This is a genomic window from Pedococcus sp. 5OH_020 (assembly GCF_027812955.1).
GTDB lineage: Bacteria > Actinomycetota > Actinomycetes > Actinomycetales > Dermatophilaceae > Pedococcus.
Genome location: NZ_JAPYZV010000013.1, coordinates 1 through 57,671, shown reverse-complemented (window position 1 = coordinate 57,671; position 57,671 = coordinate 1). Strand labels below are relative to the sequence as shown.

At 65.0% G+C, this 57,671-nt stretch carries 42 protein-coding genes and 1 pseudogene (1 of these 43 running past the window's edge); 33 read left to right on the top strand and 10 right to left on the bottom strand.

Translation table 11 applies throughout. From position 1 onward, the window contains the following. The 9 genes from PHA84_RS19120 to PHA84_RS19080 form a co-directional block, all read left to right on the top strand. Positions 1-28, top strand: partial view of a fumarylacetoacetate hydrolase family protein gene (locus tag PHA84_RS19120; RefSeq protein WP_270889739.1) — the end only. 833 nt of this gene lie to the left of the window's left edge; the window shows 28 of its 861 coding nt (coding positions 834-861); the start codon falls outside the window, past its left edge; it ends in the stop codon at positions 26-28. A 32-nt stretch (positions 29-60) separates the two neighbouring features. Further along, the gene (locus PHA84_RS19115) at positions 61-1,077 is read left to right on the top strand and encodes a zinc-dependent alcohol dehydrogenase (protein WP_270889738.1); all 1,017 of its coding nucleotides are present in this window, start codon (positions 61-63) and stop codon (positions 1,075-1,077) included. 272 nt (positions 1,078-1,349) lie between these two features. After that, positions 1,350-2,282 carry an alpha/beta hydrolase fold domain-containing protein gene (locus tag PHA84_RS19110; protein WP_270889737.1) on the top strand — a complete coding sequence of 311 codons (933 nt, stop codon included), beginning with the start codon at positions 1,350-1,352 and terminating at the stop codon, positions 2,280-2,282. Between the two features lie 765 nt (positions 2,283-3,047). Further along, positions 3,048-3,731: an SDR family NAD(P)-dependent oxidoreductase gene (locus tag PHA84_RS19105; RefSeq protein ID WP_270889736.1), complete on the top strand. Its 684-nt coding sequence runs from the start codon at positions 3,048-3,050 to the stop codon at positions 3,729-3,731. Between the two features lie 329 nt (positions 3,732-4,060). Further along, positions 4,061-5,746 carry a hypothetical protein gene (locus tag PHA84_RS19100; protein WP_270889735.1) on the top strand — a complete coding sequence of 562 codons (1,686 nt, stop codon included), beginning with the start codon at positions 4,061-4,063 and terminating at the stop codon, positions 5,744-5,746. A gap of 205 nt (positions 5,747-5,951) precedes the next feature. After that, a complete protein-coding gene (locus PHA84_RS19095) occupies positions 5,952-6,743 on the top strand; it encodes an IclR family transcriptional regulator (RefSeq protein WP_270889734.1) in 792 nt (263 codons plus the stop codon). 476 nt (positions 6,744-7,219) lie between these two features. Next, entirely contained in the window at positions 7,220-8,041 is an 822-nt protein-coding gene (locus PHA84_RS19090) for a carbohydrate ABC transporter permease (protein WP_270889733.1), read from the top strand. Further along, a complete protein-coding gene (locus PHA84_RS19085; protein WP_270889732.1) occupies positions 8,038-8,862 on the top strand; it encodes a carbohydrate ABC transporter permease in 825 nt (274 codons plus the stop codon). Before PHA84_RS19090 ends, PHA84_RS19085 begins: the two co-directional genes overlap by 4 nt. A 99-nt stretch (positions 8,863-8,961) precedes the next feature. Further along, positions 8,962-10,236 (top strand): ABC transporter substrate-binding protein, encoded by a 1,275-nt coding sequence (locus tag PHA84_RS19080; protein ID WP_270889731.1) that lies wholly within the window; start codon positions 8,962-8,964, stop codon positions 10,234-10,236. Between the two features lie 165 nt (positions 10,237-10,401). Here PHA84_RS19080 and PHA84_RS19075 read toward each other — a convergent pair whose 3' ends face one another. Next, positions 10,402-11,451 (bottom strand): MFS transporter, encoded by a 1,050-nt coding sequence (locus PHA84_RS19075; RefSeq protein ID WP_270889730.1) that lies wholly within the window; start codon positions 11,449-11,451, stop codon positions 10,402-10,404. Between the two features lie 180 nt (positions 11,452-11,631). On the opposite strand from PHA84_RS19075, the pseudogene PHA84_RS19070 reads away from it, so the two are divergent. Beyond that, positions 11,632-12,883, top strand: a pseudogene (locus PHA84_RS19070) (IS30 family transposase). 624 nt (positions 12,884-13,507) lie between these two features. Here the strand turns inward: PHA84_RS19070 and PHA84_RS19065 are convergent. Next, on the bottom strand, positions 13,508-14,656 hold the full coding sequence (locus PHA84_RS19065) for a serine hydrolase domain-containing protein (protein WP_270889729.1): 1,149 nt from the start codon (positions 14,654-14,656) through the stop codon (positions 13,508-13,510). Between the two features lie 164 nt (positions 14,657-14,820). Between PHA84_RS19065 and PHA84_RS19060 the strand changes: the two genes are divergently transcribed. Further along, the gene (locus tag PHA84_RS19060) at positions 14,821-15,663 is read left to right on the top strand and encodes a 3-hydroxyacyl-CoA dehydrogenase family protein (protein ID WP_270889728.1); all 843 of its coding nucleotides are present in this window, start codon (positions 14,821-14,823) and stop codon (positions 15,661-15,663) included. Between the two features lie 618 nt (positions 15,664-16,281). Here PHA84_RS19060 and PHA84_RS19055 read toward each other — a convergent pair. Further along, positions 16,282-16,737: a hypothetical protein gene (locus tag PHA84_RS19055; RefSeq protein WP_270889727.1), complete on the bottom strand. Its 456-nt coding sequence runs from the start codon at positions 16,735-16,737 to the stop codon at positions 16,282-16,284. Between PHA84_RS19055 and PHA84_RS19050 the strand changes: the two genes are divergently transcribed. The 6 genes from PHA84_RS19050 (at position 16,725) to PHA84_RS19025 (ending at position 22,837) form a co-directional block, all read left to right on the top strand. After that, on the top strand, positions 16,725-17,078 hold the full coding sequence (locus tag PHA84_RS19050) for an ROK family protein (RefSeq protein WP_270889726.1): 354 nt from the start codon (positions 16,725-16,727) through the stop codon (positions 17,076-17,078). The two genes, PHA84_RS19055 and PHA84_RS19050, sit on opposite strands and share 13 nt — an antisense overlap. A gap of 420 nt (positions 17,079-17,498) precedes the next feature. Then, positions 17,499-18,434 carry an aldo/keto reductase gene (locus PHA84_RS19045; RefSeq protein ID WP_333742394.1) on the top strand — a complete coding sequence of 312 codons (936 nt, stop codon included), beginning with the start codon at positions 17,499-17,501 and terminating at the stop codon, positions 18,432-18,434. A gap of 17 nt (positions 18,435-18,451) precedes the next feature. Further along, on the top strand, positions 18,452-19,984 hold the full coding sequence (locus PHA84_RS19040; RefSeq protein WP_270889725.1) for an FGGY family carbohydrate kinase: 1,533 nt from the start codon (positions 18,452-18,454) through the stop codon (positions 19,982-19,984). Beyond that, a complete protein-coding gene (locus tag PHA84_RS19035; RefSeq protein WP_270889724.1) occupies positions 19,981-20,976 on the top strand; it encodes a sugar phosphate isomerase/epimerase family protein in 996 nt (331 codons plus the stop codon). Before PHA84_RS19040 ends, PHA84_RS19035 begins: the two co-directional genes overlap by 4 nt. Next, a complete protein-coding gene (locus PHA84_RS19030; protein ID WP_270889723.1) occupies positions 20,973-21,890 on the top strand; it encodes a transketolase in 918 nt (305 codons plus the stop codon). Before PHA84_RS19035 ends, PHA84_RS19030 begins: the two co-directional genes overlap by 4 nt. Continuing rightward, positions 21,887-22,837 (top strand): transketolase family protein, encoded by a 951-nt coding sequence (locus PHA84_RS19025; protein ID WP_270889722.1) that lies wholly within the window; start codon positions 21,887-21,889, stop codon positions 22,835-22,837. Before PHA84_RS19030 ends, PHA84_RS19025 begins: the two co-directional genes overlap by 4 nt. A 42-nt stretch (positions 22,838-22,879) precedes the next feature. Here the strand turns inward: PHA84_RS19025 and PHA84_RS19020 are convergent, their stop codons facing one another. Beyond that, positions 22,880-23,995: a LacI family DNA-binding transcriptional regulator gene (locus PHA84_RS19020; protein ID WP_270889721.1), complete on the bottom strand. Its 1,116-nt coding sequence runs from the start codon at positions 23,993-23,995 to the stop codon at positions 22,880-22,882. A gap of 245 nt (positions 23,996-24,240) precedes the next feature. Between PHA84_RS19020 and PHA84_RS19015 the strand changes: the two genes are divergently transcribed. The 14 genes from PHA84_RS19015 (at position 24,241) to PHA84_RS20880 (ending at position 45,652) form a co-directional block, all read left to right on the top strand. Continuing rightward, entirely contained in the window at positions 24,241-27,093 is a 2,853-nt protein-coding gene (locus PHA84_RS19015) for a family 78 glycoside hydrolase catalytic domain (protein ID WP_442952939.1), read from the top strand. Then, entirely contained in the window at positions 27,090-28,571 is a 1,482-nt protein-coding gene (locus tag PHA84_RS19010) for a glycoside hydrolase family 43 protein (RefSeq protein WP_270889719.1), read from the top strand. The genes PHA84_RS19015 and PHA84_RS19010 overlap by 4 nt, the downstream gene beginning before the upstream one ends. Positions 28,572-28,719: 148 nt before the next feature. Further along, positions 28,720-30,792, top strand: coding sequence for a beta-galactosidase (locus tag PHA84_RS19005; protein WP_270889718.1), 2,073 nt, complete (start codon positions 28,720-28,722; stop codon positions 30,790-30,792). A gap of 431 nt (positions 30,793-31,223) precedes the next feature. Beyond that, on the top strand, positions 31,224-31,832 hold the full coding sequence (locus tag PHA84_RS19000; protein ID WP_270889717.1) for a hypothetical protein: 609 nt from the start codon (positions 31,224-31,226) through the stop codon (positions 31,830-31,832). Positions 31,833-31,852: 20 nt separating this feature from the next. Then, positions 31,853-32,770 carry a hypothetical protein gene (locus tag PHA84_RS18995; RefSeq protein ID WP_270889716.1) on the top strand — a complete coding sequence of 306 codons (918 nt, stop codon included), beginning with the start codon at positions 31,853-31,855 and terminating at the stop codon, positions 32,768-32,770. A 468-nt stretch (positions 32,771-33,238) separates the two neighbouring features. Beyond that, a complete protein-coding gene (locus tag PHA84_RS18990) occupies positions 33,239-34,963 on the top strand; it encodes a DUF5605 domain-containing protein (RefSeq protein WP_270889715.1) in 1,725 nt (574 codons plus the stop codon). 74 nt (positions 34,964-35,037) lie between these two features. Then, complete coding sequence (locus tag PHA84_RS18985) at positions 35,038-36,078, top strand: family 43 glycosylhydrolase (RefSeq protein WP_270889714.1); 1,041 nt, start codon at positions 35,038-35,040, stop codon at positions 36,076-36,078. A 238-nt stretch (positions 36,079-36,316) separates the two neighbouring features. Beyond that, complete coding sequence (locus tag PHA84_RS20715; RefSeq protein ID WP_333742393.1) at positions 36,317-37,141, top strand: MFS transporter; 825 nt, start codon at positions 36,317-36,319, stop codon at positions 37,139-37,141. Next, complete coding sequence (locus PHA84_RS20710) at positions 37,129-37,527, top strand: hypothetical protein (RefSeq protein WP_333742392.1); 399 nt, start codon at positions 37,129-37,131, stop codon at positions 37,525-37,527. Before PHA84_RS20715 ends, PHA84_RS20710 begins: the two co-directional genes overlap by 13 nt. Before the next feature lie 201 nt (positions 37,528-37,728). Next, complete coding sequence (gene araB, locus PHA84_RS18975) at positions 37,729-39,402, top strand: ribulokinase (RefSeq protein WP_270889713.1); 1,674 nt, start codon at positions 37,729-37,731, stop codon at positions 39,400-39,402. Then, a complete protein-coding gene (locus tag PHA84_RS18970) occupies positions 39,399-40,097 on the top strand; it encodes an L-ribulose-5-phosphate 4-epimerase (protein WP_270889712.1) in 699 nt (232 codons plus the stop codon). The genes araB and PHA84_RS18970 overlap by 4 nt, the downstream gene beginning before the upstream one ends. After that, the gene (gene araA / locus PHA84_RS18965; RefSeq protein WP_270889711.1) at positions 40,094-41,596 is read left to right on the top strand and encodes an L-arabinose isomerase; all 1,503 of its coding nucleotides are present in this window, start codon (positions 40,094-40,096) and stop codon (positions 41,594-41,596) included. Before PHA84_RS18970 ends, araA begins: the two co-directional genes overlap by 4 nt. 490 nt (positions 41,597-42,086) lie before the next feature. Further along, positions 42,087-44,507 carry a GH116 family glycosyl-hydrolase gene (locus PHA84_RS18960; RefSeq protein ID WP_270889710.1) on the top strand — a complete coding sequence of 807 codons (2,421 nt, stop codon included), beginning with the start codon at positions 42,087-42,089 and terminating at the stop codon, positions 44,505-44,507. Between the two features lie 203 nt (positions 44,508-44,710). Further along, complete coding sequence (locus PHA84_RS20880) at positions 44,711-45,652, top strand: LacI family DNA-binding transcriptional regulator (protein WP_442952938.1); 942 nt, start codon at positions 44,711-44,713, stop codon at positions 45,650-45,652. A 1,296-nt stretch (positions 45,653-46,948) separates the two neighbouring features. On the opposite strand, the gene PHA84_RS18950 is transcribed toward PHA84_RS20880, so the two are convergent. The 5 genes from PHA84_RS18950 to PHA84_RS18930 all read right to left on the bottom strand — a co-directional run bounded on the left by PHA84_RS18950 (position 46,949) and on the right by PHA84_RS18930 (position 53,255). Continuing rightward, positions 46,949-47,743 carry a TIM barrel protein gene (locus tag PHA84_RS18950; protein ID WP_270889708.1) on the bottom strand — a complete coding sequence of 265 codons (795 nt, stop codon included), beginning with the start codon at positions 47,741-47,743 and terminating at the stop codon, positions 46,949-46,951. Further along, positions 47,740-48,753: a Gfo/Idh/MocA family oxidoreductase gene (locus PHA84_RS18945; protein WP_270889707.1), complete on the bottom strand. Its 1,014-nt coding sequence runs from the start codon at positions 48,751-48,753 to the stop codon at positions 47,740-47,742. Before PHA84_RS18945 ends, PHA84_RS18950 begins: the two co-directional genes overlap by 4 nt. Positions 48,754-49,415: 662 nt before the next feature. Next, the gene (locus PHA84_RS18940) at positions 49,416-50,267 is read right to left on the bottom strand and encodes an alpha/beta fold hydrolase (RefSeq protein WP_270889706.1); all 852 of its coding nucleotides are present in this window, start codon (positions 50,265-50,267) and stop codon (positions 49,416-49,418) included. 65 nt (positions 50,268-50,332) lie between these two features. Continuing rightward, positions 50,333-52,231, bottom strand: coding sequence for an ATP-binding cassette domain-containing protein (locus tag PHA84_RS18935; RefSeq protein WP_270889705.1), 1,899 nt, complete (start codon positions 52,229-52,231; stop codon positions 50,333-50,335). Between the two features lies 1 nt (position 52,232). Then, positions 52,233-53,255: a sugar ABC transporter substrate-binding protein gene (locus tag PHA84_RS18930; protein ID WP_270889704.1), complete on the bottom strand. Its 1,023-nt coding sequence runs from the start codon at positions 53,253-53,255 to the stop codon at positions 52,233-52,235. A 359-nt stretch (positions 53,256-53,614) separates the two neighbouring features. On the opposite strand from PHA84_RS18930, the gene PHA84_RS18925 reads away from it, so the two are divergent. Continuing rightward, complete coding sequence (locus PHA84_RS18925; protein ID WP_270889703.1) at positions 53,615-54,610, top strand: LacI family DNA-binding transcriptional regulator; 996 nt, start codon at positions 53,615-53,617, stop codon at positions 54,608-54,610. A gap of 403 nt (positions 54,611-55,013) precedes the next feature. Here the strand turns inward: PHA84_RS18925 and PHA84_RS18920 are convergent, their stop codons facing one another. Further along, positions 55,014-56,312: an IS110 family transposase gene (locus tag PHA84_RS18920; protein WP_270889702.1), complete on the bottom strand. Its 1,299-nt coding sequence runs from the start codon at positions 56,310-56,312 to the stop codon at positions 55,014-55,016. A gap of 304 nt (positions 56,313-56,616) precedes the next feature. Between PHA84_RS18920 and PHA84_RS18915 the strand changes: the two genes are divergently transcribed. Then, a partial coding sequence (locus PHA84_RS18915; protein WP_270889750.1) for an IS110 family transposase occupies positions 56,617-57,671 on the top strand: 1,055 nt, incomplete at its 3' end.

The following is a 57,671-nucleotide window of genomic DNA, read 5'->3' as shown; positions in this document are numbered from 1 at the left end:
GCGCCAGAACGTCCTCGAGCCTCGATGATCATTCAAGGGGGCGATACGAAGAGTGCCACGATGCGCGCGTTCGTGCTCCTCGGTGCGAGGCAGTATGCCGTCGCGGACGTCCCTCGGCCTGTTCCGGCCGCGGGCGAGGCAGTGATCGACGTCGAGCGCGTGGGACTCTGCGGCACAGACGTCGAGTTCTTCACCGGGGAGATGACCTACCTGCGTGAAGGTCATTCCTCGTATCCCATGCGGCTGGGCCACGAGTGGGCCGGCACAGTCAGCGCCGTCGGGGGCGGCGTCGACCCCGGCTGGGTAGGACGTCGAGTGATGGGCGACACCATGATCGGGGATGGGACGTGTCGGCGATGCTTGCGTGGGCATCAGCACGTGTGCGACCACCGTGACGAGGTGGGCGTGCGTGACGGGCGACCGGGCGCCCTCGCTGAACAGATCGCGGTTCCGGTCCGCTCGCTGCACGAGCTGCCCTCGGGTGTGGACGCGGTTCTTGGGGCCTTGGTCGAACCGGGCGGCAATGCGCTGCGGTCGGCTCGAGCCACCCAAACCGGACCCGGGGATCGTGCACTCGTGCTAGGGCTCGGGACGATAGGCGTGCTGGTGTCGCTGTTTCTCAGGGCTCAGGGGGTCGAAGTGCATCTACTCGACCGTTCGCCCCGATCCCTCGACTTTGCGCGTGCCCTCGGTTTCGAGCATGTGTGGACGGAAAGCACGCTGCCCCACCTGCCGTTCGACGCCGTAGTCGAGGCTTCCAATGCGGCACACTTACCGGCGACGGCATTGGATCGCGTGGAACCGGCGGGCCGGGTCGTGTACGTCGGACTGGCGGGCAGCCCCAGCACGATCGACACACGCATCATGGCGCTGAAGGACGTGTCCTGCATCGGCATCCTGTCCGCCTCTCCGGGACTCGAGGCCACGATCGCGGCCTTCGCCGACGGATCCGTCGACCCACGGCCCCTGGTGTGCGCGACCGTCGGTCTGGATGAGGTTGGGCTAGTGCTGGCCAACGAGCGACCCACCGGAGCGGGTGCAGGGCCGAAGGTCCACGTTGACCCGCGGCTGACCTAGAAGGAGACGTATGAGGTTGATCAAACCCTCCGCCCCAGCCCGCCCCTGGTTCACGCGTAGGCGGACTCGAGGGCGAGTACGGGGCTCGCATGGGCCGCACCGGAGTGCGCCGAATGAACCGTCCACAGTCGAGGCCGGGCCTCACGTGTCGGGCTGGTCGGGCACCTTCAGCGGCTGGCGATGCTTGATGTCGACATGTGCTGGTGCGTCGACGCCAATTGGCAAGTCCTTGCTGTTTGCTTCGCACGTACCTACACGGGAAGACCGCTCCCATGCCGTTTGATGCCTTCCTCGCCGCCAAGCTTCACCTTCTCGAGGGGCTCGACCCAACGTGCCTCGACGTCGAAACGGCGAAGAGGTGGGACGAATTCCAACGGGATCCCGCGCCGTGGACGTTCCCCGAGAACGTAGCCATGGACGACATCGTCGCACTAGGAACGCACGGTCCCATCTCCTGCCGCCGTTACACGCCGAGGCGCGCCACAGGGTCGGTCCTCGTCTGGGCCCATGGCGGCGGCTTCAGCGCCGGCGACCTCGACATGCCGGAGGCGCACGTGGTCAGTGCCGAGCTGGCCGCCCGATCGAGAGCAACCGTCGTGAGTGTGGGCTACCGTCTCGCCGATGGCCAGATTCGTTACCCCTGGCCCATTGACGACGTGGCCGCAGTGTGGGATGCCGTGGCTCGGGGGGAGCTGGCCAACCAAGACCAGCCTCGCAAGGTCTGCCTAGGCGGTGCGAGTGCTGGAGGTGCATTGGCCTTGGCCGTGGCTCTACGGCTGCGGGACGGTGGACACACGCAGCCGGCAGCTCTCCTCCTGGCATATCCCTTCGCGCACTTTCCGAATCCGGCGCTCGACTTCGAAGTGAGCGCGATGATGGCTCCGCTGCCCCCAGCCCTTCGTTTCACTCCCGCGTCCGTCGAGGCGATGGTCCGCACCTACGTGGGAAGGATCAGCGACGTGCCTCCCGACGCACTGCCCGGAGCGGCCCCCCTCCGTGGGCTCCCTCCCGCCCACGTGCTGATCTCCGAATATGACGATCTTCGGTCGTCAGCCGAACTGCTTGCACGCCAGCTCGCCGAGGCTGGCGTCACAGTGCAGTGCACGCTCGCGGCGGGCATGCCTCATGGGCACCTGAACAGGACTCCGGCGCTGGCTGAGGTGGCCAGATCGCTGGACATCTTTGCGGCTGCCCTTCAGGAGTGAACTTGCAACGCACCGGGCCCTTCTGCGTCGTCGATCGCCTCACGCGTGGCGTTGCTGGACGGCGTCGTACTGCTTCACGACTATCGGGGGGAGCTTTCGATGCGTGGGCGGCGGAGCCGCTCACCGGCCAGGGTGGCGGCTGGCTCCGCCGGTAGGCACCACGCGGCTTGGCGAGCTGCTCCTGTGGGGCGTACTCGCCTGGGCGCCCGCGTCGACCCGCAGCTCGAGGATGGCGAGCGCGACTTGGTCTGCTCGAGCCCTTGGCACGTGTTAACTGCACCCCCCTCGCCATGTCCGCTCGGCCCCGGAACGGAAGGGCGCTAAGTGGACCACCTTTCCGGCATCCGGATCCCTTTTGCTGCGACCATCGCCGTGCTAGCGTACCGACCGTTGCATATAACGGAGTCCAGTTCCGATAAATGGAAGACGAGGATTAATGCTGCTGAGCGGCGCGCCGTTCCTGGCGGGCGGTCCCCGGGGACGTCCCGGACATCAGCTCGGAGTGCCTCAGATCGCCACCTCACCGTCAATTTCGGGACGTCCGACACGCCCTCATCAGCAGTCGCCGCCTGCCCGCGCACTGTGCCAAAACCATCCCCTTGTGACTGAGGCGGGCTGCGCCGCGAGGCCGGCCAAGCGGTTGTTTCGGGAGGCCGCAGTGACGGCGGCCATTCTGCTTAGGTGCCCCAACCCAGTTCCGTCGCACATCGCGGCAGCTCGCCCCCTTCCTTCCCCGATTACGCGTCCCACGGAGGTCACCGAACGATGAAGAGCACTCGAACCGCGATCGTAACTGGGGGGGCCAGCGGGCTGGGCTCAGCGGTGGCCGACAGGCTTCGCTGTGAGGGCATTCGCGTCTTCACGATCGACCTGGACGGAGGCGCGGACGTGAAGCTCGACGTGACGGACGAAGCAGCCCTGTATGAAGCGGGGCTCGAGTTAGGGGCCGTTGATATCCTCGTGAACTCGGCAGGCATTGTCGGCCCCAGCAAGCCGCTTCTGGAGACCTCCTCCGACGAATGGCGCCGAGTGCTCGAGGTGAACGTGATCGGCACCGTGAACACGATGCGGGCGTTTGTACCCGGCATGGTCCAGGGTGGTTGGGGACGTGTCGTCAACATCTCGAGCATGGCTGGAAAGGACGGCAACCCCAACCTGTCGATCTACTCTGCGTCGAAGGCCGCCGTTATCGGCCTGACGAAGTCCGTCGGGAAAGAGCTCGCGATGGCGGGCGTGCTGGTGAATGCCATCGCCCCGGCGGTGATCGACACACCGATGAACGCCACGACTGCTCCGGATGTGCTCCAGCACATCACGAGCCTCATTCCCATGCAGCGGGTCGGTCGTCCCGAAGAGGTCGCCGAGCTGGTGGCGTTCTTGGCCTCTGAGCGAGTCAGCTTCTCCACGGGTGCGGTGTACGACATCAGCGGCGGCCGCGCCACGTACTGACCAGACCCGAAATGCGGAACCAATCCGGCCGGGGATCTCCGGTGCCTCCACTCAGTGGTCCGGAAGGCGACCCGGCTTGGCGCCTCCGCTGAGGGGCCTCAGTCCGGGAATCCCAATGAAGCCCGTCCGAGAGCGCGGGCGGGCAAACGACAAGCGCCGTCGAAGCAAAGGAGTAGTCCATGAAAGATTCACAGCCCCGACGAGCCGCAGGGGCCATGCGCGCAACCCTGATAGGTCTGGCCGTTGCAGCGGCCGCTGTCCTCGTCCCGACGACAGCCGCATCCGCGGACCCGCCAGCCACATGTGCATCGAGCACCCCAGGAGGCCCGATGTGGGTCACGGCAGCATGCGTCGACCCAACGTACAGGTCCCCTGTCATCGACAGCGAGAGCGACCAGTCTGCCCCGGCCCCACACCACGTTGTCAGCGGCCACTTCGAGGGCACTGACATCCGGTTCAACATCTATCTCCCGCCGGCCAACCGTTGGCAGGGTCGCTTCTTCCAGTACACCTACCCGTTCACCGACGAGAAGGCGACCGAGCGAACTATCGGGTTCGCGTTGGCCAGCGGGGGGTACGCCGTCCAGGCGGGCAACTCCACCCTCTCGCTCGGCTACCGCCACGCCGCGGCCGCGGCGAAGTTCGCCCGGACCGTGGCCGCCAGGTACTACAGTTCAGGATCGCGTCCCATCTATGGCTACCTCTGGGGAGCAAGCGGGGGTTCGTTCCAGGTCACCGGCGCCATGGAGAACACCAGTGGAGTGTGGGCAGGCTTCATGCCCCTCGTGCAGGGTGTACCCATGTCTGGCCCGTACACGTTCTTCATCCGTGCTGGAGCACGATTCTTGCTCGCCGACAAGGCCGAAGAAATTGCGGATGCCGTCCGACCGGGCGGGAGTGGCGACCCCTACCACGGCTTGGATGCGGCTGAAGCCGCCATGCTGCATGAGCTGACGAATTTCGGCGTCCAGCTCAGAGCCTGGGAGAACCCTGACTACCTCCTTGGGCTGTCAGCACCCGACGGCCTTCTCGGGTTCGGAAGCGCCATCCGACAGCTCGACCCCACCTATGTGACGGACTTCTGGAGCAAGCCCGGCTACCTTGGCACGGAGCGGTCGCCGCTGGGCGGCGCGGTTCGTGCCGTCCTCGCGAAGATGGGCGACACCGTCGACCACCGTTGGGACATAGCGCTCGGGTTCTACTACCGCCACCAAGTGCCACCGGCCAGCGACGGATACACCGGTTTCGACCAGTTCCGCGCAGCCGACGGAACTCCTCTGTACCCGCAGCGGGCAGTCCTGTGGGGCCCCGCCCTGATCGGCAAAGCGCCGAGCGGTGGCGCGCTTTTCAACGGCAAGGTCACCGGCAAGGTCATGGTCATTGACAACCTCTACGACGTGGACGCCCTGCCATGGCATGCGGACTGGTACTCCAAAAAGGTGAAGGCGGCTCTAGGTGATAGGGCCTTCCAGGACAGCTACAGGCTGTACTACAACGACCACGCCGACCACCTGGATGCAACTGGCACGCGCGGAACGTACCTCATCGACTGGTTCGGCAGTGTGGAGCAAGGACTGAGGGACCTCAGCGCTTGGGCTGAGGACGGCGTCGCCCCGCCTGCCTCGACCACCCACACGATTATCGACCAGCAGGTGACCGTCCCGGCCAATGCGGCGGCGCGGCGAGGGCTGCAGCCGACGGTGGACCTCACGGTCCGCGGCGCCGCGTCGGTCCATGTTGCGGTGGGCGAGCCCGTGCCGCTCAAGGCAAAGGTGCAGATGCCACCCCACACAGGAGCCGTCGTCGCGACCGAGTGGGACTGCGAGGGCGACGCCACCTACATCACAGCTGACTTCGGAGCGCCCAAGCCGGTCGTCCAGACCGGGGCAGTGTGCAGGTATGACAAGCCTGGCACCTACTACGCCGCTCTACGCGTCGCAGGGAACCGGAACGGTGTCCGCGATGCATTTGCCCAGGTCATGGATCTCGACCGGGTACGAGTCGTCGTCCGCTGACGTTCAAGCGGTGGCGGCGTGCCCTGCGCGGCAGGTCGCCACCGCCTCTCGGTCGCCGCCCAGACGGGCAGCCACAACCGCCCACCGCATCCGCGAGGACTCCATAGTGGGACTAACAACGCGTCCGATATAGCCTTGCTCTACCCACCCCTGCCACAAGCGAACCAACGGGCGACGATGGCACTGAAACCGAGAGGCCTGCAACGTGACCCAAACGCGAGATGACGAGCGGCTGGTCGGGGCGGATCGTGTCCTAGCCGTGCTGATCGCGCTCGCCGAACACCCCGAAGGCGCGTCCCTCGAAGAGGTGGCGCTTCACGTCGGTGCGACGAAGTCGACCGTTCATCGCGCGCTGGCGACGCTTCGTCGATCGGGACTCGCCACGCAGCCGGGGCGGGGGATCTACGCTCTCGGCGATGAGTTCTTCAGGCTGGCGTTTCGCAGCTACGCAAGCCGGCCTGAGGGGCTGTTCGTCAAGCCGGCGCTAGAGGAGCTGGCCCGCCGATTCGGCGAGACTGTGCACTTCGCCGTGCTCGACGGGCCGGAGGTCGTGTACCGCGCCAAGGTCGATCCACCCGTTGGCGCGATCCGGCTCACCTCGGTGGTGGGCGGCCGCAACCCGGCAGGGGTGACCGCGGTGGGAAAGTTGCTGCTGTCCCAGACGGTCACGTCAAAAGCGGAGCTACGGGCGCTGGTGGGCGACAAATATGCGCCACGGACGCCACATACCATTGTGACGGCGAACGCCCTGTGGGAAGAGCTGAAGCTCACTCGAGAGCGCGGTTACGGTGTCGATGACCAGGAGAGCGAGCTCGGCGTGAACTGCATAGCACTTCCCGTCCGGCTCGGTGACGAGCTGCCGCCGATCGGGGCCATCAGCATCAGTGCCCTAGCGTTCCGACTCCCTCTGGACCAGCTGCTCCAGCGTGTCGACGAAGTTCGATCGGTAATCGCGGAGTTCCGCGGACGCCCTGAGCTGCTCGACCGCAAAGCCTGAGCTCAGGCGGCTCGGTCGGCTGCACCTGCCCGCACATTCGCGAGAAGCTGGTACCGACTCGCCTGAGTCCGGGCTGGCCAAACCAATTTCGGGCATAACTGAACGGGCAGATGCGGGGAATCGCGTCCGTAGCCCGTGTCATGCTGCGCCCTCTTGCCGTCCTTCGCCGTACCCAACATCGGCACTGTGCATAAAGCACTGGCCCGGACTCCGAGGACCTGAGAGCACGCCAGCCCGTGCTGCCTGGTGACCAAAATCTGGGCGCCGGGTCTTGCAGGGTGAGGATGAGGGGCGTTACTCTCTCTCCATTACCGCAACGGCGTTCTAACAGTTGGAAAGGCCTCCGGGTGACAAAGACGTTATCTCCCTCCTCGCAGCCAACACGGCGACGTGTCGCCGTGTTGACTGGCAGGCGTCGATCGCGTCGGAGGCGCTCCGTCGGTCGTAGCCTGTGGTGGTTCGTCCTCCCGGCCGCGATGGTGTATGTCTACGTGATGGTGGCCCCGTCCGCCCAGGGGATCGTGAGGTCCTTAACGGACTGGTCGTTTGCGACCCCGAAGCCGTCCTTCATCGGCCTCGAGAACTACCGCAAAGGGTTCCAAGGTGAGGCTGGACCGGCGACATATAGAACCATTTACATTGCCTTCGTCGTGGTCGTCGCCCAGAACGTGCTAGGCCTCGGCCTTGCGCTGCTCCTGCACGGGCCAGTCGTCGGCCGCCACATCCTGCGCACCATCATCTTCGCACCGATGGTCGTGTCATCACTGGTTGTGGGGTACCTGTTCAAGTACATCTTCGGTCCCCCCGAAGTTGGCGCGGTGAACGTCATTCTGGCGAAGCTGGGTCTAGCTCAAGTCGACTTTCTCGGGAACCCAACGAGCGCCCTCTGGATCATCATCATCACCGTCATCTGGCAGTTCACCGGCTCCACCATGGTCATCTACCTTGCGGGCCTGCAGGGGGTGCCCCAGGAACTAGATGAAGCCGCGGCGCTGGACGGTGCTGGCTACTGGAAGCGGTTCTGGTATGTCACACGACCTCTGTTGGCCCCGGCAATCACGATCAACCTGACAATCGGCCTGATCGGCGGTTTGAAGCTCTTCGATCAGATCTTCGCCCTCACCAACGGGGGGCCCGGCAATCAGACGCAGACGATCTCCACGCTCATCTACCAGATCTTCTCTCAGTTCTCCCAATACGGGTTGGCAGCCGCGCTCGCTGTCGTCCTCGCGATCTTCGTCGGCATCCTCGCGTTCATTCAATTCGCCGTGCTCCGCCGACAGGAGCGAAACTCGTGAAGACTTCCCGCACCTCCCGAATCCTCACCACCATCACGTCGTACGGAATGACAATCTTCTTTCTCATTCCGGTTTACATCCTCATCAATCTTTCCATCCGCCCCGAAAGCGACCAGACGCCGGCCTTCATTCCCAGCTCCCACGCCACGTTCGACCATTTCATCCAGGCATGGAACGGCTCGCCGTTGCCAGGGGCGATTATTACCAGCGTGCTGGTCACAGCGATGTCATGCCTCGCGGTCCTCGCCCTTGCCACCATGGCCGCGTACCCGCTCGCGCGGTCCACCGGCCGCCTGTCCAGCGTCACGTTCTTCGCATTCATGATCGGCCTGCTGCTGCCCTTCCAAGTCGCCCTCGTCCCTCTGTATGTGCAGATGCGTGACCTTGGCCTGCTCGGTTCCGTGTGGCCGCTCGTCATCATTTACCCCGGCGTCCAGCTGCCCTTCACGATCTTCCTTCTCACCACGTTCATCCGCACGAGCGTTCCAGAAGAGTTTGAGGAGGCGGCCCAGATCGATGGCTGCGGGCCCATCCGAACGTTGTGGCACATAGTTGTTCCCCTGCTTCGTCCCGCCCTCGGGACCTGTCTAATTCTCAATAGCGTCTCTATCTGGAACGACTTCTTCACTCCGCTCATCTACCTCGCCGGCAGCGATCAAGTCACGATTCCCATGGCGATCTACCAATACGTTGGCCAGTACGTCAGCAACTGGCCCCTGATCTTTGCGTCACTGATCATCTCGATGGCCCCGATTCTCGGCCTCTATCTAGCTTTCCAGCGATACGTGATCCGCGGATTCGCGGGGGGCCTGAAGGGATGACCCTGCGAAGGCGCATCGCCTATTAACAAATCGCCAACTTCCCCGTTCGGCAATACCCCACCCGTTTAGTTCAACATGACCATAGATAGGACCACATCGATGAAGAGCAAGAATCTCATCGCAGCGACCTCGATCGCCGCGGCAGCTGCAGTCGTGCTTGGGGGATGTTCCAGTGGGGACGCCTCGCAGCCGAACCCCTCGTCGAGCGGCAAGGTGGAGGGCGAACTGACCGGTCTGTTCTTTTCCGGGTTCAAAGACACGTACGAGAAGATCGTCACCGAGTTCGAGAAGAAGTATCCCAACGTCAAGGTGAAGTTCAACTACCAGGGCGGCGACATCGGAGCGTTGGCCATGACCCAGCTCCAGGCCGGCACAGCCCCCGACATCCTCACCAGTTTCCCGGGTGGCGACGCCAAGGACAGCGCTGACAGTGTGGTTCCGCTGGCCGCACAAGGCCACATCGCTCCGTTGAACGTGACCTGGGCCAGCAAGATCCCGCAGGGCTGGACGAGCTCCTTCAACTACAACGGCAAGGTCTACGCCTACCCGGGCGCCTTCCAGCCCTTGTCCGCGGTCTACAACAAGACCAAGCTCGACCAGGTCGGGCTGAAGATCCCCACGACCTTGGATGAGGTGTACCAGCTTTGCGCCGATGCCAAGGCGAAGGGGGTCTACGCCTACGCGATGGGCCTGGGGGACGGTGCCGCCGGCCCACAGATGCTGTCGTTCGCCCAGGCGGCCACCCTCATCTACGGCCCCAACCCCACCTTCGACAAGGACCTCGCCGACGGCAAGGTGACCTATCCGAACTCGAAGTGGGTGGACCAGTTCAAGATCTATAAGAAGATGTTCGACGACGGCTGCTTTGGCCCAGGAGCCCTTGGAAGGTCTCGGGATCAGGCCAGTACCGCCGCCGCCACCGGACAGGCACTGGGTACCGTCGATGTTGGTGCCGTGCTGGCCGTCATGCAGAAAGCGGCCCCGAAGAACTCCTTCGTGATCTCGCCGATGCCGGCGACCAATGATGGAAAAACCTTCATCACGGCTCTGCCAGGGTTCGTAACCACCGTTAACGCCAAGGCCAAGAACATGGCAGCCGCGCAGGCGTTCATGGAGTTCCTCGGGCAACCGGATATCTCCGTGATCTACGCGAAAGGCTTCGCATCGGTGCCGGTTCTTCCCAACGACCAGTACAAGGCGCCGGCCGAACTTGAGGCGTTCGCGAAGGCGAACTCGGCTGGCCAGACCACGCAGCTCCCCGCCGTGCAGGCAGAGGTTCAGGCGACGCTGAACTCGCAGATTCAGGCCATGTTGCTGGGCAAGACGACCCCCGAGGGTGTCGCCGAGAGAATGCAGAAGGTGTACAAGAAGTAGGCGCAGCAACAACCTGCTTAAGGGGCGCCGCGACCTAGTTGCGGCGCCCCCTAAGCGTGCCCCAGGCGGAGTGTCCCCGGCGAGACAAGGCGGTTTGACTCGAGCATTGCTGCTGGATCAGCCAGTGTGTGTCGGTTCATGAGCCTACGGTCGGAGGCAACCCTCTCACCGGACCGGTTCGCCGGGTGTCACCACCTTCGCGTCCGAGCCGCTGGTGTGGCCTTGCGGCGAACGACTTCCCCGGGGGTTCATTCGGGCATCCCACGCCAGGATCACGGTCAGGCCAATGGGAAAAGCGAGCACGCCGAGGAGCGGCAGGCTAGCAACGCCCAGGTGCGTGAGAACAGCACCGCCCATCCACGCTCCACCACCAATTCCGATGTTGAACGCCGTCGTCTGCACGGCTCCGGCGACTCCGCGCATCTGGGGGGAGGCCGAGCGCACCATGCGGACCTGTAGGGCCATCGGGACGCCGGCAAAAGCCACGGACAGAAGCATGCCGACAGCGAACACAAAGGGTCCCTGGCCCGAGCTTGCCACCAGCGAGAAGGGGGACAGAAGCGCGGTGACCAGGACGCTCGACGCAACGAAGACTCCCTTCGGGAACCGGTCGAGCAACCGGCTCGCCAGAAATACACCGGCAGCACCAGTGCATCGTGTGGCCAGGAAGTACTTCGGCAGATCCCGTTCGGTCAAGCCGGCCACCGTGGTGGGCCACACGGCGCTGTAGGTGCCGAAACCTGCGAAGCCGATCCTGCCGATCAGGATGGTGAGGCAGACGATGGCCACCGAGGGCGCCGTGCTATCGCAACGCGGCGGTCTTTGCGACTCGGCGCGGCCAAGGGCAGGTCTCTCGGTAGGCAGCCATTTCCACAGGATCGCAGCGTCCAATAGCCCGGCCCCGGCAACGACGAGGAAGCTGACGCGCCACCCCAGTGCCTGTCCCAAAGCGTTGCCGACCGGAACCCCGAATATCCCGGCCAACGAACCTCCGGCGGTCGTAATCGCCGTGGCGCGACCCAACATCTCGGGCGGCTGATGTTTGCGGCAAGCGTTGAGACGACTGACCAGAAGAGTGCGTGCCCCAGCGCGCCGGCAATGCGGGCGCCGACGAGCCACTCGAAACTCGGCGAGGCGGTCACCGTGAGATTGCCCAGACAGATCACGACGAAGCCTGTAAAGGGCAAGGGCCTTCCGGGGAAATCGCCGCGTCATCAGCGCGACGGGGGGTCGCAGCAAGCACCACGGTCAACGCGAACACTGTCACGAGCTGCCCGACGTTCGCGGGCGACAGGGCAAGGTCCTGTCGGCGGCGCTCCAATCCTGGTCGGTTTCGGCGCGGCGGTTCCCAGCGACGGTCGCAACACTTCCGACATTCTTGGAGGTCGTGTTGACATCTACGCGTCGGGTGAAGAAGGGGCCTGGGCGGCGCCCACAGTCGGCCAAGCGCCAGCGGTTCATGGAGCTGCGGGCGCGGGGGTTCAGCATCCGCGCGGCGGCTCGAGAGGTCGGCGCGTCGCGCAGCGCGGGCAACAACTGGGCTCGCGGGTACAAGACCTACCGCAACGGTGTTCTGGTCGGGTTCGTGCCCCCGCTGGACCGCCTCGCGGTTCGCCAGGTCAGCGCCCGGTTCCTGTCCGAGGACGAGCGGATCGAGATCGCCGACCTGCGCCGTGCCGGGCTGAGCATCCGTCAGATCGCCCACCGGCTCGGGAGGGCGCCCTCGACGGTCTCGCGCGAACTGCGCCGCAACGCCACCGGCCGCGGCGGCTACCGACCGTTCCAGGCCCACCGGAAGGCGACCGCCCGTCGTGCGCGGCATCACCGGCGCCGCCTCGAGACCAACCACGAGCTGCGAGATCTCGTCGCCCACCTGCTGGCGCAGCGGTGGAGCCCGAACCAGATCAGCCGGCACCTCAAGGGCCGGTTTCCGCAGGACCCGCTCAATGCGCCTTTGCCACGAGAGCATCTACCAGGCCGTCTATCAGCCCGGATCGGTGCTGTTCCGGCCATCACGGCTGGCCCCGCACCACCGTTCGCCCTTGCGCACCGGCCGCGATCACCGGCGTGCCCATCAACGGGTCGAGCGGCGCCGGCCGCGGTTCGAGCAGCCGATGCTGTCGATCCATCAGCGCCCGTTCCTACCCCAGGACCGTTCGCAGGCCGGACACTGGGAGGCGACCTCATCATCGGCAAGGACCAGCGGTCGGCGATCGGCACCCTCGTCGAACGCAAGACCCGCCTGGTACGGCTCCTACACCTTCCCCGACGCGACGGCGACACCCTCCACCAAGCGTTGAAGCACCGGACGGCTGACCTGCCAGCGTCCTTGCTGCGCTCGATCACCTGGGACCAGGGCACGGAGATGGCCCGTCACCTCACCATCGCCAAAACTCTGGGGGCACCGGTCTACTTCTGTGACTCCCACTCGCCCTGGCAGCGCGGCTCCAACGAGAACATGAACGGGCTGCTGCGCGACTACTTCCCGAAAGGAACCAACCTGAGCACGCACTCGGCGAAGCACCTGCTGGGGGTCGAGAACGAGCTCAACAGGCGACCCAGACTCGTCCTCAACAACCGCGCGCCAGCCGACCTCTTCGCCGCGCTGCTAGCCTCCCAAACCAGCCAGTGTTGCGACGTTGACTAGAACCCACCCTGCCGCTATGGCCTCGTTTTCAAGCGCCGTCGACAGGTCCCTCCCGATGTGGGGAATCAACCCGCCAGGCAAGAACTCAGTCGTGGACGCGATGAAGATCGCCGAGGACAGGGCCAGAAGTCCACACCACGGCATTGATGGTCGAACCGACGATCTCGAAGATGACTTCTTGGGGCCCCGCCATACGGGGCAGAACAGAGGTAGGCGTGATAGGCGCGGACGAAGAGGGTGCCTCTTCACGGGAGTGACCTAGCGATATCCGCGCTCACACCGTTCGTCGGGGATGCTACGCCGCGAAAGCGGCGGGGCGGCTCCCGAGTGTACCCAAGCTCTGCGCACTCTCTTCACCGACCAAGGGGTGGCGGTCCCTAGCCCGTGGAGTCTCGGAGCACCAATTGAAGTTGGGTCACCCCAAGGTACCCATGGAGCGATACCGCCCTGCCAGCGGGAACTCCGACCACGATGTCGCGCCCAACGGTCGTTCCGCTGCCAGCCGGCGTCTGAGTCAGAACGCGGGCGACGAACCCATCCAGCTGGATTCGACCCTTGGACTGCTGGGACTTCGCTGGGCCCGAACACGGCAGGTGCAAATGCCCCGGCTGACCAGCGCCGCTGTCACCTGAGAACCTTGTTAAGGGCTGCGACGACGGAGTGCCCGCGTTCCCAGTCGCCGGCCTGGCTAGTGAGGTACCCGAAGCCCACTTTGTAGTAAGGGTCTGCAAACGCCACCTGACCGTACGCGCCGTCGTGACCGAAGGAATCTGCTGTCAGGTACGGCTCCCAGTGCGAGGGGATCATGACCCCAGCACCGAATGACTGGTAGGGCGGGGGGCCCGGGATCACGGCCGCCCCGCTGCTTCGAGGTGCGCGAAGCTGCTCGGCCATCTGCTCTGAGATCAGGCGGACGCCGTCCGTCGGCGTGACTGTCGCGGACCAGATCTTGGCGACGGACTGCGCCGTTCCGATGCCACCAGCTCCCGGTACCTCAGCACGCCGGCCCTTAGGGCCGTAGAAGAGCTGCAGCAGGTCCTGGCCAGAGCCAAGGTCGAGCGCGCGATCCAGCCACAGGTTCCCCGACGGGGGAGGCGGCGACGAACTGGGGTCCAGCGCCATGGTTACCAGCCGATGGTCCTGGGCCTCCGGGAGACCAATCCAGGCATCCACTCCGAGGGGACCGGTGATTTCCTCGGCAAACATTCTCCCCGTGGAGCGGCCATCGCCGATGGAGATGAGCTTGGCCGTCAGGGCCCCGTGGGTGATGTTGTGATACTGGTATGCCTCACCCGGAGGCCACAACGGTTCCTGCTCGGCGAGCACATCCGCCATCGCGAGCGGGTCGAGGATTTCGGCCTCGGTCAGTGGTCGCCGTGGTGCGGAGACGCCTCCTCGATGGGCAAGGACATCGCCGATGGACAGTCCCCCCTTGCCGTGGGCAGCAAACTCCGGCCACACCTGACCGATGGGCGTGTCGAAGGACGGAAGCGCTTCCCGTTCGACAAGGCGCGCGACCAGGAGCGCAGCTAGGCCCTTGGTAACGGATGCGAGGGGTAGGAGGCTGTCGTGGGTGAAGGCAGCGTCTGACTCGGGGTTGGCTGTACCAGCCCACAGGCTCACCACCTCCGTGCCCTCTACCCACACGGACACGGCAGCACCTGTCTGCCGCCCGTCCGGAATGGTCGCGAAGAACGCTCGGGCGACGGGCTCGAAGCCCGGGGCTACGTGGTGCTCGCGCTGCACCATCCTCTGGTTCTTCTCGGCTTCCACAGAGCCTCCAAATGCTGATAGTTGGGAAGGTCTTCTCCTATACGGAATGAGTATATAGGGTTCGGCATGCGTTGGTAAGTCAAGGGACGACGCTGAGGCAGCACAGAGCAAGGGGCGCCGCTATGACCACTCGAGACCAAAGCGATGTCGCCACCTTGGCGGTTGTGGGTGCCGGGACCATGGGGCTTGCAATAGCGCGTTTACTGGTGGAGAAGGGGTACGTAGTTCGCGTTTTCGACCCCCGCGGAGTGGACCTGCCCGAGACGTCAACAGCCGTCGCCTGCACGAATTTGGTGGACTGTGTCGTGGGCGTCGATGTGGTCTTCGAAGCGATCGTCGAGGACCTACCTGCCAAGCAGGCCCTCTTTCGCGAGATCCAGCGCTTGGCCGGATCGGTACCGTTGGCATCCAACACCTCGACGTATCGGCCCAGTGAGCTTGCTGCCGGACTGGAGTTCCCCGAAGCCCTGCTTGTGGCTCACTTTTTCCATCCCGCAGATGTCGTGCCCCTCGTGGAGGTTGTCCCCAGTCCTGTGACCGGCCCAGCCGCACTGGGGGCCGTGCGGGACGTACTCACCCACTCGGAGAAGGCCGTCGTCACCCTTGCCCGCGAGGTCGATGGCTTCTTGGCGAACCGGCTGCAGTGTGCTCTGATCCGCGAGGCGGTGTGGTTGCTGCGAGAGGGTGTTGCCTCGGCTGAGGAGATCGACAAGGCGGTCGTCCAAGGCATCGGCCCTCGCTGGGCGCTTGCCGGGCCCTTCGAAGTGATGGATCGCGGAGGCCTAGATGTCTGGGAGGCGGTCACGCGTCGTCTCTTTCCGTCGCTGAGCACCGAGTCCTCGACGCCGAAGGAGATCAGCGCTCGGGTTGCGCGAGGAAACCTCGGACAGAAGTCGGGACAGGGGTTCTACGGCTATGGCGACGCTGATCTATCGCCCCTAGTTCGCTTGCACGACGTCCTTGCTGCCGCGACTCCAGGCGACCGACCTGCACAGGAAGACAGCTAGTCAAAGCAGCAAGGGCCTTTCGGGGTCTGGTCGGCGAGGCCATCGCAACTGGACGGTGGCCGCCTCCGACGGTCGGGTCCGCGTTGTAGTGCACTAGTCGCGGCGGGGCGGGCGTTCGGCGCCACCGGACGCCGGCCCCACTGGAGGGATCGCAGACAGGCGCGAACCACAAATCCCAAAGCCTCCAGCCCAGTGAGTTGGTGCCTAGCGAACGGAGCCGTTCTGACGGGGGGATCGTTGTGCCCTCCGGACGATCCACCAGCTTGGTGCCAGGGGTGGGCCGGTCGCCAAGCCAGCCGTCGAGGCATTCGGTCCGGACTTCGCCCTTGCCCGACGCAGAGTCTCTACAACTGTGCGTTTAGGGAATCACGCGGTCCAGGTAGGTGTTGGAGGAGACGCGTCCCGGGTCGGAACGGTCCCTCAGGGCGCGGAAGTCGTCGAAGCGATCGAAGGCTGCCCGGAGCCGCTCTGGCGGAGTGAGGAAGACCCTTGCCCCAGTGCGGTCGTGCCTCGAAGGGAAGCAATGCGTCTTCGATTGCCTCCAGGGCTCGATGAACCGCCTCGCTGTCGGGAGACCAGGTGAAGTGAAGGCGACGGTAGGACGAGCGAATGCTCCGCTCAGCCAGAGATCGTCCTCAGCGATCGTGCGGATTTCGCCAACTTGAGAATGGATCTGAAACTCGGAGCCAGGCGGCGGAGCGCCTCGACGGCATCCAAAGCATGGCGGCGGTGGACGAAGTACTCGCTCTGCAGCTCCTCACCACGGCTTGGCGTGAGAGCCATACGGAAGTGGGGGAGGCGCGCGAGCCATGGCCCGGGTTTGCCACCCTGTTCCGTGATGGCTTCCGTCTCTCCACCCTCCAGCATGTGTACCGTCTCCGTTGCCGGGGCGATGCCCAGGTCGACTTGGGGGTCGGCTGCGGTGCCTTTGACCTTGACCCACACCTGATCGATGTCTCGTTCGTAGTTGGTGAAGAGGCTGACGCTGTACCGGGCTGAAGTGAGGGTGTCGAACCGCTCGGCGAAGATTTCCCACGCGAGGTTTGCCCGCCGGACTGCCGTTGGACACCCCACCGGACCAGCTGGCCACGCGCGCCCGCGAGGGGGAGGCCGGAGTCAAAGCGGCGATTGCTGAGGCGGCGCGGGCGCTCGGCGTGGCCCTGTCCGGCGCCATCAATCTCCTCGACATCCCCTCGGTCGTGTTGGGTGGTCACTTGGGTCAGATAGCCGACATGCTTATACCGGACCTGGAAACCCACCTCCACAACCGCGTGCTGTTTGCCCGGTGGGTATCGCCGTCCATCTCTGCTGCCGCCTTCGACACCGCCCCGGGCGCCTCGGGCGCTGCCTATCAGGAGCTGGCGGTGGTCCTGGATGACCCATCTGCGTGGTTGGACTCGACCGCAACGGCCTGAACCGGTCGGGCGCCTCAAGCTTCCCTCGCTGACGGCGATCTGCTCTTGACGGGCCGGAGAGGTTTCCCTACCCTCTCATTGTGTAGAACGATGCACAACGCTGCGCCCGCACACCCAGACGAGTCCCGTTCCCACGACAGGGCCAGCAGCCGAAGGCAGGAAGCGGTTCCTCGACGAGTGGGCCCAGACAGAACTTTCGTCCGTCGGACTAGCGCGAGAGCGACGACCTTGCCCTGCTGAACACGGGCGCCGCCCCGCGACTGAGAGGCTTAGCGTGGAACCGCTCCGCACAGGCATCCTTGGCGTTGCTCGAATCGCCGAGACGGGTATCGTGGCGCCGGCAAAAGCCCTGGGGGTGCCGTTCATGGAGGCTGCTGCCCTCGAGAGCCATGGGTCCCGCCTCAGGATGGAGGGTGCCCGATGAAGATGAACAACCTTGCGGCCCAAGGGCCCATGGTCCCGGAAATCTGCGTCGGTACCAGCCCGTTGGGTGGGGTGCCGGACATCTACGGGTACGACGTCGACCCCGACCGCGCTGTGGCAACAGTGCGCCGGGCTCTCGAGTCTGGCCTCAATTTCATCGACACGTCCAATGAGTACGGAGACGGCGACAGCGAGCGACGGATCGGACGCGCCCTACGAGAGTCAGGAACGAACCGACAAGGCGTGATCATCGCTTCGAAGGCCGACCCGCGCCGTGGTCTGCGCATTCTCGACGGCGCAAGAGCCCGTGCTTCATTCATGGAGAGCATCGAGCGACTCGGTGTCAGGCGTCTAGACCTCTTCTACTTGCATGACCCTGAAAGGTTCGAGTTTGCCGACATGGTTCGGCCCGGGGGTGCCCTCGACACCATGCGGGAGCTCAAGGCTGACGGGCTCGTCGGCCTGATCGGGGTTGCCGGCTACGAGATCCCCGAACTACTGCGCTACCTCGACACCGGCCTTCTTGACGTGGTCCTGAACCACAACCGGTTTACGTTGCTCGACCGGTCGGCAGAGCCGCTCATCTCCGCTTGCCTGGCTGCAGGAGTCGGGTTCGTCAACGCTGCGCCGTACGCCAGCGGGGTCCTTGCCAAGCCACTGGCCGCGCGACCTCGACACGGCTACGTGGCCCCGTCGACGGATGTGATCGAAACGGTCACGTGGCTGCACGCAGTGTGCGGGCGCTTCGATGTGCCACTTGCGGCGCTCGCTCTTCAACACTCGACCCGCGATGAGCGGATCAGTTCCACCGTAGTTGGCGTCAGCGCGCCCGAGCGGGTTGAGGCCCTCGTCGGCAACGCCTCGCTCCGCATCCCCCACGACCTCTGGGACCTCATCGAGGACCGGTTGCACCCCGGTGGGGATGAATCGTGAGACCGGCGACTTCCCCTGTGTCGGACGACGCGCTCCTGTTGGCGCTCGACCAGGGGACGACAAACACCAAAGCCATTCTTGTGGCGCCCTCCACGCGCCAGGTCGTCTCAGCGGCCTCCCGCCCGGTCTCGATCACGTACCCGGCCGCAGGCTGGGTCGAGCAAGATGCGCACCAGCTCTGGGAGGCCACTCGCGCAGCGGTGGAGACCTGCCTCGCCGCCGGCGGGCGACTCCCCGCCGGGATCGCCATCTCGAACCAGCGCGAGTCTGTGGTGGTTTGGAGCCGGACCTCCGGAGAGCCCCTGGGGCCGGTCTTGGGGTGGCAGGACGCCCGAACCGCGGATTGGTGTGCCGCGGCGTCGAAGGCTCCGGGAGTGGCGGACATGGTCCGGGACCGCACCGGGCTTTCCCTCGAGCCCGCCTACTCCGCCTCCAAGCTCCGCTGGTTGCTCGATGCCGCCCGGGCGGGGGGCGCCGATCCAAGCGACATCCTCGTCGGCACCATCGACACGTGGCTGGTCTGGCAGTTGACGGGCACCCACGTCATCGAGGCGGGAAACGCGTCAAGAACGCTTCTTCTCGACCTTCGCACCCTTTCTTGGGATCCCGAGCTTCTGGACCTCTTCGGGATCCCCGAGGCGGTGCTGCCTGAAGTCCGTGCCTCCGATGCAGGCTTCGGCCGTACCGTCGGCGGCCAAGGGATTCCTGCAGGGATCCCGATCACCGCGATCCTTGCCGATTCACACGCCGCACTGTTCCGCCATGCCACTGCGGATTCCGGCAGTGGCAAGGCAACCTACGGAACGGGTTCCTCGGTAATGGTCCCTTGCGCTGGCCCGGCGGCGGGGCCGTCGGGCGTGGCAACCACACTCGCCTGGATCCAGGCCGAAGAACCCACGTACGCCCGCGAGGGCAACATCCTGGCGAGCGGGTCCGCGCTGGACTGGATGGCCCGCACCCTGGGAGCGCCCGACGGAACGCCCGGGGGTGCGTTCCTGACCGAGTTGGGAATGAGTGTCCCGGACTCCGGCGGTGTGGTGTTCGTCCCGGCGTTCTCGGGGCTCGGGTCCCCCCTCTGGGACCGGAAGGCATCCGGCGTGATCACCGGTCTGACCGCTGGCGCAACGCCAGCACACCTGGCTCGCGCAGCCCTCGAAGGGATCGCGCACCAGGTCGTCGACGTCGTCGAGGCGATCGAGTCCGACGGCCTCGCGCGGTTCTCCGTCCTGAACGCGGACGGCGGAGCCAGCGCGTCCAGACCTCTCATGCAACTGCAGGCCGACCTCCTTGAACGCCCTGTGCACGTTGCCGCCGAACCAGAGGCGTCCGCCTGGGGAGCTGCACTGCTCGCGGCGCAGGCCCTCGGGATGTCCATCGGCGCCTCCATGGCGAGCACCCTCCTCGAACCGCAGCGCATCAACACCCGCGACCGGCGCGACGCCTGGCGGGTCGCCATAGCTCGCGCACGCGGCCACGCCATTCCCGGCGATGCACCCCACCAACCTCGCCCGCACCCCACCGCCGCCCCAAACGGAGATGAGAAAAGATGATGACCGACTACCCACCTTTCGGTGCTGGCCTGTGGCACTTCGCCTCGTACGTGGATCGCTACGCCACCGACGGATACGCCGCCCCCGTGAGCACCCTCGAACAGATTGCACGTGCAGGCGAGGTCGGGGACCTCACCTATGTCGACGTGCCGTACCCGTTCACCGACGGAGTCACCATCGAACAGGTGAAGGCGGCACTGACCCAAAACGGCTTGCAGGCCGTTGGCGTGACGCCCGAAATCTACATGCGTCGGTTCCGAAAGGGCGCCTTCACGAACCCTGACGCGGCCGTGCGCGCCCAGGCCGGGGCAGTGCTCAACGAGGCCGCCGATGTCGTTCGCGCACTGGACGCTCGCTATCTCAAGGTGTGGCCGGGCCAGGACGGTTGGGACTACCCCTTCCAAGTCGATCACCACCAGCAGTGGACCCTGGCTGTTTCAGGCATGCGTGACCTCGCGCTTGCCAACCCAGACATCAAGATCGTCATCGAGTATAAGCCGCGAGAGCCGCGTCAGAAGATGTTTTGGGACTCGGCCGCCAAAACAGCCCTGGGCATCAAGGCCATGGGTGTCGAGAACGTGGGGGTGTTGCTCGATTTCGGCCACGCACTCTTCGGCGGGGAATCGCCTGCTGCTGCGGCGCAGCTGCTCATCGACCACGACCTCCTGTGGGCCATGGACGTTAACGACAACCTGCGCGGGTGGGACGACGACATGGTTGTTGGCACGGTCCACCCGGTGGAGGTGTTTGAGTTCTTCTACACGCTCAAGGTGAACAACTGGCAAGGTGTCTGGCAGCTCGACCAGTTCCCCTTCCGCGAGGACACTGTCGAAGCCGCCCGACTGTCGATTCGTTTCCTCAAGGGGATCCATCGGGCTTTGGAGGAACTCGATATCGCGGCTCTCCGTGAGGCGCAGTCGAACGAGGACGCCCTTGGTGCGCAGCGTCTCGTCCAGGATGTACTGTTCAGCTGCCTGAGGAGCGAGTCATGACCACAGAAGAAGACCTGGTCCCAGACGTCGACTCAAGCATGGTCCTGTCCGACGCGTTCTCAGTGCTCGGACGGGTACCAGACGGTGTCACCGAGGGCGAAGTCGTCGCGCACCTGGCTGAGGCCGCCCGCCTCGTTCGTCGGCGCGACATCGCGATGGTGCGCGCCGCGGGCCTCGGACACATCGGGGGAGAGTTCTCGGTCATCGACATCCTGGTGACCCTGTACCTCCACTCGATGAACATGAGCCCGGATCACCTGGGTGAACCAGACCGCGACCGCTTCATCCTCTCTAAAGGTCACGCGGCCGCCGCCCTGTACACGACGCTGGCCATGGCTGGCTTCCTACCCCCCGAGCAACTGTCCACATTCATGAAACCGCTTGCGCAACTGAACGGACACCCCGCTCGCACCAAGATCGCAGCCGTCGAAGCCAGCACAGGCCCGCTAGGGCACGGGCTGCCAATCGCCGTGGGGACTACGTTCGCCGGCCGGTTGGACGGCTCATCACGGCGCACGTTCGTCGTAGTTGGCGATGGCGAGCTTCAGGAGGGCTCCAACTGGGAGGCCCTGATGACTGCCGGGAACCACCGGCTGTCCCAGCTGTGCGTCATCGTCGATCGCAATCGCTTGCAGCAGGGGGCAGCGGTCTCCGACACCAACGATCTCGAGCCGCTGGCGGACAAACTGCGAGCCTTCGGCTTTGCCGTGATCGACCTGAATGGTCACGACCATGGAGCGCTCGCCGAGGCCTTCCGCAACGTGCCGGCACCCTCCGGCCAACCAACAGCGATCATCGCGCACACCGTCAAGGGCCACCCGATCTCCTTCATGGCGAACGATGTGGCCTGGCACCACAAGGTTCCGTCACCCGACCAGGTAGCGCAGGCCCTTTCCGAGCTGGAGGCACCATGAGCACCATCGAGACAGACATCCCGGTACTGCACGACTGCCGAGACGCGTGGGTCGAGGCCCTGCTGGAGTTGGCCGAGACCGACGACAGAATCGTTGCCGTCGTCAACGATTCTGTCGGTTCGAGCAAGCTCGGACCCTTCCAGAAGCGGTTCCCCGATCGCCTCATCAATGTCGGGATTGCAGAACAGAACATGGTCGGCGTGGGTGCGGGGCTGGCGAACGGAGGCAAAGTACCGTTCGTCTCCGCGGCTGCCTGCTTCCTCACCGCTCGCGCCATGGAACAGATCAAGGTCGACGCCGCCTATTCACAGCACAACATCGTCTTGGTGGGTCAGAGCCCCGGCATGGCCTACGGCGAACTGGGTCCGACCCACCATTCAATCGAGGACCTCGGCTGGCTCAGGACCATCCCAGGGCTCACCGTTGTCGTCCCGAGTGACCCGATCGAGACGGCTCAGGCAGTCCGCTGGGCGGCCGCTCATGACGGACCAGTCTTCATCCGTGTCAGTCGAATGGGCGTCCCAATGGTGAACCATGCGGACTACGGATTCGTGCCGGGCAAGGCCGTCACTCTCAGAGACGGCAACGATGTCACTCTGGCCGCTATCGGTACCGTCGTGAGCCGTGCCCTGGCCGCCGCCGAGTCACTCGCCGCCGACGGGATATCGGCTCGGGTGTTGTCTGTGCCGACGATAAAGCCCTTGGACGAAGTGGCGATTCTGGCGGCCGCTCGGGAGACCCGCGGAATTGTGACAGTGGAGGAAGCACTGACGACGGGACTCGGCGGAGCCGTGGCGGAACTCGTCGTCCAGCACCACCCTGTCGCTGTCCGTTTCGTCGGTGTGCGGGACCAGTTCGCACCCACAGGCTCAGTGGAATGGCTTCTCGACCACTTCGGCATCAGTGAGGAGGGCATCGTCTCGGCAGCGCTCGATCTACTCGCGTAGGGTGCCAAGGTCGCACGCGAGCGGACTCGTCTCCATGCTCTTCTACGACGCCGCGGGAGTCCGTTGCCGCTTGGTTCTCTTGGCTGGGGCGCCGCTCGTGCCTCGAACCACCAGCTCAGGGGCCACGACGAACTTCTTCGGTTCGGTCCGACCTTCGATGCGCTCCATCAGGCACCGCACTGCAGCCTCGCCCGTGTGCTGCCCGGACTGATCCACCGTCGTGAGCGACACGCGGTTGATGGTCGAGGCGTAGATGTTGTCGTAACCAACCACGCTCAAGTCTTCCGGCACCTGGAGTCCGAGTTCCTCAGCTGCACGCAATGTCCCGAGCGCCGAGATGTCCGCGCCCGCGAAGATGGCGGTAGGAGGTTTCGACCGCGTCAAAGCCTGCATCGCTGCATCATGGCCGCCCTGTTCGGAGTACCACGTCTCGATGATGTCAGGTTCCAAACCGTGGCCTCGCATCGCCTGCTCAAACCCTTGTCGTCGCGCCGTGTGGGACAGGACGAACTTCTTCTCCCACGCGGCCGACGGCATGCTGGTGTGGACGATTCGACGATGACCGTTGGCGACCAGATGGTCGACCATCAGTCGTGCTCCCAACCGCTCGTCATCAACAACGGTGTCGAAGCCGACGGGGGAGCCGTGCAACGCGATGGTGACGGTCGGCACGATCTTGGCGAACTTGTCGATGGACTCGGCGTCCAGCCAAGGGGCGACGAGCAGCAAGCCGTCGACCTGCCGGTCCAGAAGCGCTTCGATGCTGCGGGTCTGCCGCTCAGGAGTCGTTCCGCCTGTCACGATGACGTCCTGGTAGGGAGTGTCCGTGAGCGCGTCACTCACTCCTTGAGCGACTTCCGTCTGGAACGGGGACGTCAGTTCCACGAGGACGACGCCGACGGTGTATGACCTGCCCCGCATGGTTCTAGCGCCGGTATGGGGTCGGTACCCGAGTTCCTCAATGGCAGCTGTGACTCTGGTTTGCATCTGCGGGCTCACGCCGTAGGCGCCCCGAACGACCTTGGATACGGCGGACACAGAGACGTCAGCCCGTTCGGCGACATCGAGGATCGTGACCCGACGGCCGCCCAGCGTTATGGGGCTGGGGGCCGAGCCACCTTGGAGCTGTTGCGGCCCCTTCGCGCGCTGCTTTGGCATCAAGGCGATCCTAGACCACTGGAAGGTAACGTTCTACGAACCGACGTTGAAGGCTTGACGTGTCGGAATAGGTCGCTCTACCTTGTTCGTAGAACGTTGCACACGCGGCCGTCGCAAAACTCCACCGTGCACGTCCCGCGCGCTGCTTTGCGCTTCTCGCAGCCGGACCGCACGACCCCCACCTTGCCCCTGTCGCACAAGCTTGACGGCGTCACTCGCCTTTCTACCTCTACCCGGAGATCCACATGACTGTGTCAACCGCGCCCAGCGCGCCTCGATTCGAGCACCGCACCGACAATGGTCCGGTCTTGGGCATGGGCATCTCCACCCCACGACTGTCGTGGACCGTGGACGAGGCAGACCCCGGCTGGAAACAAACGGCCTACCAGGTTGAGGTCAGCCGCGACGGAAGCAGCAAGGTCTACACAGAGTTGAGTTCGGAGCAGGTGCTGGTTGCGTGGCCCGCCGAGCCGCTTCGCTCGCGTGAGAGTGCCGAAGTTCGTATCCGAGTCGCCCACGACCATATGTGGAGTGACTGGGGACCCAGGAGAACTATTGAGGCAGGCTTACTTTCGACCTCCGATTGGACCGCGCGCTTCATCAGCCCCCAAGGAATCGCGGCCATCGGCGATCGGGCGCCCGTGCTGCAGGGTCAACTGCATGTCCCGGGTACCGTTCAGCGCGCGCGGCTCTATGCAACCGCTCATGGCATCTACCTCGCTTCCATCAATGGGCAACGCATCGACAACACGGTGTTGGCTCCGGGCTGGACGTCCTACGAGCATCGACTGCGCTACCACGTCTACGACGTGACCGACCACGTGAGGACCGGCGACAACACCTTGGAGGTGCTTCTGGGCAACGGGTGGTACAGGGGGAGGCTCGGCTACACCAACGATCGTGCCCTCTACGGAGACAGGCTCGCCCTGCTCGGTCAGCTCGAGGTCACCACCACGGATGGAGCCGTGTACGTCCTGGCGACGGACCGGACATGGTCGGCACGCGAGAGCGAAGTCATTACTGACGATCTGTATGACGGGCACACCACAGATCTCCGGCTTGGGTTGCTGCAGTCGGAATGGGTTGGAGTCGAGGTCGTCGACGGAGATGTGGACAGGCTCGTGGCGCCGGATGGACCCCCGATCCGACCCACCGATGTGTTGCCGGCTCGTGACGTGCGGAGCTCGCCTGCGGGTGCCACCCTGGTGGACTTCGGCCAGAACGCAGTCGGATGGGTCCGTCTGACCGTGCGCGACCTGCCAGCCGGAGCGCAGGTGGTCGTGCGCCACGCCGAAGTCCTTGAAGACGGAGAGCTCGGCGTCGTCCCGTTGAGATCCGCTCGCGCGACCGACACGTGGATGGTGTCCGGTGGAGATGAGGTGGTCCTGGAGCCGTCCTTGACACTTCACGGCTTCCGCTACGCCGAGGTGTCGGGCGTGCCTAACCTGCGCGCGGAGGACATTGAGCTCGTCGTCATCGGCTCAGAGCTCGAACGAACCGGTTGGTTTTCCTCGTCACACGCGGCTCTGGATCGTCTGCATGAGAACGTCGTCTGGAGTGCCCGAGGCAACTTCGTCGACATCCCCACAGACTGTCCCCAACGAGATGAGCGACTCGGGTGGACGGGCGACCTCCAAGTGTTTGGGTCAACTGCGACCTTCCTCTTCGACATGTCCGGGTTGTTACACTCTTGGCTGGCGGACCTCTCGGCGGAGCAGTTCCCCACCGGGGCAGTGCCACACGTCGTGCCAGACGTGAACCGCAACCCTCTCTCGGCCACGCCAGCGGCCGCATGGGGAGACGCCGCGACCATCGTCCCGTGGACGCTCTACCAACGCACGGGAGACCTGGCCATCCTCGAGCGGCAGCTGCCCAGCATGCGAGCGTGGGTCGACTGCGTTGCGGATCTCGCAGGTGTTGAGCGGCTGTGGACGGGCGGCTTCCAGTTCGGTGACTGGCTGGACCCGAGCGCGCCTCCAGACCAGGCGAGCCTCGCGAAGGCCGATCCGGATGTCGTGGCGACGGCGCATCTCGCGCGCTCGTCGTGGATCCTGTCCGAGAGCGCTCGCTTGCTGGGACGGGACGACGAGTCGGAGAACTACCGCATCCTCAGCGACGAGGTCCGAGCAGCGTTCGCTCGCGCCTTCGTCACGCAGTCCGGTCGAGTAATCTCGGACGCCCAGACGGTGTATGCGTTGGCCATCGAGTGGGATCTGCTTCCGAGCCCGGAGCAGCGGGCGGAGGCCGGACGCCGACTGGCCGACCTCGTGCGCACGTCGGGATACCGCATCGCCACCGGGTTCGTTGGCACTCCCTTGGTCTGCGACGCCTTGACGAACACCGGGCATGCCGAGGTTGCCTATCGTCTGCTTCTCCAGACAGCGTGTCCGTCCTGGTTATATCCCGTCAGCATGGGCGCAACGACGATCTGGGAACGCTGGGACAGCATGAGGCCGGACGGCAGTCTCAATCCCAGTGGCATGACGTCGTTTAACCACTACGCGCTCGGTGCGGTCGCAGACTGGCTGCACCGAGTCGTCGCTGGTCTCGCCCCGGCCGGCCCAGGGTATCGATCCCTCCGTGTTGCACCGCTGCCCACGCCTGAGCTCACGCGAGCCTCGGCCCGGCACATCACGCCGTACGGCGAGGCCAGCGTTTCATGGCACCGCGCCAACGGTCGTTTGACCTTGGATGTGCGGATCCCTGTGGGTGCCACGGCCGAGGTTCATGTGCCAGGTCGTTCCGGCGCCGAGCTGGTGGGTCACGGAAGACATCACTGGGAAGTGTCCGATCCCTTGGCTGTTGAGCACGACGTCGATTGGTCAGGCCGCACGATCCGCGACCTGATCGACGACGCGGCGACGTGGGAGCGGGTGGCCGGTGCCGCCGTACGCACCGGCATTGCCCCAGGCGGAGACGCTCAGGCCGCGCGGATGCTCGCGTCGTACCTCGATGCGCCGGCGACGCACGTAGCGCAGGCACTCGCTCCCGATGAGCGCTTCGCCGGCGCGCAGGAGCTGCGCGACAGGGTCAACGACATTCTCGTCAGCTCGTCGGCAAGATCGCCGGTGGGTACCTCCCAACTGGCTGACTCATGAGTGCGCGGAGTGGCCATACTCCGATCGTTGCGGGCTTCTATCCGGATCCCACCATCTGTCGAGTTGGAGACGACTACTACCTAGCGCAGTCCAGTTTCGAATACTTTCCTGGCGTCCCGCTGTGGCACAGCCGCGACCTCCTGCGGTGGAAGCAAGTCGGCCACATCCTCACGAGGAGAAGCCAGTTCCTTCGTGGAGACGGACGTCCATCAACAGGCGTGTATGCCGGAACTCTGCGCCATCACGAAGGTCGATTCTGTTACGTCACAACCAATGTCAGCGACTACGAATCGGGGCAGATTCTCCTGACCGCCGACGATCCTGCTGGGCCTTGGTCCGACCCGGTCCGCGTTCCGCAGGCCATCGGCATCGATCCGGACCTGGCATGGCACGACGGCGAGTGTTACCTGACGTGGAAAGCCATGAGCTTCACCGAGGGCGAGCGTGGCATCCTGCAGGCCAGACTCGACGTCACCACGGGAGACTTGGCCGAACCGCCGTACCCCGTCTGGCAGGGAAGTGGTCTCGCAATGCCAGAGGGACCGCATCTGTACAAGATCGGCGACTATTGGTACTTGCTGCTGGCTGAAGGGGGGACGGAGCGTGGCCATGCGGTCACGATCGCGCGCGGCTCCACCCCAGCGGGACCTTTTGATGGATGTCCCGAGAACCCGATCCTCAGTCATCGGAGCTCGATCCACCCGACACAGAACATCGGGCACGCTGATCTGGTCCGGACACCTGACGGAGGTTGGGCTGCGGTCTACCTAGGTGCCCGTCCTCGCGGTTCTACGCCCGGGTTCCATGTCCTCGGTCGCGAGACATTCCTGGCCAGCGTGGAATGGGCGCAGGGATGGCCCGTCGTGCTTGAGGACGCCTTTGAAATTCCACGTGCAACGACAGAGTGGGTCGACACGTTCGACGACCCCGATCTCGACCTGCGTTGGGTGGTGCCCGGTGGCGAGCCAGAAGCCATCGTGGAACGACCCACACCCGGGGTGCTCCGCATCCTGCCCGCGCCGGATCGCCCCCCGGACGGCGGCGGTCTGCTATGCGCGCGAGTTCGGGACCTGCGCTGGAGCGCGGAGGCCAGGCTTGAGGGCTCCGGCCGATTCCTTCTCCGCCTGGACCACCGCCACAGCTACGGGCTGACACACCATGACGGGATGGTCCAGGCGACCGCCCGCATCGGTGATCTGGACGTTGTAGTGGGAACGGCGGCCGTCGTGGGCGACGTGGTCGTGTTGCGCATCGCGGCGGTCGGCCCGCAGTCGCCGCCTGTTCCCCTAGGACATGGCGGGCCCGACGACATCACACTGTCGCTACTGACAGCTGAGGGAGTCCTCGAGCTGGCTCGGCTGGACGGGCGCTACCTCTCCACCGAGGTGGCCTCCGGATTCACCGGCCGCACGCTTGCCCTCGGCAGTACGGCCGCGCCGGCCCACTTCCGCTCCGTTGCCTATCGACCGCAACCATGAGTCGGACCCCAACCGTCAACACGACGCTGAGAAGCCCTCGCTGTTGGTAGCGCAAGCGACACCCCCGTTGTCCGCGGCGGACGAGCGGCTGGTTGGACAGCAGAACACTAGACAAAGGAGCCTCATGTCAGTTTTCCCATCACAGGTCATGTTCGGTGCCGCCTACTACTGCGAATACCAGCCATACGAACGACTCGACACCGACTTGGACCTCATGGCTGAGGCTGGCTTCAGCGTTATCCGGGTGGGTGAGTCGGTGTGGTCCACTTGGGAGCCGGAGGACGGGCGTTTCGACCTGGACTGGTTGCAACCGGTTCTCGACGGTGCGCATCAACGGGGCATCTCCGTCGTGCTCGGAACGCCCACCTATGCAGTGCCGCCATGGCTTGCACGGCTCTATCCCGAGATCGCCGGTGAGATCGGAACGGGCCAGCGCATAGGCTGGGGTGCGCGTCAAGAGGTTGACTACACGCATGCCGCCTTCCGCTTCCACGCCGAGCGCGTCATCCGCGCGATCATCAGCAGGTACATCGACCATCCCGCCGTCATTGGGGTTCAGGTCGACAATGAGCCCGGTCCCCAACTCCTGCACAACCACGCCGTCTTCCAGCGTTTCGTCGACCACCTGCGCCGGAAGTACGGGACTGTGGAGGTTCTCAACCGGGAGTGGGGGTTGGTCTACTGGTCGCACCGGTTGTCAACGTGGGCGGACCTGTGGCGGCCCGACGGCAACATCCAGCCGCAGTACTCCCTGGCGTGGAGAGAGTTCCAGGCCCAACAGACCACTGGGTTCATCGCATGGCAGGCCGCCATCGTTCGGGAGTACACCCACACTGAACAGTTCGTGACCACCTGCATCGACTACGGTCGTCCGGCGGCGGATGATGAGCAGCTTGCCGGCTTGCTGGACGTCACGGCAGGAAACGCGTACTACGAGATGCAAGACGGGCTAGAGCTGCCGGCGGCGCGAGACGGGCGAACAAGCCTTGTGGGAGACGGCACATGGACTCTATTCAAGCGGGGAGACCGCATGTGGAGCTCACGCCAGGAGCCATTCCTTGTCACCGAAACCAACGCCAGCAACATCATCGCGCCGCACAGCCGCCCCGCATACGACGGACAATGGCGTCAAGCCGCGTGGGCGCTGATCGCGCGCGGCGCGTCCATGGTGGAGTACTGGCACTGGCACACCATCCACGCCGGCACTGAGACGTACTGGGGCGGCATTCTTCCGCACAGCGGCCGGCCGGGGCGGACATACCGCGAGATCGCGAAACTCGGCGAGGAAATCAGGAGGGCCGGTCCACTAGTTGCGAGGCTCACGCCGGACGCCGACGTAACTATGCTGTACTCCTCAGCTTCAAAGTGGCTGATGCAAGAGCAGTCTCTGCTGGCGACTGAGACGGGTGCAGGTGACGTGGCCGCCTATGACACCTTCTTCGACGCGTTCTATCGGGGGGCGTTCGAAGCTGGGCTGCAGACCCGAATCCTGCATGTGGGGCAACTCGTAGGTGATCGGGCTAGCGATCTTCAGGAGGTCGTTGCGAAGCATCCAGTGCTTGTCGCGCCTAGTCTTTTCATCGCTGACGACTCGACCCTTGAGTGGTTGAACGCCTATGCGCATGCGGGGGGCCATCTTGTCTTGGGCCCGCACACGGGCTACGCGAACGAGGAGGCGCGCGCACGAACCGACATACAGCCTGCGCGCCTGGCCGCTGCGGCGGGTGTCTGGTTCGATGAGTTCAGCAATCTGCTCGAGGACGTTGCCGTGGTCCCGACTTCGGAACTCCCCTTGGAGGGGCGGCCGTGTGCCACACGTTATCTGGACAGCCTCGTGCCGGACGGCGCGACCGTGCTTGCGGGTTATTCCCACCCGCACTTCGGACAGTGGGCGGCGGTCACGACGCAAGAAGCGGGACGAGGACGCATCACATGTGTTGGAGCCTTGCCAAACGTTGACCTGGCCAAGGGCGTGATGCGGTGGCTCGCAGCATGGCAATCTCCGCACTGGAGCGAGGTTTCAGACACGGTGACGAGCACTGGAGCAACATCCTCGTCTGGCCGCCGCGTGCGCTTTCTGCACAACTGGTCCTGGACGCCGGCTGAAGTCCGCGTCCCCGTGGATTCCGCAGACGTACTGTCCTCCGACCGATACGTCGCCGGTGACATGGTTCCGCTGGGAGCCTGGGACGTCCGTGTCCTGGTAGAAGAGCGAAGTTGAACCAGCCCTCGTTAGCACCGCTCGAAGACCTCCTGTGTTGTGGGCAACACGTCCGCTGCCCCGCGTCGAAGGGGAAGCTCGGAGGCGAAGTCGACTCACCCTCGCCGGTGTGGTTGGACCATTGACGGGGCCCTTCGGAGCGCTATACCTTCTACTGCGTGGAACGTTGCACACCGCCACGATGTCAACAGGCAGTGTTCGTGCCCTGCCTCTGCCGAACTCCACGCGTCATATTTACAAAGGGGTATACATGAGACGCATCAATTTCGGGGCCATATCGCCCGCCGCATCATCGCAGCACCGGCGCTGGCGCTAGCGCACTGCCATGTTGGCCACAGCAACGGTCGTGGTCTTGGCCGCCGGCGTGGCAGTCGTCCCCCGCAAGCGCAGTTGCGGCGCAAGACTGCACCCCAGTCCAACCGGGTGGCCGTGTGTTCGTGACGCGGGACTGCGTCGACCAGGCCTACTCCAAACCGCTAATCGACAGCGAGCAGGACCTCCTCACGCCGGTTGTGCACCACCGAGTGTCAGGTCACTTCGAGTGCACCAACATCCAGTTCAACATCTACCTCCCGCCTGCCACTCAGTGGCAGGGGCGCTTTTTCCAGTACACCTATCCCACGGCGTTCTCGCCCGACGAAGACACCGCCAGGGCAACTGACCGTGCCGTGGGCTTCGCCATTGCCAGCGGCGGTTACGCCGCTCAGGCCGGCAACGCCAGCGTGTCCACGGGATACCGACACGACGCCGCCGCCGCGAAGTTCGCGGAAGGAGTCGCGGCCGACTATTACCACTCCGGGGAAGGGAAGATCTACGGATACCTGTACGGGCCAAGCGGCGGCTCGTATCAGACCACGGGAGCGGCAGAGAACACCTCAGGCGTGTCGGACGCGTTCGTTCCTTTCGTGCAGGGTGTCCCCATGTCCCCTCCGTCCTCCTTCTTCATCCGAGCCATGGCTCGCCTTGTCCTCGAGGAGAAGGCCGGCCAAATCGCGAACGCTTTGCGCCCGGGTGGAGTGGCAATCCGTACGAAGGACTAAACGAGGCCCAAGGGGCCATCTTGAAACAGCTGAGCGCATTCGGAGTTCCGATCCAAGCTTGGGAGAATCCGGACTACTTGCTGGGAATTTCGGCACCCGATGGACTCCTAGGGTTCGGAGCTATTGCGCGGGCAATCGACCCGACGTACGTCGACGACTTTTGGTCCAAGCCCCGCTATCTCGGCACCGAGCAGTCACCTCTGGGTGACGTCGTCCGCGCGGCCTTGGCCAAGGTGGGCGATACTCCTGACAATCGGTGGGACATCGCCATCCGAAGCTACTACCGCCACCAGGTCCCGTCGGCCAGCGATCAGCACTACGGATTGGACCAGTTCCGCAACAAAGACGGAACGCCCCGCTACCCTCAGCGGTCATTGCTCGTGGGACCGCTCGTCTTCAGCAGTGTGAGCGGAGGAGCCGACTACAAGGGTCACATCAACGGGAAGATGATCGTCGTCGACAACCTGTACGACGTTGACGCCCTTCCCTGGCACGCCGACTGGTACGCCAAGCGAGTGAAGGCGGCGCTCGGTGCCACCGCGTTCGCACAGAACTACCGGCTGTACTACAACGATCACGCTGATCATCTCGGGGCGCCCGCCAATGGGGTTCGTGCTACGTACCTGGTCGACTACTACGGCCTCGTCGAACAAGCCGTGCGCGATCTCAGCGCGTGGGTCGAAACCGGGAAGGCGCCGGCCGACACGACGCGGTACGAGGTGCGCGGTGGTCAGATCCTCATGCCGGACAACGCGGCGGTCCGTCGGGGTATCCAGCCCACCGTCGACCTGACCGTCCGTGGTGGCACGAGCGCCCACGGGGGATCGGTCAGCGGGTTCCTCTGTCGGCCAAGGCGCAGACGCCTCCTGGCGGCGGCAAGATCGTCCCCACTGAGTGGGACTGCGACGGCGACGGGACCTACACGCCTGTCAGCGTGAGTGACCCGAAGTCGACCCTTCGTGTGAGCTCGGTCTGCTCGTACAGTAAGCCGGGGAGGTGCTCCCCGGCGCTCAAGGTCACCTCAGAACGTGACGGCAAGCTGGGACCGTTCGCTCGGATGCAGAATCTCGACAGGGTCCGCGTCGTCGTCCACCCGTAGTCGGAATGCTCCCGGAAGCCCCTGGGTGGTGACTCGTCCGCACGACGCGTCACCACCCAAGGGCCCGACCCTTGCCCGCTCGACGGAGCAGCGCGGGCTCCTGACGGCGGCGACTGCAGGTGACCACACGAGGCCGTTGACAACTTCGGCTCGTACCCAATAGATTTCGTAGAACGTTATACGCCTTGGCGCCGTCCCTGCTGGCCACGCGTCTTTGCCTCCACGCAAGTGGTTGTCTTTCCCTCCACGCAAATGATTACAGTGATGCGAGAGTTTCATGCCTGAAACGTTTTCTGCCGGATCGCCCGTGGGCGTCATCCTTGACGACTCTGAGGGTGCTCCGATCCTTCGGCGGTACCTCCCCGATCTGCTCGCGCAACCCTACTTCCTTCCGCTACGGCACATGCCGGTAGGAGAGCTCGTCTCGGTGTTCGGCGGTAGCCGGCTTGACGCCGACGCATCGCAGCAGCTGTGGGCGGATCTCGCCGCCCTCGGACCGAAGACGCAAGGGCCCGTCTCCGAACACGTCGAGTCGCTGATCACCCCACGAACCGACTATGAGCCCGAGTCGGTCGAGCGGGGTTCGGCGGGGGTGTCCTATCCAACCGCAGTGGAGCGCTGGGAGGCCTTTGAGCTGGAACTGCGGGGACCTCGACATGCCAACCCCTTCGTCGACGTCGATGTCGCAGCGCGTTTCACTCTTGCGGGCGCGGACGTGCGAGTTGGCGGCTTCTATGACGGGGATGGCCGGTACGTTGTCCGCTTCATGCCGCCCTCCGAGGGGGAATGGTCTTTCATCACCGAGTCCACCGCGCGCTCCCTCGACGGGATCGCTGGCAGGTTCACCGCGCAGCGGCCGGGCGTGGGGAATCGCGGCAATGTGCGGGTCGACGACGAGTTCCACTTCGTCCACGCGAGCGGCGAGCCCTTCGTCCCGCTGGGGACCACTGCCTACGCCTGGACGCACCAGTCGATCGCTCTGCAGGAACGAACCATAAAGACTCTGGCAACCACGGGCTTCACCAAGCTGCGGATGTGCCTGTTCCCCAAGTCGTACGACTTCAACCTCAACGAGCCGGACAGCTTTCCCTTTGAGAGGACCGAGGACGGGACCTTCGACTTCGCCCGGTTCGACCTGTCCTACTTCCGGAACCTCGAACACCGCATTCACCAGCTGCTGCAGCTGGGGATCGAGGCGGACCTGATCCTGTTCCATCCCTATGATCGTTGGGGCTTCTCGGACCTCGGCAAGGTGGTCGACGACAGACTCGTCAGTTACGTAGTTCGCAGGCTTGCGGCGTTCCGCAACGTCTGGTGGTCGATGGCCAACGAGTACGACCTGCTCCGGTCAAAGTCCCTCGAAGACTGGGAGCGACTCGCAGGAATCGTCACCAAGGAGGACCACGTCGGGCACCTCATCTCGATCCACAACTGGGTCACGCTGTACGACCACTCGCGCCCATGGATCACGCACAGCAGCATCCAGGGCAACGCCGTGGACAAGATCCCCGAGTGGCGCTCGACGTGGGGCAAGCCAGTAGTCATCGACGAGTGCGGATACGAGGGAGATCTTCCATACGGGTGGGGCAACCTCACCGGAGAAGAGTTAACCCGCCTGCACTGGGAAGCAGCCGTGCGTGGCGCCTACGTCGGCCACGGCGAGACGTATCTCAACGCTGCGGAGGAGCTGTGGTGGGCGAAGGGTGGCGAGCTCGTCGGCGCCTCGCCCCAGCGGATCGCCTTCCTCAGATCGGTGATCGAAGCATCGCCCACCGGCCACCTCGAGCCCCTGCCGAGCGACGGGGATCTGCCCTGGGGCGGGGTGGCCGAGCGCTACGCCGTCGGATACTTCGGAGCACGACAGCCGCGATACCGGGACGTCCAGCGTCGCCCAGGAACTCGATACCACATCGATGTGATTGATACCTGGAACATGACGATCGAACGCCTTCCCGACGTGCTCGAGGGGTCGATGCGGGTCGAGCTGCCCGCGCGTCCCCACATGGCCATTCGGCTGATCGCCGTGGACTAGGCCGGCCCCCGCATAAGACCCTCGTTCACGTGCCCTGTCATCCAAGCCCTACTCCGCCATCCGAAGGTGGCATCATGCAGCGCAATTCATTCACACCTGGCCAGGTTTGGCTGGACACCGACGGCAAACGTATCCAGGCTCACGGGGGATCCATCCTTGAAGTGGACGGCACGTATTACTGGTACGGCGAAAACAAGGAGCACACCACCCAAGACGGCAGCATCTGGCATTGGGGCGTGCGGTGCTACTCGTCGACCGACCTCTACAACTGGACCGATCAAGGTTTGATCATCCCTCCGGTTGAAGGCGATCCAGCCTCGCCGCTACACCCCGCCATGTCGATGGACCGCCCGCACATCGTGCGCCACCCGGACACTGGACGCTACGTGTGCTGGATCAAAGTCATGTCCGCAGTCGGGCAAAGGTCCACAGTCCTCGTGGCCGACGACATCCTTGGGCCGTACACCATCGTCAAGACCGACCTCAAGCCCTTGGGCATGAACGCAGGCGACTTCGACCTGGTCATCGACCCTACAGACGGCAAGGGCTACTACTACTTCGAGCGCGTCCACAGCGAACTTATCTGCGCCGATCTCACCGGGGACCTCACGGACGTCACTGGCTACTACTCGACCCACTTTCCGTTGGTGCAGCCGCCATATGTTCGTGAAGCGCCGGCCTACTTCACACGCAACGGCTTGCACTACCTCGTGACGTCCGGGACGACCGGCTACTACCCGAACCCGTCACAAGTGTCCGTGGCCCCGAGCTACCACGGGCCCTGGACAGAACTGAACGACCCGCACCCTGACGACCCGACTCGGACTTCCTACCAGTCCCAGGTCAGCTCCGTCTTCCGCCACCCCCACAAGCAAGATCTTTACATCGCCCTGGCAGACCGGTGGTTGCCCCACTACACGGCGACGAGCGAAGCCGCGATCAGGATGCACGCGGAGCGGTTCGGGCCCCAGGGCGGACACCATGAAGGGCCATGGTCGGAGCTCACGGAGATGGATACCTCCATCGCCGACTATGTGTGGCTTCCCTTCCGATTCGACGGGGAGCGGGCCCTTCTTGATTGGCATGACAAATGGCGAACCGAGGACTTCACGTGACGCGGTCGACGACGACCGCCTGAAGTGCGTCCGCCAGACGGCGGCCAAGAAGCTGTTGGAGGGGAACGTCACGACGCCAGGTCCCACGTCGCCCGGGTTGATCTGACTCCTAGACAACCGGACATGTTGTAGGTAGCCGTCGGTCGCCGCGCGTTGTCCGCTCTCCACGGGGAATGGGCAGATTTGGATCCTGACCGTTCGATGTCAGAGTCGGAGGTGGAACCCCTTACACTTTTCCGTGGGACCGGTCGACGACGACACCGGGGCACCCGCAGCTCCCGAAGTCGTTGAGGACCAGATCATGACGTCAACTCTCGTCTATCCCCACGCTGAAACCCGCTCTGGCCGCCTGACATATGTGCTCGTCCTCGGCCTACTGGTGGCCCTGGGACCGTTCACGATCGACCTGTACTTGCCCGCCTTTCCGGCGGTGCGCGCAGACCTAGCAGCTACCGAGTCGGCCGTCCAGATCACCCTCACCGCGACGATGATCGGGTTCGGATTCGGTCAGCTGGTCATCGGCCCCTGGAGTGACGCAGTGGGCAGGCGCATGCCGCTCCTCGTCGCGACCGGGGTGCACGTGCTTGCCAGTGTGGGTGTTGCCGGCTCTCCTGATGTTCGCTGGGTGGTGGTGTTCAGGATCCTTCAGGGTGTCGGAGCCGCCGGCGGGGGCGTGGTTGCCACGGCCATAGTCCGCGACGTGTTCGGTGGCACTCTGCTCATTCGCATGCTTGCACGTATCGCTCTGGTGACCGGCTTGGCGCCCATCATGGCCCCAGTGGTGGGATCGCAACTCCTCTGCCTGCTTGACTGGCGATGTCTATTCGTGGTCGTCGCCGCCTACGGGGTGCTGATCCTGATTCTCGCCTTTGGGCTGATCGCTGAGACGTTGCCCGAGGAGAGGCGCACGACGGGCGGAGGCCGCGGCACGGCGACCAGCTTCTTCGTCTTGCTTTGGGATCGGCAGTTTGTGGGAGTTGCCGTCATCGGGGGATTGCTGGTCCGGGAGTGTTCTCGTACCTTTCGAGCTCACCCTTCCTCTTCCAGGAGGTGTACGGCCTGACCGCTCAGCAATACGGGATCCTGTTTGCCGTCAACTCCATCGGCTTCGTGATCGGATCCCAATCTGGGTTGAGGATCCTGCGCCGCGTCGCTCCTCAATGGCTGTTGGTGTGCTCGTTGCCCGCATTGGCCGTCCTGGGCTGCATGATCGGCGTCTGTGGGGCCGTAGGGGTGCCCTCGACCGCAATTGTCGCGATCCTCTTCCTGTTCCTTGTGGGGGCGGGCGTCACCGTTCCCTGTCTCCAGATCGTCGGCCTTGCCGGTCGCCAGAATGAAGCTGGTACGGCAGCCGCCCTGCTTGGTGCAACGAACATGGCCCTGGCAGGCATGGCGGCCCCCATCGTGGGCGCTATTGGCATCCAATCGGCGGCGCCATGGGTGCCGTGATGGCTACCGCGCTCGGCTTGGCAACGGCGTGGTTGTGGACCCTGATTCGGCCCAAAACTGTCTCAGTGGTGCTCTGAACCGACCTAACCTGGTGCACCAACACGCGCGCGCGGACAAGTGTAGAACGTTTGACAAACCGCGCCTGAGCGCAAACAATCGTGATGCGCGAGACAGCCATGGACCGCTCGACGAGGAGCCCCGATGACGCCAGCAAGCCCCGCAGAGACGTACGTGGTGGGCGTGGACTTCGGTACGCTCTCCGGACGCGCGCTCGTGGTTCGGGTCAGTGACGGCGCAGAGCTTGGCTCCGCCGTGACGGAGTACGCACACGGCGTCATTTCCGAGGTTCTTCCCGGTGCCAGCGAGAAGCTGCCCCCAGAGTGGGCCCTGCAGGTGCCTACCGACTACATCCATGTGCTCCGCTGCGCCGTACCGAAGGCGGTGCGGGAAGCGGGCATCGATCCAGCTTCAGTGGTGGGAATCGCCACGGACTTCACCGCCTGCACCGTTCTTCCGACGATGGCCGACGGAACCCCGCTGTGCGAGACGGAGGCGTTCGCCTCTGAAAAGCATTCCTACGTCAAGCTGTGGCGTCATCACGCGGCACAGGGCCAGGCAGACCGCATCAACGCCTTGGCTGCCGAGCGCAGCGAACCTTGGCGGGGTCGCTACGGCGGGTTCATCTCGTCCGAATGGGAGTTCGCCAAGGCGTTGCAGATCCTCGAGGAGGCCCCCGCCGTATATGCGGCCATGGACCACTTCGTCGAAGCGGCGGACTGGATCGTGTGGCAGCTCTGCGGCACGTACGTTCGCAATGCGTGCACAGCGGGGTACAAGGGGATCCTGCAGGACGGCGAGTATCCGTCTGAGGACTTCTTGGCGGCTCTCAATCCCGACTTTGCCTCGTTCGTCACAGACAAGCTGGCGCACGACATCGGTCAGCTCGGCCAGCCGGCTGGACGCCTCACCTCTGCGGCAGCCGGGTGGACTGGGCTTCCGGAGGGAATCGCGGTCGCGGTCGGCAACGTCGACGCACACGTCACCGCGCCCGCGGCCCAGGCCGTGCAGCCTGGTCAGATGGTGGCGATCATGGGCACCTCCACCTGCCACGTGATGAATGGGGATGTGCTGCGGGAGGTGCCCGGCATGTGCGGTGTGGTCGAGGGCGGAATCATACCTGGCCTCTGGGGGTATGAAGCTGGTCAGTCCGGAGTCGGCGACATCTTCGGCTGGTTCGTCAACAACGGAGTGCCGCCGGCGTATCACAGGGCTGCCGAGACCCTGGGCCAGAGCGTGCACGAGTACCTGACCGAACTGGCTGGAAAGCAACAGATAGGCGAGCACGGGCTCGTGGCCCTTGACTGGCACAGTGGCAACCGCTCGGTGCTCGTCGATCATGAGCTGTCCGGGCTGATCGTGGGTCAGACCCTGGCTTCGCGGCCGGAGGACACCTACCGCGCGCTCCTCGAGGCCACGGCATACGGAGCACGCGTCATCGTCGACGCCTTCGCAGCGCAGGGAGTGCCGGTCACCGAGTTCATCGTCGCCGGTGGACTCACGCGTAACACGTTGCTCATGCAGATCTACGCCGACGTCCTGAACCTGCCCCTTTCGGTGATCACCTCGACCCAGGGCCCTGCCCTTGGCTCGGCCATCCATGCTGCCGTGGCTGCGGGCAGCTACCCCGACATCCACGCTGCTGCGCTGGCCATGGGCGGTCGTCAGATCGCGGCCTTCCGACCCAAGCCGGCGAGCGTTGCGGCGTATGACGAACTCTTCGCTGAGTACCGCCTTCTTCACGACCATTTCGGGCGCGGTGGCAACCAGATCATGCGACGGCTCAAGGCAATACGACGTAGGGCGGCGACCTCATGACGACCATCAATGTCTCGGACACGGTCCGGCGCGGAATTCGCGAGATCCGCGAGGAGCTCGTGGATCTCCATGCCGAACTCAGGCGCAACGAGTTGGTCGTCTGGACGGCGGGGAACGTGTCGGCACGTGTGCCTGGAGCTGACTTGCTGGTTATCAAGCCCTCCGGGGTGTCCTATGACCAGCTGACTGCCGAGACCATGGTCGTCTGTGACTTTGAAGGGCAACTAGTCGAAGGAAGCCACCAACCGTCCTCGGACACCGCCGCCGCCGCGTACGTCTACAAGCACATGCGGCACGTGGGTGGCGTCGTGCACACCCACTCGACGTACGCGACGGCATGGTGCGCGCGGAACGAGCCCATCCCGTGCGTTCTGACGATGATGGCCGACGAATTCGGCGGGGACATCCCGGTCGGTCCCTTTGCGTTGATCGGGGACGACTCCATAGGTAGGGGCATCGTGGCCACCTTGGAGGGGCATCGGTCACGCGCAGTTTTGATGGCCGGCCACGGGCCATTCACCATCGGAACTGATGCCAGGGACGCGGTTAAGGCCGCGGTGATGCTCGAAGACGTGGCTCGCACCGTGCATGTCGCGCAGCAGCTCGGGGCCACCCCGCGCCTCGACGACGCCGACATCGACCACCTGTACGACCGGTATCAGAACGTGTACGGACAGAAGGAAGGCAACCAATGATCACCGCTCGTCGCGAGGTTTGGTTCCTGACCGGAAGCCAAGGTCTGTACGGGGACGACGTCCTCGCCCAGGTCGCGACCCAGTCGCGGGTCATCTCAGATGCCTTGGCGGCTGACGCCGGGGTAGTTGTGGACGTCATCGCCAAGCCCGTCTTGACTGATGCGGACGCCATCCGGCGCGTCATGCTCGAGGCAAACAGCGACGACTCCTGTGTGGGGGTCGTCGCGTGGATGCACACGTTCTCCCCGGCCAAGATGTGGATCTCGGGGCTGGAGCGTCTGCAGAAGCCGTTGCTTCACCTGCACACCCAAGTGAATCGGGACTTGCCGTGGGCGACCATCGACATGGACTTCATGAACCTCAACCAGGCTGCTCATGGCGACCGAGAGTTCGGCTACATGCAGACTCGCCTGGGGGTGGCTCGCAAGACCGTCGCGGGTCACATCACCGACCCTGCCGTGATCGACGGCGTGGCCACGTGGGCCCGAGCGGCTCTCGGCCTGTCAGCCGTACGGAGTCTGAAGCTGGTCCGTTTCGGCGACAACATGCGCAACGTGGCGGTCACTGACGGCGACAAGGTCGAAGCGGAGCGACGCTTCGGGGTGTCGGTCAACACCTACGGCGTCAACGACCTCGTTGCCGTCGTGGATTCCGTGTCCGACGCCGAAGTCAACGCGCTCGTTCAGACCTACGAGGACGCCTACGAGGTGGCTCCCGAGCTCAGGGCCTCAGGGGAGCGACACCCGTCGCTGCTGTATGCGGCGCGCATCGAACTCGGAATGCGTCAGTTTCTCGAGCAAGGTGGGTACGGCGCCTTCACGACCAACTTCGAGGATCTGGGCGGTCTGCGACAACTGCCCGGGCTGGCCGTGCAGCGGCTCATGGCCGACGGGTATGGCTTCGGCGGGGAGGGCGACTGGAAGACGTCCGTCCTACTCCACACGCTCAAGGCGATGGGTCACGGCCTGCCCGGCGGCACCTCCTTCATGGAGGACTACACCTACCATCTGGCGCCAGGACAGGAACTGATCCTCGGCGCCCACATGCTCGAGGTCTGTCCCACGATCGCAACCGAAACTCCAAAGATCGAGATCCATCCACTCGGAATCGGTGGACGTGAGGACCCAGTCCGCCTCGTCTTCACGGCCGCACCGGGCCAGGGTTTCACCGTGGGCATGGCGGACATGGGCGACCGCTTCCGACTGATTGGTAACGCGATCGAGGTCGTCACGCCACCAGAAGACCTGCCCAACCTCCCGGTAGCCCGGGCGGTGTGGCGTCCCATGCCTGACCTGCGAACGTCCACCGCGTCTTGGCTGATCGCTGGCGGCCCTCATCACACCGTGTTGTCGACGGCTCTGGGTCGCGAGCACCTGCAGGACTTCTCGGACATGGCCGCTGTCGAGCTTGCGTTCATCGACGAATCGACGACGACCGCGAGGCTGTCCCAGGAGCTCAGGTGGAACAGCGCCTACCACCGGCTGGCCCAAGGCTTCTGAGCCGCAGACCAACCCTCCGCTGAGCGCGGCGCGCCGGGCAAATTTCTAAACTGCTTGAATCGAATCATTGTTGAAACCCGTCGCGTCTATCCTCGTCCACTCGGGAGCGTCCGGCCTCGCACAATACCGCGCAGACATCCGTGGCGCTCAATTGTGAAGCGATCCATTGAAACGCTACATCGTCAGCAACGGAGATGATCATGCCCGATCCGACGTACGACCGTGCCGACTCTGTTCGCACAGAGAGTTGATCGTTACCACGATTGCCGTGGCCGTGACGGCCGGCTTCGTAGCGACTTCGGCGTCGGTTGCTGCCGCTGCCGTGGGCGACCAAAGTCTCCCGCGTGACTACTTCCCTGCCCCCCAAGCCAGCCTGGCGCGGTCCTTAGGTGACATCGACCCCGGGACGTGCGCGCAGGAGCCGGCTTCCCAAGCGTGCCAGGGAGGCAGCGAACCCAGCGGGTTCGAGACTGTGAAGGGAAATGCTCCGATGAACGTTCCCGGCCTGGGCATTCCGCTGGGGGGCTTCGGCGCGGGGTCGTTCATGATCAACCAAGCGGGAACCTTCGGACCGTGGAACTTCGGAGGGCAGTCGGGCACGAGCTGGGAGATGCGCATACTTCCCCAGGCCGCCTTTCACGTCCGCGAGCGCATCGGAACAGGTGCCGCTGCAGTCCGCACGCTCGCGACCGATGGACCAACGAACACGGGATCAAACGGCGTCGTCCGGCAGCGCTCTTGGGGTTCGCCCCTGCCGGCATGGAATCGCCTCCGGGCAGGAGACGGCGACTACGCCGCGCTGTACCCGTTTGGCTTCATGAACTACAGGCCCTTCAAGACCGACGTCTCCATGCGGTTCTACTCGCCCATCGTTGCGAAGGAGGATCGTCGAACCTCGATGCCGCTTGCATATTTCGACGTTCGCATCGCCAACCACACCGCCGATAAGGCGCAGGTCTCGGTGATGTTCACCATGCCCAACGCACCCGCCCACGTGGCCGGGACCAGGGCCGACCTGAGCGCGACAGCGCCCGACTCGGTGCGGACCGGGCTCTCCAGCCAGTTCCGGTCAGCAAACGGGATCCAGGCGGTCACGCTCAGCGCCGACGATCCCTCAAACACTCTAGATTCCGCCAAGTCTGAGTGGACCATCGCCGCCAGTCCCGCGGCCGGGCAGAAGGTCTCATACGTGACTTCGTGGAACGGTGAGGGCGATGGAGCCGACATCTACGACGCCTTTTCAAGCACGGGCTCACTTCCTAACGCGAACTTGGACCGCTCTGCCACCGCGGGAGCGATCAGCGTGTCGGCGTCGCTTGCACCTGGAGAGGTAACCACGGTGCCGTTCGCTTTGGCGTGGGACTTCCCCCAGGTTACGTTCGCCAATGACCAAACCGTGTGGATGAAGCGCTATACAGACTTCTACGGGGCGAAGACGACCGAGAGCAACGACTACGTTGCCGGCAGTTATCCCTTCCATCAGAGCTTCGCTATCGCCCGGGACGCACTTGCCGGACGTCAGGCAGCGCTCGACGCTGTCAACCGATGGTGGCAGCCGATCGCCAGCGACCCCGCGTACCCGCTCGAGCAACGCAGGGCGGCACTGAACGAGTTGTCGATGCTGGCCGTCAACAACTCGTTCTGGGAGGGAGGGCTGGTTCGTAACACCGTCGTTCCAACTGGCTTTGCCCAAGCGGGCCCCGGACAACACCTCGGCGCTGGCAATCCAGACGGGCACCTGTTCGGTGTGCAGGACACCGGCGCAGGCGGTACCTCGGGCATGGGAGGAACGACCGACATACAGGCGTACAACTACCGCGCCTACTACACCCTCTTCCCCAATGTCTTCCGCGACCAGCTGCTGGCCGACATCGAGACCGTCAAACTCCACCCAAGCCACAACGCGCAAGACATCTACGCCAACTCGGCCAGCGGTAGCCCGTTCATCACGTGGGGCAACGGATCGGATGCCACCATCCAAGGAGGCACCGACTCCCGCCCCCCAAATCCTGGCCAGACCGAGTGGGGGGACAGCCCCAGCAAATTCATCCTGCAGTGGTACGCGTTCGCCAAACTGAACAACGACCCGGAGCTGTTGCGAGCTGCATGGCCTGCCATCAAGGACGAGATCGCATACCTGAGGGGCTTGGTTCCTGCTGGCACGCATCTGCCGGTCGACTCAGGCTTGTTCACCAACATCTACAACGTAATCCCCCAGGAGGGGACCGGGCTCTACAACTCGCAGCTCTACCTGCTCAGCCTGACCATCGCCAGCACCACCGGGGAGCAGCTTGGCGTGGACACTGCCTATGTTGACGAAGTGAAGTCGGAGTTGGCCGCCGCCAAGAGTCAGTTTGAACTCACCTTCTGGGACCCGGTAACGCAGCATTACCGGTTCTCCACAGGCAGCACCTACCCCGCTGCGCTCTTCATCGATAGCTTCTTCGCGCAATACGTCGCCGAAGACCTCGGCTTGCCGGACGTGGTCGACCCCCTTCATCGATATGCGCAACTGCGGCTCCATCAGGGCCTTTATCGCCGCTATGACAGCAGCGGCCAGATGATCGGCGCCCCGGCACTCGCTCTGCCCGTGGGGCTTGGTTCTCCAGACGGTCAACTTCCACCCGAAGCCCAATGGGTGTGGCCAGGCACCGACCATCTTGCTGCAGCCGATTTCGTCAAGGCCGGCGGGCGCTTCAGCGACCCACAGTTGAAGGCATTCGGTCTGGAGCTTGGGAGGAGCATCAGTGACCAAATCTGGGCGCGCCCCGATAATGCCTTCGCTTTCAACCCGCCCTGCGGCTGGTCCGATACCAGCACATACGTTTACGACTACCCGGCCTACTCCCAGGCTCTCGCGGTCTGGGGTTTGATGAACGCGATCAAGCCCATCACCGTGTTGACGAGCTGATCGCCGGCGAGCCACGTCGAAACTCGAGTTCCTGGTGGCATGGGCGTGAGAGCGCCAACAACCCACGGCCGCTCGCCCCCAGCAAGTGGGCATTTGTGAAACGATGTGGGGCCCGATACGAGCCGGCGCCCGTCATTGACTCATCGGGTAGGAGATGACCATCGCATCAAAGGAGCCCGCAAGGACCGCCAGCGTCAAGAACGTTGCGGCCTTTCCTTGGCGTCTCCTTGAGCACGGTCTCCAACGTCCTCAACCGACCTAGCCGCGTCAACGAGGACACCGGAGCCAAGGTGGAGCACGCCATAGCGGTCCTGTGCTTCGTCCGAAATGAATCAACACGTCAGTTTAGGGCGGCAAAAGCAGCGTCTTGGCCTACGTGCTGCTCGACCGCCAGCAATCCCTCCTTCATGGACGTCGCCCAAGGCGTTGAAGACGAAGCGTACGAGTCCGACTTCTCACTCTTCATCTGCAGCATCGACGAGGACCCCACCCGCGAACGCACCTACCTCCGACGCCTGGAAGAACGGGGCGTCCAAGGCGTCCTCATCACGCCAGTGGACGTAGATGACGAACTCCTCGACGACCTTCCGAGACGCGCTACACCGGTGGTTGTCCTGGACCGCACGCGCGCGGGCACCGCCTTGGATCACTGCTCGGTCAGCGTGGATGACGTGCTCGGAGGCCGGCTCGCCACGCAACACCTGCTCGAGCTTGGTCACGAGAGAGTCGCATTTGTCGGTGGCCCGAGTCGGCTAGGGCAAGTGGCAGACCGCTGCGATGTCGCCTACTCAACTCTCACGGAGAGTGGCTTGTCCCGCGATCGCCTCGTGGATATAGCCACCTCGGCATTGACGGTTTCCCAAGGCAGGGAGGCTGGCAGCCGCATTCTTGGGCTTCCTCCCGAGCTGCGACCGACCGCTGCGTTTGGCGCTAATGACCTGGTCGCCATGGGTCTCTTGCAGCGCTGCGTGACGTCGGGCCTGCGGGTGCCGCAAGACCTGGCCATCGTCGGTTATGACGACTTTCACTTTGCGGCGGCCGCTTCCGTCCCACTGACGTCGGTGCGTCAAACCGCGTTACGAGCTCGGACGGGCCGCGGCCAAGCTGCTCCTGAGGGAACAAGCCGATGTCGATCATGCGCATGAGCGACTGGTCTTCAAACCAGATCTCGTCGCTCGAGCCTCGACGGTTCGCGGATTGGAAGTTCGGCCGTCTCCCTCTACGCAAGCGAACCGCCTCTCAGGCTGCGACCAGATCGTTCGCGGCGGCGAGGCAACGGAGACGGCTGTTGAGCCGGTCAGCGGTAGTGCGCCCCCGCCCGTGATCGACATAACGGCGCCGAGCTCTAGCCGCCGTGCAGCATCTCCAAGCGCATGCCAACGCCGGTTGGCGGTGCGGGCAGCCGAGGGCGGCCACCCCGCCGTGGTGGGGGCGTGGCGTCTCGCCGCCGCCACGCAAGACCCCGGCATGGCCGCATATCGGCGCGAATGAGCGACGGTCATCCCGCCAAGGCGCAATGGGATGGCGGCGCCTCGACCATGTCGAGAGTCTGGGGAACTGATTGCGGCGCACGGGATATCTGCTGGTCAGCGCACGCTGTGAGCGTCCGCTCTTCAGGCAGAGGCGAACGCGCAGGTCAAGGGTGGCTTCCTGCGTGATCGGCGACATCTTCGTGCAACATCGCGAGCCCCAAGCTCTAGTGCAAGTCGGTGGCGTCGCTGTCGTCGGCGATCTCGGAGAGGGCTTCAGCGATATGTGGGTCTCTGCTTTCAACGGCGTGCATGGACCCGATGGCCTCGTCCCAGTCTGCTCGTTCACGCCGTTTCGCAGCTCGAGCGTTGTGGTCTCAGTTCTGGTCTCATTCGCCGGCGTTCATGGCGGTTCGTCCGTTGTCGTCGCGGCAGCGGCTGAGCACGTTAGGGGTCTGACTGACCCGCCATGAACTGGGCTTCGCAGTTCTCGAAAGCGAGTGAGGCGAGTGAGCATCTGGCTTGTGCCGCGATTGTGCCCAGGCTCCGTCGCGCTGCACTATATGCATCCATGCGGCGCCCCCCGAGCACGTCGTCACTCCGTGCGCTGGCTTCTTGAAGCCTTCGCAATGAGAAGGCCAGGGGTTCGAGTCCCCTCAGCTCCACCGACTGGCACCGTGTCTGACCTGCGGAACCATCGCAGGATGGACAGGGTGTCTTGCTATGTGACCGCTTGGGCTTGTGCCCCATGTGACGCCCGCGCACGCGTGCACTCCATGCAGTGGCTTTGCCCTTCTCACTTGGGCCAACGCTCGCGGTTCTGGGGGTGGGCTCCCACGAGCACTGACTCCAATCAGACCCACCTCCTCAGGCCCGGCTACCCGCGCGCCAAGGCGCGCAACCTGTACCTGCTCCGGATCCTCGACGCCGGTCCCTGCACCGCTCGTGGGCGGTGCAGGGGCGCCCGGGGTATCAGCCGGCGAAGGCCTCCCGGAAGGCGGCCAGTGCCTCGTCGGGGTCGCCGCTCGCCCAGGCCTCGAGCCCTACCACGCCGGTGTATCCGGCTTCCGCGAGGGCGCAAGCGATGGCGGCGTACCGGATCTCGCCGGTGCCCGGCTCGCAGCGGCCGGGCACGTCGGCCACCTGCACCTCGCCGACCCACGGCAATGCCTTGCGGCACAGCTCGATGAGGTTCCCCTCGCCGATCTGCGCGTGGTAGAGGTCGAGATTGAGCCGCAGGTGCGGTGAGTCGACGCGCCTGACCAGGGCGAGGGTGTCGGCCGCCTTCGCGAAGGGCGTGCCGGGGTGGTCGACCGCGGTGTTGAGGTTCTCGAGCACGAAGGTCACGCCCTCGCGCTCGCCCAGCTCGGCGATCCGGGTCAACGTGCGGCGGGCGGTGTCCCACATCCGCGGTGTCACCTCGTCGGCGGGCACCACCGGCAGGCCGCGGTTGTCCAGGCCCGTGCCGTGCAGGTTCAGGCTCGGGGTACCGAGCCGGCGAGACACCACGACCGATTCGGCCGCGGTGCGCAGCAGAGCGTCGGCCCCGGTCTCGTCGGCGAGGGTGCCGGTGGTGTAGCCGGTCATCGAGGTGAAGACGACGCCGGATGCCGCGAGCGCCTCCAGCTCGTGCAGGTCGTGGTTTCGCCAGTCCCAGATCTCGGCGGCGAAGCCTGCGTCGTGGATGGCCCGGATGCGGTCGGCGACCGGGCGGTCGACGTAGAGCATCTCGGCGCTGGCGGCGAGGACGAACGGCGAGCTGTTCATGCCGAGGCCTCCGCTCCGACGCGGACCGTGCCGCCGGTGGTGACCGAGTTGACGCACGCGAGGGCGATGGCCAGGGCGGCCTTGGCGTCCGCACCGGTCACGACCGGAGCCGATCCGTTCGCGACGGCGGCGCAGAACGACGAGAACTCACCGGCGTAGGCGTCGCCGAGCAGCTCGGTGTCACCGCGGGCAGTCAGGCCGTGCACTCCCTGGCCGTCCCAGTGCTCCATCGTCACTTGGCGGGGGCTGCCGATCGTGACCATACCGCCGCTGCCGAACACCTCGGCGCGCACGTCGTAGCCGTAGGTGGCCGAGAAGTTCGCCTCCGCCACGGCGATCGCACCGTTGTCGTAGCGGATCGTGACGACGGCGGTGTCGAGCAGGCCGCCCTCCTTGAAGTCCGGCGCCACGAGCGCGTCGGCCATGGCGGACACCTCGACGGCCTTTGCGCCCGAGTTCATCCAGTTGAGCAGGTCGAAGTCGTGGATCAGGGTCTGGGTGAAGATCGTCCACGGCGGCACTCCGCCGGGGTTGGCCAGGCCCGGGTCACGGGTCACCGAGCGCAGCAGCTGCGGCTGCCCGACACCACCGCCGTCGACGACGGCCTTGGCCGCGATGAAGTCGGCCGCGAACCGGCGGTTGAACCCGACCTGCAGCGGCACGCCGGACGCCTCCGCGGCGGCGATCGCGCGGTCGGCGTCCGCCAGAGTCATCGCCATCGGCTTCTCGCAGAAGATCGCCTTGCCCGCCGCGGCCACCTCGACGACCAGGTCTGCGTGGGCGGTCGAGGTGGCGGCGATGACGATCGCGTCGACGACGGGGGAGGTGATGAGGGCCGAGGGCGTCTCGAACTCGCGCACACCGAGCTCGGCCGCGAGGGCGGTCGCGCCACTTGGGCGGGCGTCGGCGACGCCGGCGAGGTCGGCCTCGGGCACGCGGCGGGCCAGGGTCTGGGCGTGGAACGTGCCGATGCGGCCGGTTCCGATGACTCCGATGCGCACGGGGGTCATGGTGTTCTCCTTCGAGCCTTGAACGATCTGTTGGCCGAGCCCACGGCGGCTTTTGGTGTGGCCCAGACCCAGAACGTGCTCCGCGCGGTTCGCTGCCTTGCCAGTCATGGAACTGCGGTCGTCATGATCACCGAGGATGTGGCGTCCGTCGTGCGAGTGTGTGACCGAGCGGAAGTGCTCCGGCATGGACAGTGCGTCTATGAGGGGCGCACGACCGACTTGACGGAACTCGAGCTTCTTGCAGTTGATGGCTGGCGTCTCGAAAGAAGCACGTGCCACTAGCCCGCCCTAAGCTCCGCCGATTCAGATCCCTGCCGCTGAGACACGGATCGGGCGAAGGCCGCGGGCTCGTGCACTGGCATCACCACTCCAGCGGACGGTCGCTGGTTGGCGCGGCCCGGACGCAGTGCCGCGGGCGAGGCGCTGCAAGCCGAGCACCGGATCGACGCGCTCCAGGGGCTGGTGGCAACGCCGTTGCTGGGGGCGTCCAGCTCGATGGAAGTGCGTGAGCGGTTTGGCCGGATCCCCTCCACTTTGGACCTGAACGATCTTACCGACGGCCTGAGGCGCTCTCCCGGTTCGTTCATGGGGTCGCTCCTTGGGTGGGAACGGCGTCTCGGCTTGCCGCTCTGGGTCTTCCGCTGGTGCATCGCAGGTGCGGCCTACGTTCCGATGGTGGCTGGCGGACGGTCGCCTCGGGGCACGCGGGCGGCGTTGCGGCTGATGATGCGGACGTAGTCCTCCCAGAGCGATGGCAAGAGCTGGTGGCCCATGTCGGCGTAGAGGTGCAGTTCGGCTCCCGGAACCGCCGCGGCAGTGGCGACGCCGCCGGAGAAGTCGATCAGGAGGTCCTCGAGCCCATGGATGACCGCTGTCGGGACCGTCAGCCCCCCGAGGGCATCGGTGCGATCGGCGCTTCGTCGGACGGCGTCCATTTGGCGTTGCCCCCCTTCGGGGTAGTAACAGCGGTCGATGGTCTCTTCGGCGTTGGCGCGGATCCACTCCTCTGAATACTCGGCTAGCCCGCATGCCCGTTCCCGCTCGATGTAGTCGCGGATAGCTTCCTCTCGCTCGCGGGCAGGCTCCCGTTCGCGTGTGTCCCAGACATCGGGGTGGGTTGTGATGAATGCGGGACCCGGAGCCGAGTAGATCGAGCACAGGCTGAGGACCCTGTCCGGGTGCCGGATCGCGAAGTCTTGGGCGATCATCCCGCCCATGGACTGGCCGACGATGTGCGCGGCGTCGATCCGCAAGGTGTCCAGAAGACCAGCGAGGTCGTCGGCCATGTCGGAGAGCCCGTAGGGAGCCTTGCCATCGCACTTGGTGGAGAGCCCGACGTCCCGGTTGTCGAACTGCACAACCCGAAAGCCTTGGTTGACCAGAAGTTCGCGGAGTCCCGCGGGCCAGGAGATCAGCTGTGCTCCTTGGCCAGCTATCAGAACCATCGTGGGTGCGGAAGGGTCCCCATGTCCTTCGTAGTAGAGAGAGATGCCGTTGGCGCTGGCGTGCGGCATGGAGGTCTCGCCTTCTGTGGTGATGGTGAGCGGGGCTGGTGCTAGGCGCCAGCTAGGTCAAGCGGTTAGAGGGCTGGGGCGGCCGCGTCGGAGCTGGCCGCATGCACCGCTGGGGCGGCCTCAACGAGCCCGGCCATCATGTGTACCAACGTCTGGGGGCTCATCTCGGTGGCCTTGGAGTCGGCGACCAGCCTCCCGCGGTTGAGAATCACGTAATGGTCGGCGACCTCGCGGACGATCTCGATGTCGTGACTGATCAGTACGACCGCGGCGCCGGCAGCAGCGAGCTCCTTGACGAGAGCGACCACGTTTCGGGTCTGGTGGACGCCCAGCGCGGCGGTCGGTTCGTCGAGGATGACGATCTTGACGTCCGGCGATACGACACGGCTGATCGCCACGGACTGACGCTGCCCGCCGGAAAGGTCGGCGAGGGGTCGGTACATGTCGCTGAGGTTCACGCCGAGCGATCCCAGGCGCGTCCGGGAAGCCTGTTCTGCGGCGCGCCGGTCGAAGATCCTGACCAGACCGACCTTGAACCGGCAGGGCTCGTTGCCCAGTGTGAGGTTGTATGCCGCGCCGAGGTTCTGACAGATTGCGAGGTCCTGCCAGACCGTTTCGACCCCGGCGTCGCGAGGGTTCTCGGTCTTGGTTGGCGCCACGTCATCGCTGTCATTGATGAGGATTTCGCCGCTGCTGGGCTTGACGGCACCGGCGAGCACCTTGACCAAGGTGCTCTTGCCGGCTCCATTGTCGCCGAGCAGACACGTGATCTCGCCGTACCTGACGTCGAAGCTGATGTCGTGCAGAGCCTGCACCGCGCCGTAGTTCTTGGAGACACCCTGGACTCGTGCAGCGAGCGTGCCCCGACGGGGGGTCTCGAGGTGCATGTCACCGAGGCGCTTTCCCACTTCCGGCGTGTGCGCGGCTCTCCCTCCTTGGTCGGCGGCCGCGGTCGTGGTCCTGACCCTGGCTCGGTAGCGCGTGTACTGGTCGGCTGCGAGTGCGAGGAGGAGGATCGCGCCTTTGGCGATCTGCTGGAAGTAGTCGGCGAAGCCAAGGAAGACCATCGCGGCGTCGATGGTGCCGAGCAGGACGACGCCCATGAAGACGCCGAGGGGCCGCCCTGCCCCACCGTTGAAGGCCACACCGCCGACGATCACCGCGGTCAGCGTCTCCAGCTCGAAGTTCAAGCCGATGTCCGCGGAGCCGCTTTGGATGCGTGCGGTGGCAAGGACAGCTACAACGCCCATCGTGAGGCCCATGAAGATGAAGTCGAGCAGCACTGCCCGAGAGACGTTGATGCCCTCACTTCGGCAGGCGGCCGGGTTTCCGCCGATGGCGAATCGCCGGACCCCCCCGGTCGTCCTGGTCAGGAACAGCGCACAGATTGCGAAGTAGAGCAGCGCGATCCACACCGGCGTCGGGATGGTGGCCATCTTGCTCAGGCCAAGCTCCAGGAACGCGTTCGGGAACCCGAACACCGCCTGCGAGCCGGACAGTGCATAGGCCAGGCCGAAGTACACGAAGGATAGGCCGAGCGTGACGATCAGAGGCGAGATGCTCAGCAGCCGCACCGCGTACCCATTGATCAGGCCAAGCAGTGCACCCACACCAAGACCCACGGCTAGCGCCAAGACGGCGGAGTGGGTGTCGCGGGCGGTGAGCGCCGTGAGAACACTCAGCAGGCTCAGCTGGCCACCGATGGACAGGTCGACGTTGCCCGCCACCACAAGCCGCATCGCTGCGGACGCCGCGATCAGCAAGCTTGAGACGTTGAGGATGATCGTCTGAATGTTGGCCTCGGTCAGGAAGTTGGAGGCCCGGGTCTGGACGAAGAAGCTCACCAGGACGATGAGCACCGCCAGACCCCACCGGCTGGACCCTCCGCCGGGGTGGGCGGTCGCGCGCCGGGTCCGACCACGCCCAGTTGCGCGGGGGCGGAACCCTTCAATCAGACTGGACATGTCACTTGACCTTGCCATCGAAGTAGGTACCGCGGGTGGCGTACGACGTGCTTCCATAAAGGTGGAAGTACTTGTCACCAGCAGTCTTGTACGCCGCCGCCGGATCCGAGACAGAGTTGTTGTACTCGTCGATCGAAGCGGGACTGTCGATCTTGACCGCCGGCACCAGGACGAGTTCGGGGATGTTGAGTCCCTTGAGCCATCGGTCGGACATGTCACTCAGCAAGGAACCGAGGATCGCGAAGTTGAACGCGTAGGTCGCCTTGTAGGGTCCACCCGACTTCACCTCATGAACGGCCTGCGGGTCTCCGTCCACCCCGAAGAGGGCCAGGCTGGGATCAGCGCCGCGGCCGGCTGCACGCAGGGCCGCCAGGGCACCCAACGACAGCGTGTCACTGCCATCCACAACGTTGACCGATGGGTCCTTCTGAAGGATGGACGACATCAACTTGTTCCCCTGCTCCTGCGTCTGCGGGTTGCCAGGGATGTCGGCAACAATCTGCACGCCTGCCGGCCGCGTCTTCATCACCTCACGCCATCCCCTGTCCCGGGGTGCAACCGCCTCGTTGTAGTCGAAGTTGAAGTGGACGATCTTCGCCTTGTTGTCCAGGTGCCGCGCGATGTAGTCCAGCGTGCCGTGTGCCAGCTGCTTGCCGATCTCGTACTGGCTCGCTGTCATCTGCATGCTGGCGGGCATGTTGAACGAGAACGTCCCGATGCCCTTTTTGCTCGCGTTCTTCAGAACGGGCTCCTGCGCAGCCGGGTTGAGATCCTGGGCGAACATGGTGCCAACCTGGCGCTGCACAAATGCATTCATCTGCTCCACAGCCTTGGAGCTGTTCGAGCCGTTGACGGCTTGGAACGTTTGCAGGTCTGCTGCCTTGGCCCCAGTCTCACTGGCGTCCGCGAACTGCTTGATCGGGCCCTCCACCTGCACCAGGCTCAAACCCAGCTGATGAGCAAGTGGCGACTTCGTGCCCACCTTGGAGGACGGAACGAACTTGTCTGTCGGTTGCGTCGTCACGGGGGCACCTATCGACCCTGTCCCGCTGGACGTGGCCGCGTCGCTCAGGCCGGACGAGCAGGCCGCCGTCAGACAGGCGACAGCCAGGCCGCCGGCAAGCCATCCGCCGGACCGCGCCGCGCCGTTGCGACCTCCACGCCAACTGTTTCCATCCATCTGATGCCTCCTCGTTGTGGCTGCCCCGCCACTGCGACGGTGCTTCGTTAGCGCGCGCTAACGCGGGTTCCATTAGAGCGCGCTAACACGACCACGTCAAGACCCTGGCTTGAGAAGAGTCGCCGGGGCAGGGTCGCCGTGGCGTGAGGAGGTAGCGCGCGCTAAAGTGCCCACAGGAAAGCGGCACGGGCGGAGAGGTATCGATGAGCGTGACCCAAGAGGACGTCGCCGCACGCGCCGGAGTGTCGCGTGCGCTGGTGAGCCTCGTCATGCGCGAGTCCCCCAGGGTCTCGGCATCCAAGCGTGAGGCGGTGCTCCGAGCGGCTGGCGAGCTGGGCTACACGCCGAACGCCCACGCTGCCCAGCTGGCCAGCCGGCGCACCATGACCCTCGGGCTGGTCGTGATGGAAATGCAGAACCCGCTCATGTCTCGGGTCATTCAGGCTGCCGAGGACCGGGCAGAGGAGGCAGGTTACGGCGTATCCCTCGCCGTAGGCGACATGGACCCAGCGGTCGAGCGCCGGGCCGTCAACCGGCTTCTTGGGCGCCGCGTAGATGGCCTGATCCTCGCCGCCTCCCGGCTTCCATCGGACGAGATCCGCGACCTTGCGGCACAGGTGCCGGTCCTTGTTGCCGGTCGTCGGGTCAACGGTGTGGACACCGTTGCCGTGGATGACCGAAGCGGGGCCCGTCTGGCCGTTGAGCATCTCATCAATCTCGGGCACAAGAGAATCGCCCACATTGACGGCGGTGATGGGCCGGGAGCCCAAATCCGCCAGCGTGCCTACCGCCAGACGCTGGAAGCGCATGGCCTTCCTGCGCAGGTCCCGTCAACCACCGGTGGATACACCGAACGCGGCGGAATCGCCGCTGCTCAGGAGCTGTTGGAGGGCGCAGATTCCCCCACGGCCATTTTCGCTGCCAACGATCTGAGCGCCCTCGGCGCGCTTGCCGTGGCCAAGGACATGGGACTACGTGTCCCAGCTGACCTGTCAGTGGTCGGATTCGACAATACGCCCCTGAGTCAGCTGCAATACGTCAACCTAACTAGCGTCAATCAGCCAGGTCCGGACATCGGAATATTGGCGGTTGCCACCCTGGTGGGGCGCATCGATGACCCGGAGCAGGCGCCCCGAACGAGGCTACTTACCCCCGAGCTGCGTGTGCGACGGACCACGGCTGCCCCCTCCGGGCGCTGAAGACAGGCGCGGGACACGGCAGACTGGGACAAGGCCATCGGTGAGCTCCTTCCGGTGAGTACTTGGCGGTACACACCGAAGATCCCGCCGATGGCTCTACCTCTTCGAAGCCGCGCCGGTCACCCCCAAACCCCACCACTCGGCGGGACCCTCACCACCGTTGAATCGAGATTCTTCCGGACGGATTCATGACAGCCATGAGCCGTTGGCGGGTGGTGCGTCAAAGTGGGCTACTAGAGGATTCCCTCAGGGCCGGTGTCTGGCCAGACTCGGTCCAGGTGCCCGGCGGGACGCTCTCTAGTGGGCTGCCCACCCTTCGCGGGTGTGGCTCTCTTCCGGCTTGCTGCCCACCGGGTGCCGCTGACGAGGCGTGGCTCAAGAGACATCGCATGTTCCTATCGCGTCAAGGCAGGGCTGTCTTCTGTGCTGGCGTCGTCGGCGCCTCGGCCTCTTGATAGGCGTGGTGGGCCATGGGACTGCGAGAGGTCGCCGACGGGTAGGTGCGGGACGGGAAGGCGTGGCTTTCGTTGTAGGTCGAGCCGGTGGTCAGACAGTGGTGCAGCATGCCGAGGCCGCGGTTGGCCAGGTGGCGGGAGGCGGCGGAGTGGCTGTCACCGGCGGCTCGCCTGCGGTCGTAGTGGGCTCGCGCCCCGTGTGAGTGGGCCAGCAGGGGTAATGACCACAGGTAGGCGGCCTGACCGAGGCGCTTGTTGCGCACGACTCGCATGGTGACCAGCTTCTTGGTGCCGCTGGCTCTGGTGATGGGGGCGGTGCCGGCGAACGCTTTGAGTCCGCGGGCGGTAGCGAACCGGGTGTGGTCGTCGCCGATCTCGCTGAGGATCCGCGCGCCGAGGACTGTGCCGAGACCGGGGAAGCTGCTGATGATCCGGGAGTCGGGGTGAGCGTGGTAGGCGATCTCGAGCTGCTCCTGCAGGGCTTGGATGTTCTCCACGAGGGTGGTGAGCGCTCGGACATAGGCGCTGGCCTGGGCTGCCATCGCCTTCTCGACGAGGGCTGGTTGACGCAGCTGTGCTGCTCGCAGCCCGGTCAGGATTTTCTCCACATCTCGATCCACGTACCGGCTCCGGCCGGCTCGCCGCAGCGCGGCGGCAAGCGATGAGGGGCGCAACTTCGACACGGTCGCAGGGCTGGGGGCCAGCATGAGCGTGGCGCGGGCCTCACGGCTGGACAGGTCCTCGAAGGTGGCCAGGACCCCGGGATAGTACTCCCGAAGGACCGATCGAAGCTTGCCGACGGTCTGCTGGCGGTCCCAGATGGCGTCCTGATGAGCACGGGCCAGCACTCTGATGCTGGCCGCCAGCTCGGAGTCCTGTGGAATGAGCCGGTGCACCGTCGGGTCGGTGCGCACGATGTTGGCGAGCACCAGCGCGTCGGCGGCGTCACTCTTGGACCTGCTCGGGGCGTGCCGGTCGCGGTACCGGGCCACCGAGAGCGGGTTGATCGCGTACACGCTGACGCCGGCGGCGCGCAGGTTGGCCACCAGCAGCCCCTTGGCGGTTTCTATCGCCACTGGGATGGGTGTCTCGCAGCCGTCGTTGTGCACGGCCAGCAGGTCCATCAGCTGACTGAAGCCGGCGGCGGTGTCCTCGATCCGGACCTTGGTGACCAGGGCGCCTGCCTCATCGACAATCGCAATATCGTGATGATGTTCGGCCCAGTCAATCCCACACCAACGTTGCATCCGGTCCTCCTGTTTCGAGTTCGTCCTGTCGGTTGAGCCGTGGAGGAAGCGCAGCGCCCTAATGATCAGGCCTCTGGGGGCCACCATCGCATCAGCCGTACACGACCTCGTCCCTGACGACCGCCGGGCCCGATCTTCGACAGAGCTCGCGGCTCAGGGAACGCAAGAGCTGACCAGCGGCGCCGCTCAACAACGACACTCCCACCGAGGAAGGCCACGCGCGGGAGACGCTTCTTATCCGTTCATTAAGGGACTGCCCTGCTCGTAGTAGACGTGCCCACCTCGCCGTTCACACCGGTTCGAGATCAGGCGGGAGCAAGAGCATGGGACGCATCATCATGGGGTCGATCCCCACAAGCTGTCGGCGACGATCGAGGTCGTCGACCATCAGGAACGCAAGCTCGGACACGGCCGGTTCACCACCGACAAGGCCGGGTTCGCCGCGATGCGCAAGTACGCCAAGACGTGGCCGAGGCGCGTGTGGGCGGTCGAGGGCGCGAACGGCGTCGGTCGGCCGTTGGCACAACGACTGCTCGAGGCTGTCGAGGACGTCGTCGACGTCCCGGCCAAGCTCGCCGCCCGAGCGCGGCTGCTGGACACCGGGCACGGCCGCAAGACCGACGCCCACGACGCGCACTCCGTGGCGGTCGCCGCGGTCCGCGCCAAGGACCTGCGGGTCCTGGCGGTCGACCCCCAGCTCGAGGTGCTGCGGATGCTCATCGAACGACGTGAGGCACTGACCCGCCGCCGGGTACAAACTGTCGCCCAGCTTCAGGCCCTATTGGCGGAACTGCTTCCGGGACAGGCGAAGAAGGACATCACCACCGGCCAGGCCAAGCGGATGCTGGTCTCGGTCCGACCGCGCGACATGGCGGGGAAGACCCGCCGCCGGATCGCCGCCGATGAGCTCGCCGAGCTCATCGCCGTCGAGGCCAAGACGAAGAAGGCCACCGCCGAGCTCAGGACGATCGTCGCCTCCCGGGGCCCGCACCTGACCGACATCCACGGTGTCGGCCCGGTCGTCGCCGCCCGGGTCCTGGCCGATGTCGGCGACGTCGCCCGGTTCGCCGACCGCAACCGGTTCGCGTCCTGGACCGGGATCGCACCCCTGGACGCCTCCTCCGGAGAACAGAACCGCCACCGCCTCTCCCGCGCGGGCAACCGCCGCGTCAACCACATGATCCACATCGCCGCAGTCAGCCAGCTCCGGACCGCCACCGACGGGCAGGCCTACTACCGTCGCAAGCGCTCCGAAGGAAAGAAGCCCCTCGAAGCCCTGCGCTGCCTCATTGGAGGAGTATCGGGGGCGCGGCCGGGCCGGATGTCTGGTCGTGGCTGTCGGTCGTGTCGGGGGATGGC

Excerpts from the sequence above, each read along its gene's own strand:
- PHA84_RS19115 (WP_270889738.1), top strand. The coding sequence starts at position 61 with ATGCGCGCGTTCGTGCTCCTCGGTGCGAGGCAGTATGCCGTCGCGGAC.
- PHA84_RS19110 (WP_270889737.1), top strand. The coding sequence starts at position 1,350 with ATGCCGTTTGATGCCTTCCTCGCCGCCAAGCTTCACCTTCTCGAGGGG.
- PHA84_RS19105 (WP_270889736.1), top strand. The coding sequence starts at position 3,048 with ATGAAGAGCACTCGAACCGCGATCGTAACTGGGGGGGCCAGCGGGCTG.
- PHA84_RS19100 (WP_270889735.1), top strand. The coding sequence starts at position 4,061 with ATGTGGGTCACGGCAGCATGCGTCGACCCAACGTACAGGTCCCCTGTC.
- PHA84_RS19090 (WP_270889733.1), top strand. The coding sequence starts at position 7,220 with ATGGTGTATGTCTACGTGATGGTGGCCCCGTCCGCCCAGGGGATCGTG.
- PHA84_RS19080 (WP_270889731.1), top strand. The coding sequence starts at position 8,962 with ATGAAGAGCAAGAATCTCATCGCAGCGACCTCGATCGCCGCGGCAGCT.
- PHA84_RS19075 (WP_270889730.1), bottom strand. The coding sequence starts at position 11,451 with ATGACGCGGCGATTTCCCCGGAAGGCCCTTGCCCTTTACAGGCTTCGT.
- PHA84_RS19045 (WP_333742394.1), top strand. The coding sequence starts at position 17,499 with ATGAAGATGAACAACCTTGCGGCCCAAGGGCCCATGGTCCCGGAAATC.
- PHA84_RS19035 (WP_270889724.1), top strand. The coding sequence starts at position 19,981 with ATGATGACCGACTACCCACCTTTCGGTGCTGGCCTGTGGCACTTCGCC.
- PHA84_RS19030 (WP_270889723.1), top strand. The coding sequence starts at position 20,973 with ATGACCACAGAAGAAGACCTGGTCCCAGACGTCGACTCAAGCATGGTC.
- PHA84_RS19025 (WP_270889722.1), top strand. The coding sequence starts at position 21,887 with ATGAGCACCATCGAGACAGACATCCCGGTACTGCACGACTGCCGAGAC.
- PHA84_RS19020 (WP_270889721.1), bottom strand. The coding sequence starts at position 23,995 with ATGCCAAAGCAGCGCGCGAAGGGGCCGCAACAGCTCCAAGGTGGCTCG.
- PHA84_RS19015 (WP_442952939.1), top strand. The coding sequence starts at position 24,241 with ATGACTGTGTCAACCGCGCCCAGCGCGCCTCGATTCGAGCACCGCACC.
- PHA84_RS19010 (WP_270889719.1), top strand. The coding sequence starts at position 27,090 with ATGAGTGCGCGGAGTGGCCATACTCCGATCGTTGCGGGCTTCTATCCG.
- PHA84_RS19005 (WP_270889718.1), top strand. The coding sequence starts at position 28,720 with ATGTTCGGTGCCGCCTACTACTGCGAATACCAGCCATACGAACGACTC.
- PHA84_RS18985 (WP_270889714.1), top strand. The coding sequence starts at position 35,038 with ATGCAGCGCAATTCATTCACACCTGGCCAGGTTTGGCTGGACACCGAC.
- araB (WP_270889713.1), top strand. The coding sequence starts at position 37,729 with ATGACGCCAGCAAGCCCCGCAGAGACGTACGTGGTGGGCGTGGACTTC.
- PHA84_RS18970 (WP_270889712.1), top strand. The coding sequence starts at position 39,399 with ATGACGACCATCAATGTCTCGGACACGGTCCGGCGCGGAATTCGCGAG.
- araA (WP_270889711.1), top strand. The coding sequence starts at position 40,094 with ATGATCACCGCTCGTCGCGAGGTTTGGTTCCTGACCGGAAGCCAAGGT.
- PHA84_RS18960 (WP_270889710.1), top strand. The coding sequence starts at position 42,087 with ATGAACGTTCCCGGCCTGGGCATTCCGCTGGGGGGCTTCGGCGCGGGG.
- PHA84_RS18950 (WP_270889708.1), bottom strand. The coding sequence starts at position 47,743 with ATGAACAGCTCGCCGTTCGTCCTCGCCGCCAGCGCCGAGATGCTCTAC.
- PHA84_RS18945 (WP_270889707.1), bottom strand. The coding sequence starts at position 48,753 with ATGACCCCCGTGCGCATCGGAGTCATCGGAACCGGCCGCATCGGCACG.
- PHA84_RS18940 (WP_270889706.1), bottom strand. The coding sequence starts at position 50,267 with ATGCCGCACGCCAGCGCCAACGGCATCTCTCTCTACTACGAAGGACAT.
- PHA84_RS18935 (WP_270889705.1), bottom strand. The coding sequence starts at position 52,231 with ATGTCCAGTCTGATTGAAGGGTTCCGCCCCCGCGCAACTGGGCGTGGT.
- PHA84_RS18925 (WP_270889703.1), top strand. The coding sequence starts at position 53,615 with ATGAGCGTGACCCAAGAGGACGTCGCCGCACGCGCCGGAGTGTCGCGT.
- PHA84_RS18920 (WP_270889702.1), bottom strand. The coding sequence starts at position 56,312 with ATGCAACGTTGGTGTGGGATTGACTGGGCCGAACATCATCACGATATT.